This window comes from Sphingobium aquiterrae (assembly GCF_037154135.1).
Classification (GTDB): domain Bacteria; phylum Pseudomonadota; class Alphaproteobacteria; order Sphingomonadales; family Sphingomonadaceae; genus Sphingobium; species Sphingobium aquiterrae.
Window position 1 is genome coordinate 1 of the sequence record NZ_JBANFL010000016.1, and the last position, 56,592, is coordinate 56,592.

Annotated in this window: 52 protein-coding genes (1 of these 52 only partly in view); 23 read left to right on the top strand and 29 right to left on the bottom strand. The window is 66.4% G+C overall.

Features of this window, described 5'->3' with window-relative positions; all coding sequences use genetic code 11:
• Positions 1–36: 36 nt before the first annotated feature.
• The 14 genes from WFP78_RS16585 to WFP78_RS16650 all read right to left on the bottom strand — a co-directional run bounded on the left by WFP78_RS16585 (position 37) and on the right by WFP78_RS16650 (position 15,768).
• Positions 37–771: a MipA/OmpV family protein gene (locus WFP78_RS16585; protein WP_336964795.1), complete on the bottom strand. Its 735-nt coding sequence runs from the start codon at positions 769–771 to the stop codon at positions 37–39.
• Between the two features lie 189 nt (positions 772–960).
• Complete coding sequence (locus WFP78_RS16590; protein WP_336964798.1) at positions 961–1,674, bottom strand: response regulator transcription factor; 714 nt, start codon at positions 1,672–1,674, stop codon at positions 961–963.
• Complete coding sequence (locus WFP78_RS16595; RefSeq protein ID WP_336964801.1) at positions 1,671–2,822, bottom strand: sensor histidine kinase; 1,152 nt, start codon at positions 2,820–2,822, stop codon at positions 1,671–1,673. Before WFP78_RS16595 ends, WFP78_RS16590 begins: the two co-directional genes overlap by 4 nt.
• Positions 2,823–3,012: 190 nt before the next feature.
• Complete coding sequence (locus WFP78_RS16600) at positions 3,013–4,230, bottom strand: tyrosine-type recombinase/integrase (RefSeq protein ID WP_336964804.1); 1,218 nt, start codon at positions 4,228–4,230, stop codon at positions 3,013–3,015.
• Between the two features lie 128 nt (positions 4,231–4,358).
• Positions 4,359–5,066 carry a tRNA (guanine(46)-N(7))-methyltransferase TrmB gene (gene trmB, locus WFP78_RS16605; RefSeq protein ID WP_336964808.1) on the bottom strand — a complete coding sequence of 236 codons (708 nt, stop codon included), beginning with the start codon at positions 5,064–5,066 and terminating at the stop codon, positions 4,359–4,361.
• 149 nt (positions 5,067–5,215) lie between these two features.
• The gene (locus WFP78_RS16610; protein WP_336964811.1) at positions 5,216–5,404 is read right to left on the bottom strand and encodes a hypothetical protein; all 189 of its coding nucleotides are present in this window, start codon (positions 5,402–5,404) and stop codon (positions 5,216–5,218) included.
• 152 nt (positions 5,405–5,556) lie between these two features.
• A complete protein-coding gene (locus tag WFP78_RS16615) occupies positions 5,557–6,360 on the bottom strand; it encodes a DUF2182 domain-containing protein (protein ID WP_336964814.1) in 804 nt (267 codons plus the stop codon).
• On the bottom strand, positions 6,347–6,979 hold the full coding sequence (locus tag WFP78_RS16620) for a DUF1326 domain-containing protein (RefSeq protein WP_336964817.1): 633 nt from the start codon (positions 6,977–6,979) through the stop codon (positions 6,347–6,349). The genes WFP78_RS16615 and WFP78_RS16620 overlap by 14 nt, the downstream gene beginning before the upstream one ends.
• Positions 6,980–7,158: 179 nt before the next feature.
• Entirely contained in the window at positions 7,159–8,370 is a 1,212-nt protein-coding gene (gene metK, locus WFP78_RS16625) for a methionine adenosyltransferase (RefSeq protein ID WP_336964820.1), read from the bottom strand.
• Positions 8,371–8,428: 58 nt separating this feature from the next.
• Positions 8,429–9,976 carry an apolipoprotein N-acyltransferase gene (gene lnt / locus WFP78_RS16630; protein ID WP_336964823.1) on the bottom strand — a complete coding sequence of 516 codons (1,548 nt, stop codon included), beginning with the start codon at positions 9,974–9,976 and terminating at the stop codon, positions 8,429–8,431.
• 152 nt (positions 9,977–10,128) lie between these two features.
• Positions 10,129–11,007, bottom strand: coding sequence for a 16S rRNA (adenine(1518)-N(6)/adenine(1519)-N(6))-dimethyltransferase RsmA (gene rsmA, locus WFP78_RS16635; protein ID WP_336964826.1), 879 nt, complete (start codon positions 11,005–11,007; stop codon positions 10,129–10,131).
• Positions 11,008–11,014: 7 nt separating this feature from the next.
• Complete coding sequence (gene pdxA, locus WFP78_RS16640) at positions 11,015–12,040, bottom strand: 4-hydroxythreonine-4-phosphate dehydrogenase PdxA (RefSeq protein WP_336964829.1); 1,026 nt, start codon at positions 12,038–12,040, stop codon at positions 11,015–11,017.
• Positions 12,040–13,407, bottom strand: a complete 1,368-nt coding sequence (locus WFP78_RS16645) for a peptidylprolyl isomerase (RefSeq protein WP_336964832.1) — start codon at positions 13,405–13,407, stop codon at positions 12,040–12,042. Before WFP78_RS16645 ends, pdxA begins: the two co-directional genes overlap by 1 nt.
• A gap of 129 nt (positions 13,408–13,536) precedes the next feature.
• Positions 13,537–15,768, bottom strand: a complete 2,232-nt coding sequence (locus WFP78_RS16650; RefSeq protein ID WP_419722987.1) for an LPS-assembly protein LptD — start codon at positions 15,766–15,768, stop codon at positions 13,537–13,539.
• Between the two features lie 228 nt (positions 15,769–15,996).
• Here WFP78_RS16650 and WFP78_RS16655 point away from each other — a divergent pair, with 228 nt between their 5' ends.
• The 3 genes from WFP78_RS16655 (at position 15,997) to ndk (ending at position 18,573) form a co-directional block, all read left to right on the top strand.
• Positions 15,997–17,451, top strand: a complete 1,455-nt coding sequence (locus WFP78_RS16655; RefSeq protein ID WP_336964838.1) for a leucyl aminopeptidase — start codon at positions 15,997–15,999, stop codon at positions 17,449–17,451.
• Positions 17,452–17,498: 47 nt separating this feature from the next.
• Positions 17,499–17,933, top strand: a complete 435-nt coding sequence (locus WFP78_RS16660) for a DNA polymerase III subunit chi (protein WP_336964841.1) — start codon at positions 17,499–17,501, stop codon at positions 17,931–17,933.
• A gap of 217 nt (positions 17,934–18,150) precedes the next feature.
• Positions 18,151–18,573: a nucleoside-diphosphate kinase gene (gene ndk / locus WFP78_RS16665; protein WP_336964844.1), complete on the top strand. Its 423-nt coding sequence runs from the start codon at positions 18,151–18,153 to the stop codon at positions 18,571–18,573.
• A gap of 86 nt (positions 18,574–18,659) precedes the next feature.
• Here the strand turns inward: ndk and WFP78_RS16670 are convergent, their stop codons facing one another.
• From WFP78_RS16670 to purM, 3 genes are all read right to left on the bottom strand, one after another.
• A complete protein-coding gene (locus WFP78_RS16670) occupies positions 18,660–19,346 on the bottom strand; it encodes a hypothetical protein (protein ID WP_336964847.1) in 687 nt (228 codons plus the stop codon).
• Positions 19,347–19,427: 81 nt separating this feature from the next.
• Entirely contained in the window at positions 19,428–20,378 is a 951-nt protein-coding gene (gene purN / locus WFP78_RS16675) for a phosphoribosylglycinamide formyltransferase (protein ID WP_336964850.1), read from the bottom strand.
• 5 nt (positions 20,379–20,383) lie between these two features.
• Positions 20,384–21,517 carry a phosphoribosylformylglycinamidine cyclo-ligase gene (gene purM / locus WFP78_RS16680; protein ID WP_336964853.1) on the bottom strand — a complete coding sequence of 378 codons (1,134 nt, stop codon included), beginning with the start codon at positions 21,515–21,517 and terminating at the stop codon, positions 20,384–20,386.
• A 92-nt stretch (positions 21,518–21,609) separates the two neighbouring features.
• Between purM and WFP78_RS16685 the strand changes: the two genes are divergently transcribed.
• The 6 genes from WFP78_RS16685 to WFP78_RS16710 all read left to right on the top strand — a co-directional run bounded on the left by WFP78_RS16685 (position 21,610) and on the right by WFP78_RS16710 (position 28,354).
• Positions 21,610–22,854: a heavy-metal-associated domain-containing protein gene (locus WFP78_RS16685; RefSeq protein ID WP_419722988.1), complete on the top strand. Its 1,245-nt coding sequence runs from the start codon at positions 21,610–21,612 to the stop codon at positions 22,852–22,854.
• Positions 22,851–23,507 (top strand): HdaA/DnaA family protein, encoded by a 657-nt coding sequence (locus tag WFP78_RS16690; protein ID WP_336964856.1) that lies wholly within the window; start codon positions 22,851–22,853, stop codon positions 23,505–23,507. The genes WFP78_RS16685 and WFP78_RS16690 overlap by 4 nt, the downstream gene beginning before the upstream one ends.
• Positions 23,507–25,648: an RNA degradosome polyphosphate kinase gene (locus WFP78_RS16695; RefSeq protein ID WP_336964858.1), complete on the top strand. Its 2,142-nt coding sequence runs from the start codon at positions 23,507–23,509 to the stop codon at positions 25,646–25,648. Before WFP78_RS16690 ends, WFP78_RS16695 begins: the two co-directional genes overlap by 1 nt.
• 18 nt (positions 25,649–25,666) lie before the next feature.
• Positions 25,667–27,217: a Ppx/GppA family phosphatase gene (locus WFP78_RS16700; RefSeq protein ID WP_336964861.1), complete on the top strand. Its 1,551-nt coding sequence runs from the start codon at positions 25,667–25,669 to the stop codon at positions 27,215–27,217.
• 420 nt (positions 27,218–27,637) lie between these two features.
• Positions 27,638–27,850 (top strand): cold-shock protein, encoded by a 213-nt coding sequence (locus WFP78_RS16705; RefSeq protein ID WP_336964864.1) that lies wholly within the window; start codon positions 27,638–27,640, stop codon positions 27,848–27,850.
• Between the two features lie 132 nt (positions 27,851–27,982).
• Positions 27,983–28,354: a DUF6481 family protein gene (locus WFP78_RS16710; RefSeq protein WP_419722989.1), complete on the top strand. Its 372-nt coding sequence runs from the start codon at positions 27,983–27,985 to the stop codon at positions 28,352–28,354.
• 111 nt (positions 28,355–28,465) lie between these two features.
• On the opposite strand, the gene WFP78_RS16715 is transcribed toward WFP78_RS16710, so the two are convergent.
• Positions 28,466–28,798, bottom strand: a complete 333-nt coding sequence (locus WFP78_RS16715) for an I78 family peptidase inhibitor (RefSeq protein WP_419722990.1) — start codon at positions 28,796–28,798, stop codon at positions 28,466–28,468.
• The gene (rnd, locus tag WFP78_RS16720) at positions 28,795–29,970 is read right to left on the bottom strand and encodes a ribonuclease D (protein WP_336964867.1); all 1,176 of its coding nucleotides are present in this window, start codon (positions 29,968–29,970) and stop codon (positions 28,795–28,797) included. Before rnd ends, WFP78_RS16715 begins: the two co-directional genes overlap by 4 nt.
• Positions 29,971–30,095: 125 nt before the next feature.
• Here rnd and aspS point away from each other — a divergent pair, with 125 nt between their 5' ends.
• From aspS to WFP78_RS16735, 3 genes are all read left to right on the top strand, one after another.
• A complete protein-coding gene (gene aspS / locus WFP78_RS16725; protein WP_336964870.1) occupies positions 30,096–31,877 on the top strand; it encodes an aspartate--tRNA ligase in 1,782 nt (593 codons plus the stop codon).
• A gap of 74 nt (positions 31,878–31,951) precedes the next feature.
• Positions 31,952–32,740 carry a polyphosphate kinase 2 family protein gene (locus tag WFP78_RS16730; RefSeq protein WP_336964873.1) on the top strand — a complete coding sequence of 263 codons (789 nt, stop codon included), beginning with the start codon at positions 31,952–31,954 and terminating at the stop codon, positions 32,738–32,740.
• Between the two features lie 129 nt (positions 32,741–32,869).
• On the top strand, positions 32,870–34,120 hold the full coding sequence (locus WFP78_RS16735) for an MgtC/SapB family protein (RefSeq protein ID WP_336964876.1): 1,251 nt from the start codon (positions 32,870–32,872) through the stop codon (positions 34,118–34,120).
• Positions 34,121–34,207: 87 nt separating this feature from the next.
• Here the strand turns inward: WFP78_RS16735 and parE are convergent, their stop codons facing one another.
• Both parE and WFP78_RS16745 read right to left on the bottom strand, forming a co-directional pair.
• Positions 34,208–36,187: a DNA topoisomerase IV subunit B gene (gene parE, locus WFP78_RS16740; RefSeq protein WP_336964879.1), complete on the bottom strand. Its 1,980-nt coding sequence runs from the start codon at positions 36,185–36,187 to the stop codon at positions 34,208–34,210.
• Between the two features lie 212 nt (positions 36,188–36,399).
• Entirely contained in the window at positions 36,400–37,920 is a 1,521-nt protein-coding gene (locus tag WFP78_RS16745) for a M23 family metallopeptidase (protein WP_419722993.1), read from the bottom strand.
• A gap of 242 nt (positions 37,921–38,162) precedes the next feature.
• Between WFP78_RS16745 and WFP78_RS16750 the strand changes: the two genes are divergently transcribed.
• From WFP78_RS16750 to WFP78_RS16765, 4 genes are all read left to right on the top strand, one after another.
• Positions 38,163–40,820, top strand: coding sequence for a helicase-related protein (locus tag WFP78_RS16750; RefSeq protein ID WP_336964882.1), 2,658 nt, complete (start codon positions 38,163–38,165; stop codon positions 40,818–40,820).
• Positions 40,813–41,115 (top strand): RNA-binding S4 domain-containing protein, encoded by a 303-nt coding sequence (locus tag WFP78_RS16755; RefSeq protein ID WP_336964885.1) that lies wholly within the window; start codon positions 40,813–40,815, stop codon positions 41,113–41,115. The genes WFP78_RS16750 and WFP78_RS16755 overlap by 8 nt, the downstream gene beginning before the upstream one ends.
• 87 nt (positions 41,116–41,202) lie before the next feature.
• Positions 41,203–41,541: a ferredoxin FdxA gene (fdxA, locus tag WFP78_RS16760; RefSeq protein ID WP_336964888.1), complete on the top strand. Its 339-nt coding sequence runs from the start codon at positions 41,203–41,205 to the stop codon at positions 41,539–41,541.
• A gap of 275 nt (positions 41,542–41,816) precedes the next feature.
• Complete coding sequence (locus WFP78_RS16765) at positions 41,817–42,347, top strand: CarD family transcriptional regulator (RefSeq protein WP_336964891.1); 531 nt, start codon at positions 41,817–41,819, stop codon at positions 42,345–42,347.
• 167 nt (positions 42,348–42,514) lie between these two features.
• On the opposite strand, the gene WFP78_RS16770 is transcribed toward WFP78_RS16765, so the two are convergent.
• Both WFP78_RS16770 and WFP78_RS16775 read right to left on the bottom strand, forming a co-directional pair.
• Entirely contained in the window at positions 42,515–43,009 is a 495-nt protein-coding gene (locus WFP78_RS16770; RefSeq protein ID WP_336964894.1) for a vgr related protein, read from the bottom strand.
• Positions 43,010–43,039: 30 nt separating this feature from the next.
• Positions 43,040–43,555, bottom strand: coding sequence for a copper chaperone PCu(A)C (locus tag WFP78_RS16775; protein ID WP_336965147.1), 516 nt, complete (start codon positions 43,553–43,555; stop codon positions 43,040–43,042).
• Positions 43,556–43,764: 209 nt separating this feature from the next.
• On the opposite strand from WFP78_RS16775, the gene dnaK reads away from it, so the two are divergent.
• A complete protein-coding gene (gene dnaK, locus WFP78_RS16780; protein ID WP_336964896.1) occupies positions 43,765–45,666 on the top strand; it encodes a molecular chaperone DnaK in 1,902 nt (633 codons plus the stop codon).
• Positions 45,667–45,734: 68 nt separating this feature from the next.
• The gene (gene dnaJ, locus WFP78_RS16785; protein ID WP_336964898.1) at positions 45,735–46,868 is read left to right on the top strand and encodes a molecular chaperone DnaJ; all 1,134 of its coding nucleotides are present in this window, start codon (positions 45,735–45,737) and stop codon (positions 46,866–46,868) included.
• 78 nt (positions 46,869–46,946) lie between these two features.
• Here dnaJ and WFP78_RS16790 read toward each other — a convergent pair whose 3' ends face one another.
• The 5 genes from WFP78_RS16790 to WFP78_RS16810 all read right to left on the bottom strand — a co-directional run bounded on the left by WFP78_RS16790 (position 46,947) and on the right by WFP78_RS16810 (position 51,830).
• Positions 46,947–47,213 carry a GIY-YIG nuclease family protein gene (locus WFP78_RS16790; RefSeq protein WP_336965150.1) on the bottom strand — a complete coding sequence of 89 codons (267 nt, stop codon included), beginning with the start codon at positions 47,211–47,213 and terminating at the stop codon, positions 46,947–46,949.
• A gap of 93 nt (positions 47,214–47,306) precedes the next feature.
• Positions 47,307–48,125, bottom strand: coding sequence for a peptidoglycan-binding domain-containing protein (locus WFP78_RS16795; RefSeq protein ID WP_336964901.1), 819 nt, complete (start codon positions 48,123–48,125; stop codon positions 47,307–47,309).
• A gap of 25 nt (positions 48,126–48,150) precedes the next feature.
• Positions 48,151–48,711, bottom strand: a complete 561-nt coding sequence (locus WFP78_RS16800) for a hypothetical protein (RefSeq protein ID WP_336964903.1) — start codon at positions 48,709–48,711, stop codon at positions 48,151–48,153.
• Positions 48,708–51,047, bottom strand: coding sequence for a patatin-like protein (locus WFP78_RS16805; RefSeq protein WP_336964905.1), 2,340 nt, complete (start codon positions 51,045–51,047; stop codon positions 48,708–48,710). The genes WFP78_RS16800 and WFP78_RS16805 overlap by 4 nt, the downstream gene beginning before the upstream one ends.
• Positions 51,048–51,125: 78 nt before the next feature.
• Positions 51,126–51,830 carry an endonuclease/exonuclease/phosphatase family protein gene (locus WFP78_RS16810; protein ID WP_336964908.1) on the bottom strand — a complete coding sequence of 235 codons (705 nt, stop codon included), beginning with the start codon at positions 51,828–51,830 and terminating at the stop codon, positions 51,126–51,128.
• A gap of 91 nt (positions 51,831–51,921) precedes the next feature.
• Here WFP78_RS16810 and radA point away from each other — a divergent pair, with 91 nt between their 5' ends.
• From radA to WFP78_RS16835, 5 genes are read left to right on the top strand one after another with little or no spacing between them, the layout of a single operon-like run.
• Positions 51,922–53,289: a DNA repair protein RadA gene (gene radA, locus WFP78_RS16815; protein WP_336964911.1), complete on the top strand. Its 1,368-nt coding sequence runs from the start codon at positions 51,922–51,924 to the stop codon at positions 53,287–53,289.
• Between the two features lie 11 nt (positions 53,290–53,300).
• On the top strand, positions 53,301–53,843 hold the full coding sequence (locus WFP78_RS16820) for a CvpA family protein (RefSeq protein ID WP_336964914.1): 543 nt from the start codon (positions 53,301–53,303) through the stop codon (positions 53,841–53,843).
• Between the two features lie 50 nt (positions 53,844–53,893).
• Positions 53,894–54,337, top strand: a complete 444-nt coding sequence (locus WFP78_RS16825; RefSeq protein ID WP_336964917.1) for an iron-sulfur cluster assembly scaffold protein — start codon at positions 53,894–53,896, stop codon at positions 54,335–54,337.
• A complete protein-coding gene (locus WFP78_RS16830; RefSeq protein WP_336964920.1) occupies positions 54,337–56,139 on the top strand; it encodes a cation:proton antiporter domain-containing protein in 1,803 nt (600 codons plus the stop codon). Before WFP78_RS16825 ends, WFP78_RS16830 begins: the two co-directional genes overlap by 1 nt.
• On the top strand, positions 56,139–56,465 hold the full coding sequence (locus tag WFP78_RS16835) for a DUF423 domain-containing protein (RefSeq protein WP_336964923.1): 327 nt from the start codon (positions 56,139–56,141) through the stop codon (positions 56,463–56,465). Before WFP78_RS16830 ends, WFP78_RS16835 begins: the two co-directional genes overlap by 1 nt.
• A 99-nt stretch (positions 56,466–56,564) precedes the next feature.
• Here the strand turns inward: WFP78_RS16835 and aroB are convergent, their stop codons facing one another.
• Positions 56,565–56,592: the end of a 3-dehydroquinate synthase gene (gene aroB, locus WFP78_RS16840; RefSeq protein WP_336964926.1), read on the bottom strand. It continues 1,076 nt past the right edge of the window; the window shows 28 of its 1,104 coding nt (coding positions 1,077–1,104); its start codon lies off the right edge, out of view; the stop codon is at positions 56,565–56,567.

Sequence of the window (56,592 nt, forward strand, 5' to 3'; positions counted from 1 at the left end):
AAACCATCGAAATGAGGGGTCCCTTTTAGACGCCGATCACCCCGCTAACGGGGTCCTTTTTGCACGCCGATCCACAAGGTTGGCGCCAATGCCATTTTGGAAGTTGGCGAAGAAGCGGCCATATTTGATGTCGATCGCTGGCAGAGGCTGAAACCGATACTTGTCGGAGCCCATATAGGCGGGTTGATAGATGCCGCCGACACCGATCGCGAAATGGTCGCCATCGGGGCCACCCGGACCGCCCGGACCATCCTCCGGCGGCCCCTCGGCGGGCGGTGCCGCGACCGCCGGATTGACCGGCGGCTCGGTCTGTGCCTGGGCGATACCGTGCCAGAGGATAAAAGGAAGCGCCGCGGCAACCATGACTAGACGAGCGCGCATATGGGAAGAGTTTTGCATGTTTGATCCTGTGGTTATTGATCGGGGGATCGCCGGGGCTGGCGATAAAGCGAGGTGGCGCGCGAGGTCGGACGGTCGATCCCTCGGCCCGGTCTCGGCTGTCAGATCGTCGATTTCTTCGATGAGCCCTCGGGCGAACCCCGAATTGAAGAGGTTTTCGCGTTCCTGATGAGCCAGGCCACTGCCGTGCACACGGCGCAGGATCGCGTAGCGCCGGAGAGCTTCGAGCCTCTGGTTGGCGAGTGGCAGAGGCGTGAAGCCTGATCCGCGAAGCCAGCGCGCCGCGCGACCGGGCCGCTTCAAACTCGATGCTGGATCATTGCGCGCGAGCGCGATCACCGCCCGTTCGAGTTGCGTCAACGAGCCGGGCATCAGGACTTTCCCACATCAGCCCGGATACACCGGACAATCGCGATGGATGTGGCGCACGCCTTTGCTGCCTTCGAATTCATTGTCGGTCTCCAGCCGGTGAGACCGATCTCCTGAAGCCCGAATCTTCCGCCAACCTTTCAGGCGCGAAGCTTTATTTGGTAGAAATCAGGCGTTCGCGACGGTCGGCAACTAACGCGATGCCAGTGTGCCTTCCGGCGTCGCAACCGCCATGTAGCCGAGGCCTCGCAAAGTTCGGATCGAGACGCGCGCGCCTAAATCCGCCAGTTTGCTGCGCACCCGGTGCATATGAACGTGGATCGAATTTTCGGTATAATCCTGGTCCATCGAATGAAGGCTCTCGCCGAGCTGCGCCTTGGTAATGACCCGCTCCGGCGCCCGCAGGAAGCGTTCAAGGATGATGCTCTCGCCCCGCGACAGGCTGGCGCGGCCATCGCCAACCGCCAATTCCCTGGACGGAATGTCATAGACGACATCGCCATAGCGGATCACCTCCTCGGCGAGAGGAAGCGGCCGCCGTCCCAGCGCCTTCAATCGCGCGACGAGTTCTTCCATAGCGAAGGGCTTGACCAGATAATCGTCTGCACCGGCGTCGAGACCGCGCACGCGCTCGTTGACGCTTCCAAGCGCGGTGAGCAGCAGCACAGGCGTAGAAATGCCGGCGGCGCGAATACGGGCCAGAAGATCCAGCCCGCTTTGCGTTTCCAGCACGTTATGCCGCGCCAACATGATGTCGAGGATGACGACGTCATAAGGCACCATCTGCCAGGCGTGCCAACCATCCTCAGGCGTTTGGAAGAGATCGACCGAGAAGCCCGTGCGAATTAGGGACTTTCGCGTCGCCTCGCCTAGCTTTGTGTTGTCTTCGACAAAGAGCACCCTCATGCGCTTGAACTTCGCAAGTCGCTGGTCAGCGCCGTGGGGTTTGATGCGGAGCGGCGCCAGGATCGAGAGTTGCCCGCCGCATTGGCGGTCGCATCATCCCCTTCGGTAAAGTCCAACACAAAGCACGCTCCGGTTTCCGACGGACCCAGTCGCGCCGCGCCACCGTGCAGCACCATCACCCGGCTGACGATCGAGAGCCCAAGGCCGGCCCCGAACCCTTGAGCATCGGCTTTGCTGAACCGCTGAAACAGGCGATCGTGAAATCCCGGCGGAACGCCCGGCCCGTCATCACTGACGCTGAGGCGACCCGCTGGGTCGATCGAGACAACGATTTCGCTGCCGGACGGCGTATGGCGCGTGGCGTTTTCGAGCAGGTTGCGGATCGCCACTTCCACCAGGCCAGGCGCGCCTTCGCATGCCCATCGCTCACAGGCACTTTCGAAGGCAATACCGCGACCGCCTGCCACGACGGCACTCGCCATCTCACTGGTGACGGTGCGGGCCAATGCTACGAGATCAAAGGAGACTGTGAGTAAATCCTCTCCACTGTCGGTCTCGGCCAGCGCCAGTAGTTGAGCGATCAGGCGCCCAAGGCGCTCAAATTCCTCTATGGCGTCTTTCTGCTCTTCCGGCTCCAACAGGCTTTCGACCTGTGCCCGCAGGGTCGCCAGCGGGGTGCGCAACTCATGCGCGGCATTGGCGGAAAATTCGCGCTGGGCGCGCCATCCCGCCTCCAGCCGGTCGAGGGTGGCATTGAAGGCGATTACAAGGGGCACAACCTCTCGCGGTGTCGAACTCAGAGGGAGGCGCTGGCTAATCGTGGCAGGCCCAATGCCAGCGGCGCGCTCGGAAATTTGCCTCAGTGGCCGTAAGCCAATGCGCAACGCGACGAAAATGCCCGCCATCATGAACCCGACAATCAACAGGATCAGCGGCAGATTTGCGCTCGCCTCGCGGGCAAGGTTGTCAGGCTCCATCCGCTCTGCGAGCGAGTGAGAAACCGCATCAGGCAAGATCGCTAGAATTTGGACCGCCATGAAGACCATCGCCATGACCAGCACGACAGAGGGAAACAGAACCCATGTCAGAGAGAAGCCGCCTTGCTGGCCGTTCAGCTTGCGCGCCCTGCGGTTGAAAAACGAAAACATATGGGCGACGCCTCCTGACGTCGGACGCGGCTGCGGTCGCCGCGCTATTCGTAGTTGTGGTCCCTCAACCTTCCGCCAATCTTTCAATCCGAGCCGTGCGCTTTCTGATAGCACATCAACGGCCCCATTAAGCCGTGCAAAGGTAATGACGCTTCGTATGCACGGCAGAAGGCTTGGCGCTGCGGGTCAATCACGTGGCATTATTTTGCGCTGCCTCGATCGCGCTGGAGAGGTGATCATTCCACATCGCTAGCGCTTCGCGCTTTTCAGGTTTCCAGTCGTGACGTTGGTAGATGCCCGCCACTCCAGAACGCGAACCTCCGACGTGGTTGAGCACCGCTTCGGTCACCTCAAACCGAACGCCCAATCTTTGGAACCCAGTTGCCAATGTTCGCCTGAGGTCATGGAGGCGCCAAGGCAGGATGGAACTGCCGCCATCCTTTGAGATCAGCTTATCGAGCTTCGTCTTGCCCTTGTGATAAGCCGTGAACGCGGCGCCGGTCGCCGTTGGAAACACCCTCCCGCGAATTGGCCACTTTTCACTCCCCGCCATTTTGTCGAGTTCGGACACCGCGAGGTCGTTGAGCGGTATGGTGGTCGGCTCGCCGTTCTTTGTTCGATCGCCGGACAGCCGCATCTCACGTTCCCCGCGATCCAACTCATGCCAGTGAAGCCCACCAATCTCTTCGCGTCGCTGACCCGTGGCGATCAGAAGCCGAACGATGGGGCCGAAGCACCGATGGCATTCGGCCGCCTGAAGCCAGACTCTCGCCAGCTCGCTGTCGCTCAGCCAGCGCTCGCGAGGTTTAACGGCCTTCGGCGTTTCCATGCCTTCCATCGGGCTTCTGTCGATGTCGCCACGGCTCACCGCCCATCGAAATAGGCGCCTCAGCACCGCAAACACGTTGCGGCGATTGGCGGCCTGATCTGCGGGCATGCGATCGAACACGGCCACCACATCAATGCGCGTGATTGTAGGGAGCGCCTTGTCCCGCAGGACGGGCTTGACGTGTAGGTGAAGTGATCGCGTAACGAGCGTCGACCAACCTTTCCCTTTGCAGTCCGCCGCAAAGCGGTCGGCGTAGTTGGAAAAGGCAAGGTCGACGGCCTCGCGCCGTCGCTGCTTGTCCGATGCGACGGGGTCGATCCCTTGGGCGACAAGGCGGAGGAGTCTCGTCGCCTCCTCGCGAGCGGTGAAGGGCGTCCATGGCGAGCCATGACCGCCGATCGTGTAGCGACGCGTCTTCGCCTCGCGGCCACCCATCCGATACTGGACGACATAGGATGCAGAGCCGCCCGCCGTGATCTTCGCTCCGAACCCCTTCAGTTCGTCATCCCAAAGGAAGCCGGTAACAGCGCCTGCCTGGAGCGCGTCTAGGGTTCGCTTGGTGATTTTCCCGGTGGCCATGACGAACCTCATGTACCAGAAAAGTAATCACCCAGCAATCACCGAAACGGAAACCGGCGGCGGCAGGCGGCGGCGTGTTTCGGATTAAACTACTGAAATACATGAATTAGTTATGGTAAGTCATTGATCTAAATCCGCACGTATCGGAAGTACCAGACCTCATGGCCAAGGCGGCGGGCCTTGGCTTCATAGCGGGTTTCGGGCCAGCCGCCGGGGCGGGTGAGGAAATCCTGCGGGCCGGATGCCAGCCAGTCGAAGGCGGGGTGGCCGTTCATCACCATCATCGCCCAGCGCACATAGACGGGATGGTCCGTGCCGAAGCGGAATTCGCCGCCGGGCTTGAGCTTGCGGGCGATCATGGCGACGGGGCCGGGGTTCATCATCCGCCGCTTGGCATGGCGGGCCTTGGGCCAGGGATCGGGATGCAGCAGATAGACGAAACTCAGGGCGCCGTCCGGCACGCGGGCGAGCACGTCCAGCGCATTGCCCATGTGCAGGCGGACATTGCCCAAGCCACCGTCGCGGATATGGCCCAGCGCGGTGACGACGCCGTTCAGGAAGGGCTCGCAGCCGATGAAGCCATGATCGGGCAGCATGTCGGCGCGATAGGCGAGATGCTCGCCGCCACCGAAGCCGATCTCGAAATGCAGGGGGCGATCCCCATGCGCACTTGCGCCGAACAGGGCGGCGGCGGTGATCGGGCCTTCTTCCGGCACGGAAAGCGCGGGGAGCAGGCTGTCGACCAGCTCCTGCTGCCCGGCCCGCAGCTTGTGCCCGGACTGGCGGCCGTAAAGGCGGTTGAGCGTCGTGGGATCGCCGGATTTATGCGCGGTCATGGGGAGCGCGCTTAGCGGGCGCGGGCGCAGGGGGCAAGGCGGGAGATGATGGCGGGCGAGGGAGGAGCGGGCGGCGGCGCTGGGCACGCGCGGGCGGCGGCCGCTGTCCAGCCGCCGCCCGTGCCGATCCCGTGCCGATCAACAGGCCCTTATTTCGAACATTTGATGAATTTGCCCTTGGCGTCCTTGCACGGCGCCTTCTTGACCGGCGCCGCCGGCTTGGGCGGGCATTTGACGAACTTGCCCTTGGCGTCCTTGCAGGGGGCGGCATAAGCGGGGGCCGCCGCGCCGGCGACCAGCGACAGGGTGAGCAGGGCAGTCGCGATTGTCTTTTTCATGGCCGACGTCTTTTTCATGGCCGATCCTTTCCCGAGAAATATGCCGGCGCCGATGAATGCGACGGACGATGCCTTCATATTCCGGCCGATGGCCCCGGCAAAGTTACCTTTCGGTCATGTATGGGACAGGTGCATGCCATCCCCTGCGTCGTTCATGCTGCGACAAGAGCCACGCCCCAGAGCATAAGCGCCATACCGGCAATGCGTGACAGGGTTTTGCCGGCAGGCAGGAGCTTTTCGGCGGAAACCAGAGCGGTCAGCCCCGCGATCCACCAATAGTTCATGATACCGCCGGCGAACAGCACGGCCATCAACAGCCAGCAACAGCCTATGCAATATCCACCGTGCAGCAGGCCAAGCCTCAGCGCGCCGCCCAGCCCCGGACGCCAGTGGCGCGACAGGAACATGGCGGGCGAACGGCAATGGATGAGGCAGACATTCTTGATGGGCGACATCTGGTAGAGGCCGGCGGCGATCAGCGTTGCCGCCGCGAGCGGGGCGTGGGTGGCCCGCATCGACACCGCGTCCACCCACCCGATGCGCGTGGCCAGGATCTGCAGGGCGGCGGCAATCGCGGAGGCCGCCAGCCAGGCGAGCAGATAGCCCGACAGGAATATCCCGGAGGAGGCGATTGCAGAGGGGGCGATTGCGGATCGGCCGCTTCGTTCACGCCGGACGCGACCATAGAGCAGAATAGTGGGTGCGGCAGAGGGCAGCATCATCGCCGCCATCATGACCCACCACATCAACAGGGTGAGCAGAAGAGGCGGCGGGCCGGGCGGTGGCATGCCGGTCATCATGCCTTGGTCCATCGGCATCCCGGCGCCGGTCGCCGTCCAGAACCAGGCCAGGCCGGCGAGCAGGGCAATCGCGCCGACGATCACCGCGCGCTCCTGGCGCACGATCCGGTCCGTCAGCGCGACCCGGCCGGGCGGGAGGCGTTCAGGTGCGGACAACACCGTTGCTGTTGAGATGGATGTTGGCGAACTGGCCGTAGCTGTCCGAAAGTTCGAGCATCATCGGGCCGGTGGTCCTGCTCGATGCGCTGCCGATGTCCGCCACCGTATATTCAAAGCCTTCTGGCAGGACGATCTGCGCACGGGCCTGCGCGCCGGTCACTTTGTTCCGGATCGGCTCGCCGATCATCTCCACATAGCCGTCGATCACCATGCGGCCGCGCCGGGCTTCGATGTCGAGGTCCAGGTCGATGTCCGTGAACACCGGGGGATGCATGGTTTCGACAGTCGAGGCATAAACGGCGAACATGGTTGCGAACGGGTCCGTATCCTGCCCGGTCATGATCCTGAGCAGGGCGTTCCGCTGATCTTCCGTGGCGCGTTTCTCGACAAAGGCCAGCGCCTCGCCATGACCCTCGTGGATCGGCCCGGGCCATTTGAAGATCGCGGCGATCCGCAGCCCGTCAAGGCGGGTTTCGTCATGATGACCCTCGTCTATCTGGATGCCGGCCACGGCGTGGCAGTGGCCCTTGTCCGGGAGACCATTGAACTGACAGTTGCAACCATAGTCGCAAGAGCAGTTTACAAGTTCGCGGCCCTTAAATTCCCATCTTGCCATCGAAACGCCTCCTGAGCGGCCGAAGTGCGATCCTTATAGCACAGATTCAGGGGCATTCGAAGTGGCGCGGGCCGGTTCGCCTGCGCTCTTCCGCGAGCGATTTCCGGGCGCCGGAGCCGACAAACGAAAAGGGCGCCCCGACGGGACGCCCTTTTCCTGTTTTCCTGTCCGGAGACGGCTCAGGCGCCGAGCGCGGCCTTCAGCTTGTCGACCAGATCGGTCTTTTCCCAGGGGAAGAAGTCGCCTTCGGGCTTGCGGCCGAAATGGCCATAGGCGGCAGACGGCTGGTAGATCGGCTTGTTGAGGCCCAGATGCGTACGGATGCCGCGCGGGGTGAGGCTGCCCAGTTCCTTGATGCCCTTGATCGCATCCTCGATCTTGTCGTCGCCGACGGTGCCGGTGCCATGGGTGTCGACATAGAGCGACAGCGGCTCCGACACGCCGATGGCGTAGGCGAGCTGGATGGTGCAGCGCTTGGCCAAGCCGGCCGCGACGATGTTCTTCGCCAGATAGCGCGTGATATAAGCGGCCGAACGGTCGACCTTCGTCGGGTCCTTGCCGCTGAACGCGCCGCCGCCATGGGGCGAGGCGCCGCCATAGGTGTCGACGATGATCTTGCGGCCGGTCAGGCCCGCGTCGCCATCGGGCCCGCCGATCTCGAAGCTGCCGGTCGGGTTGATGTGATAGACGGTCTCGTCCGAGAGCAGGTCGGCAGGCAGGATGCCCGCGATCACGCCCTTCACATAATCCTTCAGCTCGGCTTCCTTCTCGCCCTCGTCATAGCCCTTGCCATGCTGGGTGGAGACGACGATCGCGGTGGCGGCGACCGGCTTGCCGTCGTTGAAGCGCAGCGTGACCTGGCTCTTGGCGTCGGGCTCCAGGAAAGGGGCCGCGCCGGAGTGGCGGTCGGCGGCCATCTTCGCCAGGATCTTGTGGCTGTAGTCCAGCGTCGCCGGCATCAGGTCCGGGGTTTCGTCGCAGGCGAAACCGAACATGATGCCCTGGTCGCCGGCGCCTTCATCCTTGTTGCCGCTGGCGTCGACGCCCTGTGCGATATGCGCGGACTGGCCGTGCAGGTTGTTTTCGAAACGGAAGGTCTGCCAGTGGAAGCCGTCCTGCTCGTAACCGATCTTCTTCACCGTCTCGCGGACGGTCTTTTCGATTTCCTCCTGGGCACCCGGCGCCCATGCGCCGTCCTCATAGACGCCCTTGCAGCGGATTTCGCCGGCGAGCACCACGAGCTGAGTCGTCGTCAGCGTCTCGCACGCGATGCGGGCTTCAGGGTCCTTGGACAGGAAGAGATCGACGATCGAGTCGGAAATCTGATCGGCGACCTTGTCGGGATGGCCCTCGGACACGCTTTCCGAGGTGAAGAGATAATTGCTGCGCATGGGACTCCGATTATCGGCTGCGGTGGAAAAGCGATATAAAGAATTATTTATATGCCCTTTAGCGAGCCCTTCGCCGCAAGGCAACGGCCAAGCCGAAAAGCATGATCGCAAGCAGCATCGGCGCGACATTGCCCATGCGCGAGAATGGCGTGGGGCCGGCGGGCGGGGGCAGCAGCGTGTCGATATAGCCTGCGCGTTGATGCGGCAGGCTTTTGCGCACGCGGCCCTGGGCATCGACCACGGCGGAAATGCCGGTGGGGGTGGAGCGGATGATCGGCATCGCCTCCTCGATCGCGCGGAGCCGGGCTTGGGCGAGATGCTGCGGCGGGCCCCAGCTGCCGAACCATGCGTCGTTGGAGGGGTTGAAGATGAAGGCGGGGCGATTCGCCGCGTCCACGACATGGCCGGAGAAGATGATCTCATAACAGATCTGGCCACCCATCTTCATCGCCGGGCGGCCGGGCGCGGCGGGCAGCGGCAGGCTTTGCGCGCCGGGGCCGGGCCAGAAATCGACGTCTCCGGGGACGAGGCGGGAAAGGCCCAGCGGCGCCAGCAGCGCGCGCATCGGCAGATATTCGCCATAGGGGACAAGATGCGCCTTGTCATAGCGGCCGGTCAGGCGGCCATCGGGGGTCAGCGCCCACAGGCTGTTGGCGGCGCCCGCGATGACGCGGTCGGTATAGGCGCCGCCGCCTGGCAGGGCGATCGGCTTGTCCTTGAAATAGACCTTCGATCCGCCGAGCAGCAGCAGGTCGTTGGGGCCGAGCAGGCCGGCGATGCGGAAGCGCCATTCCGGCTCCATGTCCAGATAGGCGGGCACGGCGGCTTCGGGCCAGAAGATCAGGCGCGGCGTGTCGGATGCGCGGCCGGACAGGGTGGCGAGCTTCTGGAAATTGCGTTCCTCGAACGCGTCCACATATTTGTCCTGCTGGCCGATATTGGGCTGGACCACGCGGATGCGGATGGTGCCTGCCGGTCCCGCGCCATGGGTCGCGATCTGGCCCCAGAAGATGAGCGCACATAGCGGCAAGATGATGGCCGTGGCGGCCTTCGCATGCCGGCGGATAGCAAGCAGCACGCCGCCGCCGGCCAGGATCGCCAGCCCCGAAAGTCCGTAGGTGCCGATGATCGTGGCGGCCACCGCCGCGCCGCTGGGCAGCCAGAGGGCGCCCATCGGGTTCCAGGCAAAGCCGGTGAACAGCGTGGCGCGCAGCCATTCGGCCATGATCCACGCAGCGGCGAACAGCAGGACGAAGCCGGGGAGCGGGAGGGCGAGGCGCTTGCGCCCCCACCATGCGGCAAGGGCGGCAAGCGCCGGATAGATCGCCAGATAGAGCGAGAGCAGGACGACCGCGCCATAGCCGAACCAGTGCGGCATCGCGTCCTGGAAGGTGAAGGCGTGGGCGATCCAGTTGAGGCCGACGGTGAAATGGCCGAGCCCGAACAGCCAGCCGCGCAGGAAGGCGGATCGCCTGTCCGGCGCATCGGCGATAAGCTGCGCCAGCATGGCGAGGCACGCGATGGTCAGCGGCCAGAAGTGGAGCGGCGCAAAGCCCGTGGCGGAAAGGAGCCCGGCGGCGAGCGCGGTGGTTTTGGGAGCACGCATGAACACGGCTGACGCTATCGCGCGGGTTGGTGACAGTTGCAATCGTTGAAGCGGCTGGAGGCGGGAGGGTTTGAAGGGAGCGTCATGACTCAAGCGCTACCGCCGGTAGATTTGCCATGACCGCCCATGACGGACGCCCCGCAGGCCATGCCTCACCCTGCGCTCAATATCCGCGCAAGGTCCACGAAATCGCCGACCGTCAGCGTTTCCGCCCGCCGGTCCGCGGCGATGCCCAGGGTGGCGAGCGCGTCCAGCGCGCCGGGCACGCCCTTCAGGCTCTGGCGCAGCATCTTGCGGCGCTGGCCGAAGGCGGCGGCGGTGAGCTGTTCCAGTTTCCTGAGGTCCACGCCCTCGGGTGCATCCATGGGTTCGATATGGACGACGGCGGACATCACCTTGGGCGGCGGGGTGAAGGCGCTGCGGTGGACCTTCATCGCGATCTTCGCGCGCGCGCGCCACTGGGCGAGCACGGCAAGGCGGCCATAATGGTCGCTGCCCGGCGTCGCGACGATCCGCTCGGCCACTTCCTGCTGGAACATGAGCGTGAGGGACGACCACCATGGGCGGCCGGCTTCCCCCTCCCAGGGCTGGGAGAGCCAGCCGATGAGCAGGGCGGTGCCGACATTATAGGGCAGGTTGGCGACGATATGCGCGCCTTCGCCCGCCAGCGCCCGCGCATCGAGCGCCATGGCATCGCCGGAGATGACGGTGAGCTTGCCGGGAAAGGCATCCGACAGTTCGGCAAGCGCGGGCAGGCAGCGATGGTCGCGCTCCACCGCCACCACCTGCGCCCCGGCGCGCAGCAGCGCGCGGGTGAGGCCGCCGGGGCCGGGGCCGACCTCGAACGCGGCCTTGCCGGCGAGCGGGCCGGGAATGGCGGCGATGCGGTCCAGCAGCTGTTCGTCGAACAGGAAATTCTGCCCCAGCGCCTTGCTCGCCTGCAGGCCGTGGGCGGCGATCACCTCCCGTAATGGGGGGAGCTTGGGCCGCAGTGCCGGGCGGGCAGGGGGCGGGTCTGCCGGGGCGGTCATACGGGGCTCAGCCCTCGAAGGCGAGGCGGTGGCGCGCGGCCGACGCCGCCATGCGGATCGCCGCGATGGTCGCGCCCGGATTGGCGACATTGTGCCCCGCAATGCCGAAGGCGGTGCCGTGATCGGGCGAGGTGCGGATGATCGGCAGGCCCAGGGTCATGTTGACGCCATCGTCGAAATACAGCGTCTTGATGGGGATCAGCGCCTGATCGTGATACATGCACAGCGCCGCATCGTAGGTTTCGCGGGCGCGGGGGTGGAACATGCCGTCGGCCGCCTGCGGGCCGCTGATCGACAGTCCCTCGGCGGCCAGCGCCTCGATGGCGGGGATGATGATGTCCAGCTCCTCGCGGCCCAGCGCGCCCTGCTCGCCGGCATGCGGGTTGAGGCCGGCGACGGCAAGGCGTGGGGCGGCGATGCCGAAATTGCGTTGCAGCCCCCGCGCCGTCACCAGCGCGCGGGCGCGGATGAGGTCGGTGGTGAGCGCGGTCGGCACCGCGCTCAGCGGGATATGGATGGTGATGGGGACGACGCGCAGGCCCGGCCCCGCCAGCATCATCACCGCATTTTCAGGCGCCACGCCACACCGTTCGGCGACGAATTCGGTCTGGCCGGGATGGGTGAAGCCGATGCCGTAAAGCTGCGTCTTGCCGACCGGGGCGGTGATGAGCCCCGCCGCCGATCCCGCGCGGGCAAGGCCGACGCCGACCTCCAGCGCCTGCAGGGCGGTATGCGCGCCCTCGATGGTGGGCTGGCCGGGAACGACCTCCCCCGCATCGGCGACGTTGAGGCAGGGGAGCGCACTGGCAAAGGCGGCGGACGCCTCTTCAGGGCTGGAGATTTCGGCGATGGGGCCACGCCACGCCGCGCGCAGGGACCGTGCGTCGCCGATGGCGAAGAAGCCGGGCAGGCCGCGCGCGTCGCGCATGTCCCATGCCTTGCCCACCACTTCGGGCCCGATGCCCGCCGGATCGCCAAGCGAAATGGCGAAGGGCGGGAGAGGCGGATGCGTGCCGCTCGCCACGGCCGCCATCAGTTATAGTCGATGACGGCGTCACGACGCAGGTCGCGCAGATAGATGCGCGCCCGCTTGTTCACCCGCTCATCCTCCATCTGCGCCATGATCTGCTCGAAGGACGGTGCGCCGGCCGCCTGCGGCTCGTCGCGGCCGCACATCACGAGGACGCGCACGCCATCCGTGACGGAGCCGAAGGGCGGCGTCGATTCGCCGATCTGGAGGGCGAGCAGCATGTCCTGCAGCTGCGGCGGCAGGTCGCGCACCTTCACGCCGTCATTGTCCACCACGTCGGCGCCGATGGTCTTGCCGACCTGGTCGGCCGCGCCGCATCCCTTGATCTCCTTGGCGGCGGCGGCGAAGGCGGCGGCCTTTGCATTGGCCTGCTCCTTGGTCGTGCCCGCGGGGAACTGGAGCGAAAGCTGCTTGAGGCTCATGATGCCGTCGCGCGGATCGGCGGTCAGCACCTTGCGCTTGTCCATGACGTAGATCAGGCTGAAGCCGCCGGGGACGGGAACGGGGCCGGCGATCTGGCCGACGTTCATGTCGCTGGCCGCGCGGGCCAGCTCGTCGGGCAGCTGCGCCGGGCGGACCCAGCCCAGATCGCCGCCGACCGCTGCGGTCGAGGCTTCCGAAAACTGGCGCGCATAGGCGGCGAAGGAGCCGCCCTGCTTGATCTGGTCGATGATGTTGCGGGCGTTGGCGGCAATCTGCTCGCTGTTTTCGGGCGTTGCCGACAGGTAGATTTCGCCGATGCGGAACTCGTCGCTGCCCTTGGCCGCGTTCAGGCGGTCGACGACCGAGCGCACCTCGTCCTCGCCGACATTGACGAAGGGTTGCACATTGCGGCGCAGCAGGCGGTTCCAGGCCAGCTCGCCTTCGATCTGGCGCTTGATGCTGGCCGACGAGCTGCCCTGCTCGCGCAGATATTTTTCGAAGTCGGTGGGCGACTTGCGGAAATTCGCCGCGACCCGCTCATAGCTCTGGTCGATCTCCGCCCTGTCGACCTTGATGTCGTTGGCGGCGGCTTCCTGAATCTGCAGCGTCTCGTCGATCAGGTTGCGCAGCACCTGCAGGCGCAGCCTTTCCTTCTCCTCGTCGGACACCTTGCCGCCATTGGCGGTGATGATGAGCGCCAGGCGCTGATCGATGTCCGTGCCGGTGATGATCCGGCCGTTGACGATCGCCGTCGCCTTGCGGACATTGGGATCGGTCTTGCCGAAGAAGGAAATGTCCTTGGGCAGGTTGAGGCTGGCGGAGGGCAGGTCCATCCCTTCCTCGCCGACGGTCTGGGCCGGAGCGGTTGCGGCCAGGCACAGCGAAACCGTGCCCAGGACGGGCAGCGCATAATTCGCCCAGCGGGCGGCAGACACGGAAAACTTCATCGACGAGGTTACTCTCCACATGGTCGACCGGCGGACGGCGTGCATCGTTTCATGGGCCGTTCGGCATTAACCGGCGCTGAGCAGAGCTGCCCCGCAGGCCGGTTGTCCAACGGCATCAGGTCGCTCCTCTTATATGCCAAGATTGCGAAAAGCGAGTCGCAGCAGAAAGCTGTTGCCACGCCGCGCATCGCCCACGACGCGATAGTCCCGCTTCCACGTCAGCCCCAGTTCCAGGCAGTCGTCCGCATAGGCGATGCCCAGCCGGTGGCGCACGGGCTGATAGCCGTCGGAAAGGGAGAGCGGGTCTTCCTTCGAGCTGGTCAGGTCGATCACCGTCGAGCCGAAGGCGGACCAGAACCGCGCGAACTGCACCCGGCCGCCAAGGCGCAGCTCCTCGCGGTCGCTCAGGTCCTCGAACGTCGTGTCGGCATTGCGGTTGAGCCGCAGATAGCCGACCATGGCATAGGTCTTCTTGCTGCCGATCGTGGCGTCGACCTCGTTGCGGCGGATGGCCAGATTGTCCTTGTCCAGCCGGTAGCGGTGGATGAAGCTGACCAGATTGCGATAGCGGATGGTGGTGCGGCCGACGATGTCGGACGTCTTGTCGGACAGGCCGGTGCCGTCGGGCAACAATGTGCCGCGCGAATTGAGGCGATAGCTTTGGCCCACGACCATGTCGACCGACAGGTTCGGCCGATCCAGCTGATATTCCAGGCCATAGGTGACGCGGCTCGAATCCTCGAACCGGTCATAGCCGGCGAAGCGGTTGAGCGCGAAGAGGTTGCTGTCCTCCAGATCGACGGCGCGGGCGTCTTCATTGGGCACGGACATGTTGGCGATCCGGGGCGATGCCACGATCTGCACGCGCGGGGTGATCCGCTGGGTGCCGCCGAACGCCTCGCCGATGAAGGGCCAGCGCATGTCGGCCGCCGCCGCCGCGATGCCGCGCGCGCGCCAGCCGGAATCGCCGCGGTAGATGACGGTCGAGGTCAGCTCATTCTGGTCGCTGTGATAGACGTCGCCGCGCAGATAGCCGGTCAGCGTGATTTCCTGCCCCAGGCCGGTCAGCGTGCGCAGGTTCCATTCGGCGGCGCCGAAGGCGCGCTGGGTGTCCTGCCCCGTGGTGCGGGTGATCGCAAGGCTGTTCGCCTGGATCTGCAGCCTGCCGCCCAGGATCGGGTCGGGCAGGCGCAGGCGCCAGTCGATGACCGGCAGGGCGATCGGCACATGGCCCTGGCTGTCGTTGGTGCGCAGCGTCTGCGCGGCCCAGCCGGCCAGCGAGAAATAGCTGTTCTCGCCGATTCGTTCGGCCTGGAGGGTCGAGCGCAGCCGGTCGTCGCGGCTGATGTCGTAGCGGCGCAGGAAGGTGCGGTCGGTGGTGACGCGCAGCGAACCGCTGACGCTCCATTCCGGGTCGAGCTGCAGCCGGCCGCTGGCGTCGATATAGCCGCGGAAATCCCGGGTGCTGAGCGTCACCGTGGGGTCGCTGGTCGACTGGCGGCGGCCATAGGTGGCGTAGCCCGTGACCTGATAGGCGCCCTTGTCCAGCAAGGTGCGATAGCTGCCCTGGATCATCGGCAGCACCTGCGAATAGAGATGCGGCGTGATCGTCAGGTCGCGATTGGGCGCGATCTTGAGATAATAGGGCAGGGAGATGTCCGCCCCATTGTTCCGGTCATAGCGGAAATCGGGCACCAGCAGGCCGCTGCCGCCCCCGCCGCCTACCGGATGGGAGAGGCCGGGCAGCGGAATGAGCGGCAGGCCGAACAGCTCCATGCGCGCGTCGGTATAGGTCACGCGCTGGCGGAAGGGATTGTAGACGACCTTCACCGCCTTGATCTGCCAGGTCGGTTCCTTGGGGCATCCGGCGCTCGTTTCCACTGCGCAGGCCGTGTAGACCGCGTGGTTGAGCGTGTAGATGCCGTCCTTGCGCGCGCCCTTGACGGAGGCGAGGCGGCCGCCGGTCTGCAGCACGACCAGCATGTTCTCCACCACGCCGTCCTTCAGCGTGTCGGTTACGTCGAAGCGGTCGCCATAGGCGATATTGCCTTCCGGGTCGGTGACGGAGACATTGCCGCTCGCCTCCACCTTGCCGCTGTCACGGTGCCAGACGACGGTGTCGGCGCGCAGGCGGTTGCCTTCCCGCACCAGCTGCACATTGCCGCTGGCCGTCACGACCTCCGCATTGGAATCATATTGCAGCTGGTCGGCGGCAAAGCCGATTTCCTCGTCGCTTGCCGGGACGGGCGCGTCGGCGGCGGGCGGCTGGGCCTGCGGCGCCTGAAGCTCCTGCGCGCGCGCAGGCATGCTGGCGCCGGCCATCAGCAGGATCGTGCTCCATCCTATCAGCGGTCTGGACATTCGGGTCGGGGAGCAGATCATCGGGTCGGCGCGCGGCTTCCAGGCAATATGAAACCTGCCTATTGCACCCCTTCGCCCGCGCCGCAATCGCCTTGCATCGCAAGAGCGGGCGGAAATCGGTCGAAGCGCTGGTCAGACGCGCATCGGCGCACTATCTGGCATAAACATCCCCGGCCGCAGGAACATGCGTTCCGTCCGCGCCAAGATTGTCATTCCTAAGGAGTCCACATGGAAATCGTCGTCAGTCCTTCCCGGCCCGCAGCAGCCGACACGCTGGTCTTCGCGATCGGCAAGGATGCGTTGGGCGACCTTCCCGTCGAAGCATCGCGCACGATCGTCGCCGGGGCAAAGGCGGCGCGCTTTGCCGGCGAGGCGGGCGCGACCTTCGAGAGCTTTGCCGAGGAAGCGGGCGAGACGGTACGGATCGTGCTGGTCGGCACGGGTGCCGGCACGGCGGCGGACATGGAGCGGGCCGGCGGGGCGCTGGTCGCCCGGCTCGCGACCTCCGGCGCGGTGCATGCCGCGGTCGCCTTTCCCGGCGGCGCGACCGGCGACGGCGCGGCGCGCGTCGGCCTGGGCGCGGTGTTGCGCGCCTGGCGGATCGACACCTATCGCACCCGCCAGCCCGAAAAGGCGAAGCCGACGCTGATGCAGATCACGCTGGTGACGAGCGAGGAGAGCGCCGCGACGGCATGGGCGCGGCATCGGGCGGTGGCGCAGGGCGTGGCCTTCACCCGCGAGCTGGTGTCCGAGCCGGCCAATATCCTCTATCCCGAGAGCTTCGTGGAACGCTGCCGCCCGCTGGCCGAACTGGGCATCGAGATCAGCGTGCTGGACGAGACGGAGATGGCCGCGCTCGGCATGGGCGCGCTGCTGGGTGTGGCGCAGGGTTCGGTGCGCAAGCCCCGGCTGCTCGCGATGAAATGGGACGGCACGGGCGGCGCGCAGGAAACGCCGCTGGTGCTGATCGGCAAGGGCGTGACCTTCGACACCGGCGGGATCTCCATCAAGCCGGCGGCCGGCATGGAAGACATGAAGTGGGACATGGGCGGCGCCGGCGCGGTCGCGGGCGCGATGATGGCGCTCGCCACGCGCAAGGCGAAGGCGCATGTCGTGGGCATTTGCGGCCTGGTCGAGAATATGCCGGACGGCAATGCGCAGCGCCCGGGCGATATCGTGACGTCGATGTCGGGCCAGACCATCGAAGTCATCAACACCGATGCCGAAGGCCGGCTGGTGCTGTGCGATGCCGTCACCTGGGCGCAGAAGACCTACAAGCCGCAGGTGGTGATCGACCTGGCGACGCTGACCGGCGCGATGATTATCTCGCTGGGCGACCAGCATGCCGGTGTGTTTTCGAACGATGACGGGCTGGCCGACGATCTGATCGCGGCGGGCAAGACGGCGGGCGACCCGCTGTGGCGCTTCCCGCTGTCCGACGCCTATAACAAGCTGATCGACAGCCCGATCGCCGACATGAAGAATGTCGGTCCGCGCGGGGCCGGTTCCATCACCGCCGCGCAGTTCATCAGGCGTTTCGTCGACGAGGGCGTGAAATGGGCGCATCTCGACATTGCCGGCATGGTGTGGGCGGACAAGCCCGGCGCGACATGGGACAAGGGCGCGACCGGCTTTGGCGTGCGCCTGCTCGACCAGCTGGTGGCCGACAGGTTCGAGGCATGATCCCGGCCGCGCGCCGCGCCGGTCGCTGAAAAAGGCGCGGCCCCGCGATGCGCGTCGATTTCTACCAGCTCAGCCGCCAGCCGGTGGAGCAGGTGCTGCCGGTGATCGCCGGCCGCCTGCTCGACGGCGGCGCGCGGCTGGTGGTGGTGGGGGATGACGATCGGCTGCGGCGCATTTCCCAGGCGCTGTGGACCAGTGCCCCCACCAGTTTCCTGGCCCATGCCCGAGCGGGGGAGGGGATGGACGAGGCGCAGCCGATCCTGCTGTCGTCCAGCTGCGAAGCCGCCAATGGCGCGACCAACATCGCGCTGGCCGACGGGCTGTGGCGGGACGAGGCGCTAGGCTTTGCCCGCAGCTTCTATTTCTTCGATGCCGAGACGATCGACGGCGCGCGGGCGGCATGGCGCGCGCTGGCCCGCAATGAAGAGGCGGAAACCCATTTCTGGCGGCAGGACGGCCGCAAATGGGTGGAAGGGCCGTAACGGGCACCCGGCCCTGCACGCCCGGGGCCGCCCGCCTGCCTCTCCCCGCAACGCCCCGGCCCAAAAACCGCCATTTCGGTGGGCTGTCGCGCCCATCTCCCTCCGTCATGGCGCAACCCGCTGGCGCCGCGCCGGCCAATGGCCTTGCCGTTGTCATCCGACGCGGCTAAAGGCGCCCGCAGTTTCCCTATAATTGAACGATGGAAAGTCATATCCCATGGCCGTTACCCGCACTTTTTCGATCATCAAGCCCGACGCGACCCGTCGCAACCTGACGGGCGCGGTCACCAAGATGCTTGAGGAAGCCGGCCTGCGCGTCGTCGCTTCCAGGCGCATCCAGATGACCCGCGAACAGGCCGAGGGCTTCTATGCCGTCCACAAGGAGCGCCCCTTCTTCGCCGATCTGGTCAGCTTCATGATCTCCGGCCCGGTCGTGGTGCAGGTGCTTGAGGGCGAAGACGCCGTGAAGCGCAACCGCGACATCATGGGCGCCACCAACCCCGCCAATGCCGATGCCGGCACGATCCGCAAGGAACTGGCGGAATCGATCGAGGCGAACTCGGTCCATGGTTCGGACAGCGAAGACAATGCCGCGATCGAGATCGCCTATTTCTTCAAGGCGGACGAAATCGTCGGCTGATCGAACGGCAATGCCAAGATGAAGAGGGCGCGGATCGTTTCCGCGCTCTTTTTCTTTTGGGGTGCTCGTCCGGGTGGGCCGGGCGCCTATTCGCGGAAGGGCGGCAGGCCCCGGACCCAGCGCATGTTCACCCGGGCCTGCGCCTTGTCCGGCGGCGCATGCTGGACCAGCGAAAGCCCGCTCAGCGTGACGCGATGGCCGACGAAGGTCCGCCCCTTCACCGCATAGCCGATGTCGTAGATGGCGGTGTCGCGATAGCTGTCGCCATCGACCACGAACAGCGTCTCGATCGCGACGGGCAGCCGTTCGTCGCCGCGGCTGTCGTCGGGCATGCCGGCCCGGCCGCGCGCATTCTTCAGCGCCTCCTCGAACCAGTCCGACTCGATTCGCGCTTCGCCGGCGGTGTTCACCGGCGCGAGTTTCAGGTCTTCGGGAAAGCGGATGGTCTGGCTCTGGATCGTCTGGCCCTGGGCCGCTGGGGCGATCTCCAGCCGGGTGCCGCGTGCGGCGGGCGTGGCGGTGAGGACCAGCATCGCGGCCTTGCCGGAGGTGCGCGCCTCCTGCGCGGCTTCGCGCGCGGCGGTGTCGCGGCGCTCGGACCAGCTGTTCCAGAGCGTCAGCCCGGAAATGAGGACCGCGACCACCGCCAATATCTCGCCCAGCGTGATCCAGCGACGGCGAATCGCGGCCGCTTCGGCGCGCTGCGCTGCCGCTTCGTCCCTGCCTGCCGTCCCGTTTTTCCCCGCCGGGGGCGTGGAATGATCGTCGACCATGGCGTTGCTCCCCCGTTGCGACTGGCCTGTCCCGGCTGGACGCATTGCCATGAAGATGCTGTCAGTCGGCTGAACTGTCCATCAGAACTGGTCGGCGACGTCCATCAGGCCGGTCAGCTTGCGCGGAGCGACGCTGCGCCAGCTGCGTTCCAGCCAGCCGGCGATATGGTCCCAGTCCGTATGGCGGCCAAGAATGATGCCGATCCAGCCGGCGGCGCCGAAATAGGCGGGGCGGTAATAAAGGTCGGGGTCGCCTTCGATCAGCATCGCATGTTCTTCGGGGGCGGCGGTCTTCACAATCAGCGCGACGATGCCGTCGCCATGATGATCCTGCGTGAAATAGGCGAATTTCTTGCCCTTCTCGATGCCGAAGCAGGGCATGCCATGGGACGTGACCTCATCGGTCGCGGGCAATTGCGCGACGAGCGCGCGCAGTTTTTCCAGCAACGCCTCGGGCGTGCTCTCGCGGGTGACGAAATCGGCGAGCGTGCGCGAATAGAGCTGATGCTCGGCGATGAGCGTGCGGGCGGCGAGCGCATCGGCGGTGTCGCCACGCAGGATGGCGACCTTCGTCTGCCCCAGCACCGGGCCGTCATCCAGCTCGGCGGTCACGACATGGACCGAGCAGCCCGCCCATGTGTCGCCCGCCTCGATCGCGCGCTCATGGGTGTGCAGCCCCTTATATTTGGGGAGCAGGGAAGGGTGGATGTTGAGCATCCGTCCCTCCCATCCGGCGACGAATTCCGGCGAGAGCAGGCGCATATAGCCGGCCAGCGCGACATATTCGGCGCCCGCCGCGCGCAGCTGCGCGTCGATGATCGCGTCGAACTCCGCGCGTTTCAGCCCCTTGTGGCTCTGGCCGAAGGTCGCGATGCCCTCTGCCATGGCAAAAGCGAGGCCGGGCACGTCGGGGTCGTTGGCCGCGACCAGCACGACCTCATAGGGGCAATCGGCCGCCTTGGCCGCATAGACCAGCGCCGCCATGTTCGATCCACGGCCGGAAATGAGGATGCCGACTTTGGCCTTGGTCATGGCTTTTATCCCAGATGCGTCGCCGTCCAGTCGCTGCGCGCGCTCCAGGTCTCGACCGATCCCTTGACGGTGCAGCCCTTTTCGCCCGCTTCGATGCCGCCGATCACATGCACATCCTCGCCCGCCTCGATCAGCGCCGCGCGCACAGCGTCGGCCTGCGCGGGGTCGACCGCCAGCACCATGCCGATGCCGCAGTTGAAGGTGCGGGCCATTTCCTCCGGCTCGATATGCCCCTGCGCCTGCAGGAAGGCCATCAGGCGCGGCTGGGCCCAGCTGTCGGCGTCGACGGTTGCATGGCAGCCTTCAGGCAGCACGCGGGGGATGTTTTCCAGCAGGCCGCCGCCGGTGATGTGGGCCAGCGCGTTGATGCTGCCCGCGCGCACCAGCGGCAGCAGGCTCTTCACATAGATGCGCGTCGGCGCCATCAGCGCGTCGATCAGCAGCACTTCATTGTCGAACAGGGCAGGGCGATCCAGCTTCCAGCCCTTGTCGGCGGCCAAGCGACGGACCAGCGAGAAGCCGTTGGAATGCACGCCCGAAGACGCGATGCCGAGCAGGATGTCGCCCGCCTTCACCCTCGATCCGGTGAGCGCCTGGGCACGTTCCACCGCGCCGACGCAGAAACCGGCAAGGTCATAATCGCCAGCCGCGTACATGCCCGGCATTTCGGCGGTTTCGCCACCAATCAGCGCGCAGCCGGCGATGCGGCACCCCTCGGCAATGCCCGCGATCACGCGCTCGGCGACGCCGCTCTCCAGCTTGCCGGTGGCATAATAGTCGAGGAAGAACAGCGGCTCGGCGCCCTGCACGATCAGGTCGTTGACGCACATCGCCACCAGATCGATGCCGACGCCATCGTGGCGATCATGGTCGATGGCGAGCTTCAGCTTGGTGCCGACGCCGTCATTGGCCGCGACCAGCAGCGGATCGTCATAGCCCGCCGCCTTCAGGTCGAAGAAGCCGCCAAAGCCGCCCAGCTCCGCGTCCGCGCCGGGGCGACGGGTCGCCTTGGCGAGCGGGGCGATGGCGCGCACCAGCGCGTTGCCGGCGGCGATATCCACGCCTGCCTTGGCATAGCTATAGGAGCCGCCGCTTTGGGAGCTGTCTGTGGCGGAGGGCGTTTCTGTGGGCTTGCTCATGCGCGCCGCCCTAGCCGTTTGCCGGATTTTATCAAGTCGGGCTGCGCGCAATCGCGCTTGGCTTCGCGGCATTTTGTCGTCAAAAGGGCGCCGTGACCCCGACCTTCGCTTTGCCTCGCCTGACCATCCGGCCGTTGCACATCGCCTTTCTGGCCATCGTGGCGCTGGCGGGAGCGGCGCTGATCGCCCAGATCGAGGGCGAGCGCGGCGTGCCGCCCATCGCCAGCGGCGGCGATTTCGAGGTGAGCAGCGTCAAGGTGGACATGTTCGCCCCCAATGCCGAAGCGGCGCGCATGGCCGGCTGGCGACAGGCGCAGCGGCTTGCCTGGCGGACGCTGTGGACCCGCACCAACCCCGGCACCGGCGCGCCTGTGCTCTCCGATTCGCAGCTGGAAGCGATCGTCTCGGGCATCGAGGTGCAATATGAACAGATCGGCCCCAATCGCTATATCGCGACCCTGGGCGTGCTGTTCGATCGCGCGCGCGCCGGCCAGATTCTGGGCTTCAAGGGGGCGACGATGCGCTCCCCGCCGCTGCTGGTCATCCCCGTGCTGTGGGATGGCGGCATGGCGACATCCTATGAAAGCGTGAACCGGTGGCAGGAAGCCTGGGCGCGGTTCCGCACCGGCGACAGCGCCATCGACTATGTCCGCACCAGTGGCACCAGCGCCGATCCGCTGTTGCTCAACAATGGCCAGATCGGGCGGCGCAGCCGTTTGTGGTGGCGGGTGCTGCTCGATCAATATGGCGCCGCCGATGTGGTGATCCCCATCGCGCGGCTGCATCGGCTGTGGCCGGGCGGGCCGGTGGAAGGGCATTTTGCCGCCCGCTACGGCCCCGACAACAGCCTGATCGGCACCTTTGCCCTGCGCGCCGCCAATGAGGCCGCCTTGCCGGCGATGATGGACCAGGCGGTCCAGCGGATCGACCAGCTTTATGTGCAGGCGCTGATCTCCGGCCAGTTGCGCCCCGACCCGTCGCTGGTGATCGAGGAGCCGGTGGACCCGGACCTGCTGCCGACGGACAATGCCGCCGACGCGATCGAGACGGTCGATGTGCCGGTGGCCGCCAGTATCGGCAGCTTCTCGGTCCAATATGATACGCCCAATGTCGGCTCCGTCTCCCAGGGGGAGGCAGTGCTGCGCAGCATTGCCGGCGTGCGGTCGGCATCGACCAGCAGCCTTGCGCTGGGCGGCACCTCCGTCATGCAGGTGAGCTTCGAGGGCAGTGTCGATTCGCTGCGCACGGCGCTCCAGGCGCGCGGCTATACCGTCAGCGTTGCCGGCACGACCCTGCGCATCCGCCGCGTGGCCGCAGCGCCGGCGCCCGCCCAGTGACCCAGATCGGCCTGCCCTTCGACTGGAGCGGGCAGGGGGGAGAGGGCGCCTTCCTGGTCAGCGAGGCGAATCAGATCGCGGTGCGCCATCTGGAAGGCTGGCGCGACTGGAAGGTGCGGACCAGCATCCTCTCCGGCCCGCCGCGCTCGGGCCGCAGCATCTTGGCGCGGCAATTCGCCGCCGCATCCGACGGTACGGTGATCGAGCAGGCTGAGCAGGTGGAGGACGAGCTGCTGTTCCACGCCTGGAACCGTGCGCAGCTGGAGGGGCGGCCGCTGCTGCTGGTCGCCGATCGCCCGCCGGCGGAGTGGCGCGTGACGTTGCCCGATCTCAAATCCCGCCTTGCCGCCGCCCCCCATGTGGCGATCGCCCAGCCGGACGAGGCGCTGGTGCGGGCGCTGATCGAGCGCGGGCTCGCGGCGGCGGGCACGGCCTGGGCGGCGGATGTCCCCGATTTCCTCGTGCGCCGTATCGAGCGCAGCTATGATGCGGTGGCTGCCGTGGTCGACCGGCTCAACCACGCCTCCGTGGCTGCAGGCAGGAAGATTTCTGTCGTGATGGCAAAAGAAGTCCTGCAATCGGCCGGCCTTTTGCCTATAGTCCGGGGCGACCCCGCGCCCTGCGCGTCGCGCCAGATCATCAAGGAGGCATAGTGGCCGAAGTCGACCCCGCCGCCGTTGCCCTCGCCGTGCCGGCAGACCGTTTTTTCAATCGCGAACTCTCCTGGCTGGCGTTCAACCAGCGGGTGATGGAGGAAGCGACCAATGCCGCGCATCCGCTGCTGGAGCGGCTGCGCTTCCTGTCCATCTCGGGCAATAATCTGGACGAATTCTTCTCCGTCCGGGTCGCGGGCCTCAAGGGGCAGCAGCTGCAGGACGTGGACCTGCGCTCCGCCGATGGGCTGACCCCGGCGCAGCAGCTCGCGGCGATCTCCGCGGAAGCTGACCGGCTGATGGCGCAGCAGCAGCGGGTCTGGCACGCGCTGCACCCGGAGCTGGCGGCGGCGGGCATATTGGTGATCGGTGAAAAGACCATCGACCCGGAAGCCGACGCATGGCTGGAAAATCATTTTCAGGAACAGATTTTCCCGATCCTGACGCCGCAGGCGCTGGACCCGGCGCACCCCTTTCCCTTCATCCCCAATCAGGGGCTGTCGATCGTCTTCGACCTTGTCCGCCTGTCCGACAAGCAGTCGGTGCGGGAACTGGTGATGATCCCCGGCACCCTGTCGCGATTCGTGCGCGTGCCCGGCGAACCGGCGCGCTATATCGCGCTGGAGGCGATCATCCGGCGCTTCTCCGGCAAGCTGTTCCCCGGCTATCGGGTGAAGGAAAGCGGCGTCTTCCGCATCATCCGCGACAGCGATATCGAGCTGGAGGAAGAGGCCGAAGACCTCGTCCGCTATTATCGCAGCGCCATCAAGCGCCGCCGGCGCGGCCGCGTGATCCGCCTTGAGATCGAGGAGCGGGTGCCCGAAGCGGTCGAGGAGATGCTGCAGGAAATGCTGCAGGGCCATGATGCGATCGTTGCCGAAACCAGCGGCTTCGTGGGCATGGGCGACCTGGCCACGATTGTCGACGAAGACAGGCCGGACCTGAAGTTCGAGCCCTATGCCCCGCGTTTCCCCGAAAGAATCCGCGAATATGGCGGCGACTGCTTTGCCGCGATCCGGGCCAAGGACATCATCGTCCACCACCCTTATGAGAGCTTCGACGTCGTCATCGCCTTCCTGAAGCAGGCGGCGGCCGACCCGGACGTGGTGGCGATCAAGCAGACGCTCTACCGCGCGGGCAAGCAATCCGCCGTCATCCGCGCGCTGATCGATGCGGCGGAGGCGGGCAAGTCCGTGACCGCCGTGGTCGAGCTGAAGGCCCGGTTCGACGAGGAGCAGAACCTGCTATGGGCAAGCGCGCTGGAGCGGGCGGGCGTGCAGGTCGTCTATGGCTTCATCGACTGGAAGACCCATGCGAAGGTCTCCATGGTGGTGCGGCGCGAGAGCGAGCAGTTCCGCACCTACTGCCATTTCGGCACGGGCAATTACCACCCGATCACCGCGCGCATCTATACCGACCTCAGCTTCTTCACCGCCGATCCGCGGCTGGGGCGGGATGCCGCCGCGCTGTTCAACTATATCACCGGTTATGTCGAGCCGCAGCATCTGGAAGTGCTGACCATCTCGCCCCGCAATCTGCGCGATACGCTGGGCGAACAGATCGATGCGGAGATCGACCATGTGCGTGCCGGCCGGCCCGGCAGCATCTGGGTGAAGGTGAACTCGCTGGTCGACCCGGCGATCATCGAAAAGCTCTATGCCGCCAGCAATGCCGGGGTCCAGATCGACCTGATCGTGCGCGGCATCTGCTGCCTGCGGCCGGGCGTGCCGGGCATGTCGGAGAATATCCGGGTGAAGTCCGTCGTCGGCCGCTTCCTGGAGCACAGCCGCATCGCCGCCTTCGGCAATGGCCAGTCGCTGCCCAATAACGGGGCCAAGGTGTTCATCAGCTCGGCCGACTGGATGCCGCGCAATTTCGACCGCCGGGTCGAATATCTGCTGCGGATCGAGAACCCGACCGTGCATGATCAGGTGCTCGACCAGGTGATGGTCGCCAACCTCATCGACAATGAACAGAGCTGGGTGCTGGAAAGCGACGGGCGCTATCGCAGGCTGGTGCCCAATGACCGGCCGTTCAACCTGCATCGCTATTTCATGACCAATCCATCGCTGTCCGGGCGCGGCGCGGCCATGGACACTGCCGAGGCGGTGCCCAAGCTCAGCCTGCGTCGCCGGCCGTGACCATGGTTCCGACACCCGATGCCCAACATGCTTGAACGCGCCAGCGCCGCCGCGCAGCGCCGCCTTGCCGTTGTGCCGGAGCCGTCCGCCGCGCTCGCGACCGCGCGGACCGCGATTATCGACATCGGATCGAACAGCGTCCGCCTGGTCGTGTATGACGGGCCGCGCCGGCTGCCCTTCACCCTGTTCAACGAAAAGGTGATGGCGGGGCTGGGCGCGTCGCTCAGCAGGACCGGCGCGATCGAGCCGGAGGCGATGGAGCGCGGCCTGCTGGCGCTCGCCCGTTTCCGCCATCTGGCCGCCGAGATGAAGGTGGATCATCTGCGCTGCGTGGCGACCGCCGCCGTGCGCGACGCTTCCAACGGGCATGAATTCATCGCGCGCGCCACGGCCATCGGCCTGCGGGTCGAGCTGCTCTCCGGCGCGCAGGAGGGGGCGGCATCGGGCTATGGCGTGCTCTCCGCCATTCCGGGCGCGGACGGCATTGTCGGCGATCTGGGCGGCGGCAGCCTGGAGCTGGTGCGGATCAGGGACGGCGCCGTGCATCAGGTGACGTCGCTGCCGCTGGGCGTGCTGCGCCTGCCGGAAATCCGGGCCAAGGGGCAGGGCGCGCTGGAACGCCATGTGAAGAAGCTGCTGGAGAAGGAAGGCTGGGACATTGGCGGCGGCCATGCGCAGCCCGGCCTGCCTTTCTACATGGTCGGCGGGTCATGGCGCGCGCTGGCGCGGCTGGACATGCAGTTGACGCAGTTTCCGCTGCCGGTCATCCACCATTATGAAATGGCGCCCGACCGCGCCGCCGGGCTGGTTCGCGTGATCGCCCATATGGCGCGCGATACGCTGAGGGGCGTGCCCGCGATCACCGCGTCGCGCATCCCGACCTTGCCGGGGGCCGCGGCGCTGCTTTCCGTCATGGTGCGGCAGTTGAAGAGTTCGCGGCTGATCGCTTCGGCTTATGGTCTGCGTGAGGGGCTGCTGTACGAGGCGCTGCCGCAGGACGTGCGGATGCAGGACCCGTTGCTGATCGCGGCGGAGGCGGAGGGCGAGGCGCAGGGGCGCTTTGCCGGCCATGGCGACCTGATCGAGAACTGGATCGCGCCGCTGTTCCTGGAGGATGGCGCGCGCTGGCGCCGCATCCGTCGCACCGCCTGTCTGCTGGCCGATGTGGGCTGGCGCGCGAACCCCGATTTCCGCTCCGAACGTGGCGTGGAGGTTGCGTTGCATGGCAGCTGGGTCGGCATCGATGTCGAGGGGCGGGCGATGCTGGCGCAGGCGCTGCACAGCAATTTTGGCGGCGGACCTAGCTCCCCGCCCGATGTCGCGCGGCTGGCCTCGCCCGACATGCTGCGCCGCGCGGCGCTGTGGGGCCTGGCGATCCGCCTTGGCCAGCGGCTCTCCGGCGGGGTCGAAGGCCCGCTGCGCGCGGGGCGGCTGGAAGCGGACGAGAAGGGGCTGCTGCTGGTGCTGCCCGCCCATCATGCCGACCTGTATGGCGAGGCGGTGGAGCGGCGCCTGAAGCAGCTGGCGCAGGCGATGGGGCTGAAATACCGGATGGAAGTGGAGGGCTGAGGAAGGGCCATGTGGCCTGCCCGCATGGCGGAAGGCGCGCGAGGGTGGCATGGAAATGTCCGGGCGGGCTATCGCTTGGCGCTGGCTGGAATGCGAGCGTTATTGACGGCATTCCTTCTCCCTATCGCCGAATCTTGGCCGGACATTCCGATGTCCTGCGTTGAGCCTTGCGGGAGAGGGCGGAAATCATGAGGCCGGGCTGCTGGTCGTGCCGGGCCGCACCCATGGCATCGGGCTGTCGATCGCCGGGCAGGAATATTTTGCATTTTCATATTATTTCGCCTACATGCGGGCCGCTGACGTCGCGTGCGACGGATATTGGGCAGCTTTTTGCCCCCTTTGTCCCTTTCTAGCCTTACAGAAGCCGGGATGCGCCGTTGTTGGCGTATGCCCGTCATACATGGGATAAAGGATACCCATATGACCACCATCACCGGAACCGTTAAATTCTTCAATGCCGACAAGGGCTATGGCTTTATTGCGCCTGAAAATGGCGGCGGCGATGCCTTTGTGCATATCTCTGCCGTCGAGCGCGCAGGGATGCATACGCTCGACAAGGATCAGCGCGTTTCCTACGAGCTTGAGACCGATCGTCGGGGCAAGACCTCGGCTGTGAATCTGCAGTCTGCCTGAAGACTCCATGGTGCGGGCAACCTGACGGTTGCTCGCACTGTTTCTTTTGAATATCCTGTCGCCGGGCCTTGTTGCGTGCCTTGCGGGCGCACCGGCCGATGCAGGACATGAAGACCGACAGGGCCGCCCATCATGCGATGGCGCCTGCGGCCGTTAACCGGGAATATCATATCATCCATGGCTTCCTATAAAGATCCCAGTTTTCAGGAGCGGACGGCACTTGCCAGGCAGGCGAAGCTGAAGGCCCTGACTCAATTGCAGAGCAAGCCCGTTGTGGACGAAGCGGTGATCGCTGAGCGTCGGGCTGCCGAACAGAAGCGTGAAGCGGCCGCCGAAGCGAAGCGCGCCGCCAGGCGTGCCGAAATCGCACAGGCCAAGGCGGACAAGGCCGCGGCCAGGCTGGACGCCGCCATTGTCGAGGAGGTGGCGGCCCCCCTGACCGACGCCGAGAAAAAGGCTGCGCGCGACGCGCGCTATGCCGCGCGCAAGGCCCGTAAATCCTGAGGGCAACCGCGTGCGATGGCGGTCATCGGGTCCATCGCGGCCCGGTGCCTGCCGGGGCTTCATAGATGTCTGGCCGGCAGGCCGGGGTCAACCCGTCACCCGCACCGCCCGTCACCCGCACCGTGCGGACGTGATCGCCATGTCCTTGTCATAGCTCACCGTCAGCCGGTCCGGGCGGAAGTCCATGGTCATGGCGGTGCCGGGGCCGCCCCAGCGCAGGGTTCTGGCGCCGGAGGCGGACAGCATCCGGGCGCCCAGTTCCGCCGTGGCCTTCTGGCCGATGAATTGCGCCACCGCTTCATTCTTGCAGGGGCCTTCGTCGCCCGCCGGCGCGGGGACAGGGGGCGTGCCCGCGTCGGCCTGCTGGCCCATGGGCGCGCAGGCGGTGAGCGGGGCCATGGCTGCGGTCGCGGCCAATGTGACGATTGCGGACATCCTGCTCATGCGGCGCTCTCCGTTCTGGTCATGCGCAGGCGGCCGTTGCGGACGGCGAAGGCCATGCGGCCCTCCACCAGGTCGACGGCGTCGCGCCCGAACTGTTCATAGCGCCATCCTTCGAGGATCGACAGCCCGTCGCGCACGCCGGCGGCAAGCGCATCCAGATCGTCCGAGCGGGCGAGCAGGCGCGAGGCCACGTTGATCTCGCGCGAGCGGATCTTGAGCAGCAGCTTCAGCAGGTCCGCCACCAGCGCGCCGTCCTTGCCCAGGCCCGGCTTCTTCGCGTCCTTCTCCGGCATCTCATCGCGACCGAGCGGCGCGAAATGTTCGAGTTCGGCCATCATCCGCGCGCCGATGTCATTGGCCTTCCAGGCGGTGGACAGCCCGCGCACCTTGGCAAGGTCTTCCTGCTTGCGCGGCGGGTGGCTGGCGATGTCGGCCAGCGTCTCGTCCTTGACGATGCGGCCGCGCGGCAGGTTCTTGTCCTGCGCCTCGCGCTCGCGCCAGGCGGCCAGTGCCTTGAGGCGCCCCAGCACGTCGGGCTTGCGGCTGGCGATGCGCACCCGCTTCCATGCGTCTTCGGGCAGGGTCATGTAATTGCCGGGATCGGTGATCCGCTCCATCTCCTGGTCGAGCCAGCCGCCACGGCCGGTCTTCTTCAGCTCCGCCAGCATCATCGGGAAAATCTGGATGAGATAGGTGACGTCGCCGATGGCATAGTCGATCTGGCGCTTGTCCAGCGGGCGGCGGCCCCAGTCGGTGAAGCGGGCGCCCTTGTCCAGATTGACGCCCAGCCACGCGTCGACCAGATTGCCATAGCCGATCTGCTCGCCAAGGCCGAGCGCCATCGCCGCGATCTGCGTGTCGAACATGGGAAAGGGCGTCTTGCCCGTCATGTTGAAGATGATTTCCAGATCCTGCCCGCCGGCATGGAAGACCTTGAGCACATCGTCATTGGCGACGAACAGGTCCAGCATCGGCGTCATGTCCAGGCCGGGCGCCTTGGGGTCGATGGCCGCGGCTTCATTGGCGTCGGCGATCTGGACCAGGCACAGGTCGGGCCAGTAGCTGTTCTCGCGCATGAACTCCGTATCGACGGCGATATAGGGCGATTGGGCGATGCGGGCGCAGAATTGGGCAAGGGTCTTGCTGTCGGTAATCAGCGGATGGATTTGCATATGGTCTTCGATCTTATTATGGGCTGGCCCGCTCCGTGGCGGGCAGGTCTTTATTCGACAATGAAGGCCATAGACCGCCAAACTGCATTTGTCATTTCCGCAAACGCTCTGGAAGAACGAAAACCATGCACGCCTATCGTACCCATGTCTGCGCCGAACTGCGCACCGCCCATGTCGGCGAAACCGTCCGTGTCTCGGGCTGGGTGCATCGCAAGCGCGATCATGGCGACCTGGTCTTCATCGACCTGCGCGACCATTATGGCATGATCCAGATCGTGACCGAGGTGGACGGCCCCGTCTTCCAGGTGATCGAATCCCTGCGCGCCGAAAGCGTCGTCACCATCACCGGCCGGGTGGTGGCCCGCGCGAACGAAGCGATCAACCCCAACCTGCCCACGGGTGAGGTCGAAATCCGCGCCGACGACGCGGTGGTCCTCTCCGCCGCGCAGGAGCTGCCGATGCCGGTGGCGGGCGACCAGGAATATCCCGAGGATATCCGCCTGCGTTACCGCTTCCTCGACCTGCGGCGGGAAAAGCTGCACGCCAATATCGTGAAGCGCACGAAGATCATCGCCGACATGCGCCGCCGCATGGAAGGGGAAGGCTTCACCGAATATTCGACACCGATCCTGACGGCGTCTTCGCCTGAGGGCGCGCGCGACTTCCTGGTGCCCAGCCGCATCCATGCCGGCAAGTTTTACGCCCTGCCGCAGGCACCGCAGCAGTATAAGCAGCTGCTGATGGTCGCCGGCTTCGACCGCTATTTCCAGATCGCGCCCTGCTTCCGCGACGAAGACCCGCGCGCCGACCGCCTGCCGGGCGAATTCTACCAGCTCGACCTGGAGATGAGCTTCGTCACGCAGGAAGATGTGTGGAACACGATGGAGCCGGTGATCGCCGGCGTGTTCGAGGCGTTCGCCGATGGCCGCCATGTGACGCCCGCGGGCAGCTTCCCGCGCATTCCCCATGCCGAGGCGATGCTGAAATACGGGTCGGACAAGCCGGACCTGCGCAACCCCGTCGTCATCACCGACGTGACCGCGCATTTCGTCGGATCGGGCTTCGGCATCTTCGCGAGCCTTGTGGACAGCGGCAGCGTGATCCGCGCGATCCCGGCGCCGGGCGCCGGCGCGGGCAGCCGCAAATTCTTCGACGAGATGAACAACTGGGCGCGTAGCGAGGGCTATTCGGGCCTTGGCTATATCAACATCAAGGATGGCGTGCCCGGTGGCCCGATCGCCAAGAACCATGGCGAGGACGCGACCGCGAAGCTGATCGCGGCGCTTGGCCTTGGCCCCAATGACGGCGTGTTCTTCGCCGCCGGCAAGGAAAGCCAGGCGGCCAGGCTCGCCGGGCTTGCGCGCAACCGCGTGGGCGAGCAGCTGGACCTGATCGACAAGAGCCGGTTCGAACTGTGCTGGATCGTAGACTTCCCCTTCTACGAATATGACGAGGACGAGAAGAAGATCGATTTCGCGCACAATCCTTTCTCCATGCCGCAGGGCGGGCTGGATGCGCTGAACGGGCAGGACCCGCTGACCATCAATGCCTATCAATATGACATGGTCTGCAACGGCTATGAGATCGCGTCGGGCTCCATTCGCAACCAGTCGCCCGAACTGATGGTCAAGGCGTTCGAACTGGTCGGCCTCAGCAAGGCGGATGTGGAGGAGCGCTTCGGCGGCCTCTATCGCGCGTTCCAATATGGCGCGCCGCCGCATGGCGGCATGGCCGCCGGCGTCGACCGCATCGTCATGCTGCTGTGCGACGCGCAGAACCTGCGCGAGATCACGCTGTTCCCGATGAACCAGCGCGCCGAAGACCTGCTGATGAGCGCGCCCAGCCCGGCGGCCTTGAAGCAACTGCGCGAGCTGCACATCCGCGTGGTGGAGCCGAGCAAGGGCTGACCTGTCGATCGGCACTGGCTATATCCTTCCTGTCATGCTGAACTTGATCCGGCATGACAGGAAAGGGCGCGCGCATGACGATCAGGCTTGAGGATTACGAAAAGGGCCACAAGCTGGACGGCGACTATGACGAGGCGCTGTCGGACCTGCAGGAGCGGCTGGCCAAGGTGCAGGTCGCCCATATCGTCCACCAGCGCCGATCGGTCATCATGTTCGAGGGCTGGGATGCGGCCGGCAAGGGCGGCATCATCAAGCGGATGACGGCAGAATGGGACCCCCGCTATTTCCAGGTCTGGCCGATCAGCGCCCCGACCGAGGAAGAAAAGGACCGCCATTTCCTCTGGCGCTTCTGGGCACGCCTGCCCGCCAGTCGCAACATCTCCGTGTTCGACCGCAGCTGGTATGGCCGGGTGCTGGTGGAGCGGGTGGAGGGCTATTGCGCCGAGCGCGAATGGAAGCGCGGCTATGACGAGATCAACGAATTCGAGGCGCAGCAGGTCGACCACGGCACGAATTTCGTCAAGCTGTTCATCCATGTGACCCAGAAGGAGCAGGACGAGCAGCTCGCCCAGCGGCTCGACACGCCCTGGAAGCGGTGGAAGACCGGCATGGAGGATTACCGCAACCGCGCCCGGCGCGAGGATTATCTCGACGCCATCCACGACATGTTCAAGCATACCGACAGCCGCTGGGCGCCGTGGAAGGTGATCGACGGCAACAACCGCAAGGCGGCGCGGATCGCGGCGCTCACCCATATCGCCGACACGCTGGAAAAGCTGGTGCCCATGCACATGCCGGATGCCGACCCGGAGGTGGTGAAGCTGGCGAAGAAGGCATTCGGCTACGAACCGCGCGAGGACTGATCCGCGTTGCGCCCCTGAAGGCCGGCGACGCGCGGGCGAATATCCCTTCCGGCCGGAACAAGGCGATGGCGCCGGCGCCCGGAAAGCCGCATATCGGTTCCGGCGGCGTAGCGAGAGGATAGACAGGACGTGCCCCAGATTTCCCATGCGCTTGTCGGCCTGTTGGGGGCGATGGCCGCCGGGCTGCTGGTGGGCATGGAACGGGGCTGGACGCAGCGGGCGCTGGGCGCGGGGCGGCGGGTCGCGGGCTTTCGCACCTTTGCCCTGATCGGCCTGTGCGGCGGCATTGCGGGGCTGCTGTCCGATCCTCTGGCGGTGCTGATGGGGTTCGTGGTGACGGTGCCGCTGGCGATCGGATATTGGCGGGCCGCGCGCGAGGATGCGCAGTCGGCCACGACGACGATCGCCGGCATGCTGACCTTCGGCATCGGGGTCGTCGCCGTCCGCGTGACGCCCGGCATCGCGCTGGCCGCCGCCGCCGCGACCTTCGCGATCCTGAACGCGCGGCAGTCCATGCACGCGCTGCTGAAGGGCATGAGCGAGGAGGAGATCGAGGGGGTTGCCCGTTTCCTGATCGTGGCGCTGGTCGTGCTGCCGCTGCTGCCCGATGCCGATTACGGGCCCTATGGCGCCTGGAACCCGCGCGGCATCTGGATGGTCGTGGTGCTGGTGGCCGGCCTTTCTTTCGCGGGCTATGTCGCGGCGCGACGCTTTGGCAGCGAACGTAGCATCCTGATCATCGCGGTGACGGGCGCGCTGGTATCCTCGACGGCGGTCACGGCCGATTTCGCCCGGCGGTTGAAGGGCGAGCCGGAGTCGCGGGGGGCGTTGACGGCGGGCATCGCGCTGGCCTCCATCGTCATGTTCGTGCGGGTGCAGGTGCTGGCCTTCATGCTGGTGCCGCGTGCCGTGCCCACATTGGCGCTCGTCATGGCGCCGGCGACCGTCACGGCATCCCTGCTCGCATTTCTGGCGTGGCGCCGGCAGGCGTCGGATGGCGGCGGGCCGGTGCGGCTGGGCAATCCCTTTGCGTTCGGGCCGGCGTTGCTGCTGGCGGGGCTGGTCGCCCTGCTCTCCCTCGTCGCGCGCTGGGCGCTCGCGCATTTTGGCGACCGGGGCATCGCCGTCGTGCTGGGGCTGACCGGCATGATGGATGTGGATGCCGCCGTGCTGACGCTGGCGGGGCTGCCCGACATGCTGATGGACGGCGCGACGAGCGGGCTGGTGCTGGCGACGCCGGTGCTGGTCAACACCGCCGCGAAGGCGGGGATGGCGATCGTCATCGCCGGCTGGCGCGAGGGGTTCCGCGCGGTCCTGCCGCTGCTGCTATCGCTTGCCGCCTCGCTGGCGGGCCTTGTCCTCTATGCCATGAGCCGCTGATCCGGCGGATCGCCCGCGCAACCAGATAGGCCCGCGCCGTAGGATATGCCCGCGCCGTCAGGCGATGCCGGCTAACGGGACGATGCGCTATGCGTCGATGGCTTCCTCGTCCACGGCGGCGGCATTTTCCTGGATGAAGGCGAAGCGGTGGGCGGGGTTGGTGCCCATCAGCCGGTCGACCAGATCGCGCACCTGCTGCCGGTCCTCGATATCGGGGGGCAGGGTGACGCGGATGAGGCCGCGCGTCCTGGGGTCCATGGTGGTTTCGCGCAGCTGCATCGGGTTCATCTCGCCAAGGCCCTTGAACCGGCTGACCTCCACCTTCTTGCCCTTGAACTCCTTGGCCATGATTTCGGCGCGGTGGGCGTCGTCGCGGGCGTAGAGGCTCTTGCCGCCGGCCACGATGCGGTAGAGCGGCGGCTGGGCGAGGTAGAGATGGCCGCGCCGCACCAGCTCGGGCATTTCCTGGAAGAAGAAGGTCATCAGCAGCGTCGCGATATGCGCGCCGTCCACATCCGCGTCGGTCATGATGACGATGCGTTCGTAGCGCAGATTGTCCGGGTTGCAATCCTTGCGGGTGCCGCAGCCCAGCGCCTGGATCATGTCCGCGATTTCCTGGTTCGCCAGGATCTTGGCATTGTTGGCCGAAGCGACGTTCAATATCTTGCCGCGCAGGGGCAGGATCGCCTGGGTCTTGCGGTCGCGCGCCTGCTTGGCGCTGCCGCCGGCGCTGTCGCCCTCCACAAGGAAGATCTCGGTGCCTTCCGGGTCGTCGCCCGAACAGTCGGTCAGCTTGCCGGGCAGGCGCAGCTTGCGCGCGCTGGTCGCCGTCTTGCGCTTGATTTCCTTTTCCTGCTTGCGCTTCAGGCGCTCGTCCATGCGGTCCAGCACATAGGCGAGCAGCGCCTTGCCGCGATCCATATTGTCCGACAGGAAATGGTCGAAATGGTCGCGCACGGCATTTTCCACGAGGCGCGCGGCCTCGGGGCTGGTCAGCCGATCCTTGGTCTGGCTCTGGAACTGGGGATCGCGGATGAAGACGGACAGCATGATCTCGCTGGAGGTCATCACATCTTCGGCGGTGATGTCCTTCGCCTTCTTCTGCCCCACAAGGTCGGCAAAGGCGCGGATGCCCTTGACCAGCGCCGCGCGCAGGCCCGCTTCATGGGTGCCGCCGTCGGGGGTGGGGATGGTGTTGCAATACCAGCTGTAGCTGCCGTCCGACCACAGTGGCCAGGCGACCGCCCATTCCACGCGCCCCGCCCCGCCGGGGAAATCCTGCGCGCCGGAAAAGAATTGCGTGGTCGCGCATTCGCGCTCCCCCACCTGTTCCCGCAGATGGTCGGCCAGGCCGCCGGGGAACTGGAACACGGCTTCGGTCGGGGTCTCGTCGGCGATCAGCTCGGCCGCGCATTTCCAGCGGATCTCGACGCCCGCGAACAGATAGGCCTTCGATCGCGCCAGCTTGTGCAGCCGGGCGGGCTTGAACTTCATCTCGCCGAAGATTTCGGTGTCGGGGATGAAGGCGACGGAGGTGCCGCGTCGGTTGGGGGCCGCGCCGACCTTTTCCAGCGGGCCGAGCGACAGGCCACGGCTGAAGCTCTGGCGGAACAGCTCCTTGTTGCGGGCGACTTCGACCGTCGTGTCGAGCGACAGCGCGTTGACCACGCTGATGCCGACGCCGTGCAGGCCACCGGAGGTCGCATAGGCCTTGTCGCTGAACTTGCCGCCCGAATGCAGCGTCGTCATGATGACTTCCAGCGCCGACTTGCCGGGGAATTTGGGGTGCGGATCGACCGGGATGCCACGGCCATTGTCGATGATGGTCAGGCGGTTGCCCGGTTCCAGCGTGATCTCGATGCGGGTCGCGTGGCCGGCGACGGCCTCGTCCATCGCATTGTCCAGCACTTCGGAGGCGAGGTGATGGAAGGCGCGCTCGTCCGTGCCGCCGATATACATGCCGGGCCGCCGGCGCACCGGCTCCAGCCCCTCCAGCACCTCGATGGCGGAGGCATCATAGTCTGTGGCGGTCTGCGGGGTTTTTGCGAAAAGATCTTCGTCGGACATGGTCCCCGGTATAAGCGCGCTCGCCCGGCTGGCAAGCGGGGAGAGGGGGCGGGCTGTCCTGACAGGCGGGAGAATAGGATGGAAGGTCTGGCGTGATTACCGCTTGGGTCGTCATGCTGAACGCGTTTCAGCATCCATTTGTCCCCACGAGCCAAGGTTGAGGAGGCGGGATGGATGCTGAAACGCGTTCAGCATGACGGTGGAGGGGAAACCTAAAGCGTCTTCTGCTCCGTCCGCTTCGGCGCTTCGCGTGGCCCTGCCTGCAGGCTCTTGAGTTGCCCTAGGCGCGCGCGGAAGGCGGAGAGTTCGCGCCCGGCCAGTTGCGCGGCGGTGGTGAAGGTGATCGACAGCGGGTTCACGTTCACGCCGTTGCGATACAGCTCATAATGCAGATGCGGGCCGGTCGACAGGCCGGTGGAGCCGACATAGCCGATCACCTGCCCGCGCCGCACGCGCTGGCCGGGGACCGACGCGATGCGGCTCATATGCGCATAGCCGGTGGCGATGCCGCCGCCATGCTGGATCTTCACATAATTGCCATGGCCGCCATGCCGCCCGGCATAGACGACGATGCCGTCCGTCACCGCATAGATCGGCGAACCATAGGCTGCGGCGAAGTCGATCCCCGCGTGCATGCGGGTATAGCCCAGGATCGGGTGACGGCGCATGCCGTAACTGGACGATGTGCGCCCCGCCACCGGCTGGGCCAGCACGCCGCGACGTTCGCCCACGCCCGACGCCTCGAACCATTCGGTGCGGCCGCCGGTCGTCCATTTGAGCATGTCGATGTCGCGGCCGCGTGCGCGGGAGAGGCCGGCATAGAGCAGGTCGCCGACCTCCTCGTCGCCGGTTTCGGCACGGCGGTGGGCGACGATGATGTCGTAACGGTCGCCCGCATTGATATTCTCGATCTCCAGCTGCTGCGCGATCACGCGCAGGAAGGACTGGATCGCCTTGGGTGGCGCGCCGGCGGCACGGGCCGAACGATACAGGCTCTCGCCCACGACGCCGCGAATGCGCAGCGGGGTGTCGTCGACGCGAATGGGGATGCGGGTGATCCGCAACTGGCCGTTTTCGCGCGAGACCTGGACGCCAAGGTCCAGCCGGGCGCGGAAGGCAAGGGTTTCCAGCGGGCGCGGGGCGGAACGGCTGGCGCGGCGGCCCAGCACGATGTCGAGCCGCGTGCCGGGCTTGAGCGCGCCGGGCGCGACATCGCCGCCCACCAGACTGGTGATGGCGCCGATGTCGTTGCTGGAAACGCCGGCGCGGGAGAGGGCGCGGGCGAAGCTGTCGCCGATGCCCACCGCCGCCGTCAGGTCGATGCGCGGGCGCTCGGGCGTTTCGCCCAGCGGTGAGACCGCGTCCGTCGGCCCCATATGCCGGCCGCTGTCGGCGCCGAGCGCCAGCGGCGTGATCATCTGGCTGCGGATTTCATCGAAGGCGCGCTGGTCCATCTGCGCTTCGGGGGCGGCGGGCAGCGGGTGGAAACCGGGGGAAAGGGCGATGGCGCCGGCGCACAGCCCGACGCAGGTGAAAAGGCCCCGGAACCATTGCCGGCTGCCGATATGCTGGCCAAGATCGGGCACCAGGTCGACGTCGTCGGCCCAGTCCTTCAGGCGCATGCGCCAGTCGCGCCGCTCGGTCGCCGGGGTGGGGGTAGCGTCGGCCCCCGCCAGCCACAACGAGGCTACGCCTCCGCCCTGGCCAGGCTGGTGATCCCTGTGATGAAACAAAACCGGCAACCCCCCGGGTCTATTTTTTGCTGCCACGACCCCCGCGCCGCGCCATTGCGGCCATTCTTGTGAACCAGCAGCCTTAAAGTCAAATTAACAAATGAGTTAACCATATTTGCATGCGGTGAATTGTGCCGGCCGAAGGGTGACAGGAACAGGGGGCGCCGACCGGCATCTTCGTCGCGCCCGCGACAATCATTCCCCTTGCGCCGCGCTTTGCCTTTGCCGACATAGAGGTTGTCATGGCCAATTTCGCGCGATCTGCAGTTACGGCCGTGCTTGGCCCCACCAATACCGGCAAGACCCATCTGGCGGTCGAGCGGATGTGCGGCCATTCCAGCGGCCTCATGGGCTTTCCGCTGCGCCTGCTGGCGCGCGAGATCTATGACCGGGTGGTCGCGCAGAAGGGCGCGGGCCAGGTCGCGCTGCTGACCGGCGAGGAGAAGATCGCGCCGCCCGGCGCCCGCTATGTGCTCTGCACGGCAGAGGCGATGCCGGCGAACAGCGACCATGCCTTTGTCGCGCTGGACGAGGCGCAGCTGGGCGCGGACCCCGAGCGCGGGCATGTGTTCACCGACCGCCTGCTGCATGCGCGCGGGCGCGAGGAGACGATGATCCTGGGCTCCGCGACCATCGCGCCGCTGATACGCAAGCTGGTGCCGGACGCGGAGATCGTCGCCCGCCCGCGCTTTTCGACGCTCAGCTATGCCGGCGCGAAGAAACTCTCCCGCCTGCCGCGCCGCTCCGCCATCGTCGCCTTCTCCGCGGCGGAGGTCTATGCCGTGGCCGAAATGCTGCGGCGGATGCGCGGCGGCGCGGCGGTGGTGATGGGCGCGCTGTCGCCCGCCACGCGCAATGCGCAGGTGGCGATGTTCATGAATGGCGACGTCGATTATCTGGTCGCCACCGACGCGATCGGCATGGGCCTCAACCTGGACGTGCATCATGTCGCCTTTGCCAGCCTCACCAAGTTCGACGGGCAGCGCACGCGCCGGCTGACGGTGAGCGAGATGGCGCAGATCGCCGGGCGCGCCGGGCGGCATCATCGCGACGGCACCTTCGGCTCGCTGGGCGGGGAGGGGAGCGAAGCCGCCTTCACGCCCGAGGAGATCATGGCGATCGAGGAGCATCGCTTCCCCCGGCTCGATTTCCTCTACTGGCGCGATGGCGATCCGCGGTGCGACAGCCTGGACCTGTTGATCGAGGATCTGGAGACGCGGCCCGAGCGCCCCGAATTGCGGGCCGCGCCGCAGGCCATCGACCTCACCGTGCTCAAGCATCTGGCCGACGATCCGCTGGTGCGCGAGCGGGTGCGGGGCCGCGCGCAGGTGGGGCGGCTGTGGGACGCATGCGGCCTGCCCGATTTCCAGAAGCTGGGCACGGACCATCATGTCCGCATGGTGCAGCGGTTGTGGCGGTTCCTGTCCGAGGGCAACGGCCATATCCCGACGGACTGGTTTGCCCAGCATGTCGCGCGGCTGGACAGCGTGCAGGGCGATATCGACACGCTGTCGGGCCGAATCGCGGCGGCGCGGACATGGTCCTATGTCGCCAACCGGCCCGACTGGCTGGCGCAGCCGGACGAGATGATCGAGCGCACCCGCGCATTGGAAACGCGCCTGTCCGATGCTCTGCACGCCGCGCTGACACAGCGGTTCGTAGACCGGCGAACGGCGGTATTGCTGCGCGATATGGGGCTGGATGCCTCGCAATTGCCGATGGAAATCGATGCCGACGGCAGCGTCAGTATCGACGGCGAGACGATCGGGCGTCTTGACGGATTTCGATTCTCGGTCGATCCCGATGCGCGCGGTGGAGACCGCAAGATGCTGCTGGCGGCAGCGGAACGACGATTGGGGAAGATTTTGACCGGTAAGGCGGAAGAATTGCTGGCGGCGGCCGATACGGCATTTGCGCTGGGTGCGGAGGCGGGCGAGGTGCCTGCGCTGTTGTGGGATGGCGCGAAGGTCGCGACGCTGGTGGCCGGCCCCGCGCTGTTGTCGCCGGAAATCCGGCTGGACAAGGCGATGATGACGCTCGCGCAGGATGTGCAGAAGCGCATTGTCGAGCGGCTGGGCGCGTGGATGGAGGCGCAGAAGGAGCGCCACCTGCTGCCGCTCACGAAGATGGTGGCGAGCGCGAGCGATCCGGAGGTGCCGCCGGTGGTGCGCGCCGTCTTTGCCCAGTTGGCGGACGCCGGGGGCATCATCGCGCGCGTCGATATCGACGATTCGCTGGGGCATCTGGACAAGGACCAGCGGCACCTGCTGCGGCGCGCGGGCATCGTGATCGGCGTGCTCGACCTGTTCCACCAGGGGCTGCTGAAGCCGGGCGCGGCGCGCTGGCGGCTGGCGCTGATGGCGGCGCGGCGTGGCCTGGCCATGCTGCCGGTGCCGCCCGCCGGGCTGACGCTGCTGACGCTGGAGGACAGGCAGGCGCAGACTGGCGCGCGGCTGGCAGGGTTCCGCTCCTTTGGCGACAGGCAGCTGCGCATCGACATGGCCGAGCGCATGGCGCGGGCCGCGCATGAGGCGATCGCGAAGGGGGAGGCGTTCACCGCGCTCAGCCCGCAGATCGTGTCGCTGGGGCTGGATGAGCCCGCTTTCCTGCAACTGATGCGTGCGGCCGGTTTCCGCCCGGTCGAGGCCCCGCCGGAAGGGGGCGCCAACTGGGCATTCCGTGGCCGGCAGAAGGCGCGCAAGCCCGAAGCGCATGGGGGCAGGCAAGAGGGCAAGGGGCAAGAGGGCAAGGGCGGGCGCCCGTCCGGCCCGCGCGCGCGGCAACAGCCCCCCGGCGGCGCCTCTGCTGGCCATGGATCGGCCAGTGCAGGCGCGAAGGCCGGCCCGGCGACGGGCAATGCCTTTGCCGGGCTTGCCGCGCTGCTGGGTGGCAATGGCTGAACCGCGCCGCGCAACATCCGCTGCCGGCGGCCCGGCGCTGCGCATCGACAAATATCTCTGGTTCGTGCGGCTTGCCGGCAGCCGGACGCTGGCGCAGAAAATGGCCGAGGAGGGGCATATCCGCGTCAACGGCCGCCGCATCGAGCGCGCCCATGCGCCGGTGCGGCCGGGCGACCTCATCACCTTTCCCGAGGGCGGGCATGTGCGCGTGGTGCGGGTGAGCGCGCTTCCCGCCCGCCGCGGCCCCGTGCCGGAGGCGCGGGCCTGCTATGAGGAAATCATGGTGGGGGGCTGAAGAAATGCTTGGCTCGCGGATATTGACCTGCGGGCGACGCCGGAATAGCAGGGCGGCCAATTCCCGTCGAAACTTGAGTGCTGCACAATGACCTATGTCGTGACCGACGCCTGCATCCGCTGCAAATATATGGATTGCGTCGAGGTGTGCCCTGTGGATTGCTTCTACGAGGGTGAGAACATGCTGGTCATCAACCCCAGCGAGTGCATCGACTGCGGCGTGTGCGAACCGGAATGCCCGGCCGAAGCGATTCTGCCCGATACCGAGAACGGCCTGGAAAAATGGCTGGAACTCAACACGAAATATTCGGCGGAATGGCCCAACATCACGGTAAAGGGGGAAGCGCCCGCCGACGCCGATGACTATAAGGACCAGGAAGGCAAGTTCGAGAAGTTCTTCTCGGCCGAGCCGGGCTCTGGCGACTGACATCTGCCTCCGGTCCGTTCGCGCTTGTGCTGCGGGCGCTGGATGACAGGATGCCGGATGTCGGGATGATTATGGGTTTTCTGCGTGGCGAAGCTGCGCGGGGTGGTAATTTTATTACGAATCTGCTACATGGACGTTAGCAGGCGGCCCATCCCCCGTGGCCGCGTGGAGAAGAAACGTCCCATGACTTGACGATGGCGTCGCGGATTCAAAGGCATGATGCCCCGCACATGCTCCGTCGCGCCACGCTGTTTCCCAGATTAGAAAGGTTCGCAATGGCTGCCAAGGCCCTGTCCTTTGACGTCGGTGACTATGTTGTATACCCCAAGCACGGCGTCGGCCGCGTAATCGAGCTGCAGAAAGAGCAGATCGCCGGCATGGAGCTGGAACTTTATGTGCTGCGTTTCGAAAAGGAGCGCATGACGCTCCGCGTGCCCACCAACAAGGCCGAAGGCGTCGGCATGCGCAAGCTGTCGTCCAACAAGACGCTGGAAGAGGCCATGGAAACGCTGAAGGGCAAGCCCAAGGTCAAGCGCACCATGTGGTCGCGCCGCGCGCAGGAATATGAAGCGAAGATCAATTCGGGCGACCTGGTGTCGATCGCCGAAGTGACGCGCGACCTGTTCCGCGCCGACGACCAGCCCGAGCAGAGCTATTCCGAGCGCCAGATCTTCGAGGCCGCCTCCAGCCGCCTCGCCCGCGAGCTGGCCGCGATGGAAGAGACCGACGAGCCTGGCGCGCTGAAGAAGATCCTCGCGATCCTCAACGAGGCCGCGCCGAAATATAACAAGGAAAAGGTGGACTGAGCCGACCGCGGTAAGTCTATCCGACGGAAGAGGGCGCCTGCGGGCGCCCTTTTTTGTGCGCGCCTTTTGCGGGCGTTGTGCGCGGTGCTGCCGGGCGGGGCCAGCATTGCGGGGGCGTGCGGGTCAAGGCCCCGCGCTTGCCCCGGGAAGGGAAGCGCCGCAATCGCTCAGGTCGAAAACCGGCTTTCGCGCTTTTCCGCATCCGGTCCGAACGGCAACAGCGCGTCATAAAAGGCGCGGTCGGGCTTGTCCTCGACCGCAACGCCGCTGCGCAGCAGGAAGGCGTGGCGCACGATCTCCGCCTGCTGTTCGATCCCATAGCGCGCGAAGGGCTTGCCGGGCTCGACCTCATAGCCATAGCGGCAGAAGGGGTGGCGCATCAGCGGCAGCCACCATCTGCCGCGCGTCTGCGCCTGCCACACATGGGTCATCTCATGGATGAACAGCCCCTGCAGGTGCAGTGGCGAGGCGCAGAAATCGTCGCAGAACAGGCCGCCTTGCGGGTGGAACCACAGATGCCCGTCCGGCGCCATGGCGACGCCGCGGGGCTGCAGCGGCCACCATTTCCGGTTGTGGACGCGCACGGCATCATAGGCGATCGCGCGTCCGAAGACGGAGGCGGCCAGCGTCCGTTCCGCCGCCGTCAGGGGGCGTCCGCTCATCGGGTCATCGGGCCGTGTGCGCCGCCCCGGTCATTCCTTCGCGCCGCTCGCATTGGCGGCGGGCGCGGGCGCGCCGTCGCTGGGCTTGCGGATCACCGCGTCCACGATGATGCGGTCGCCATTGGAAAAGAGGAAGGTCAGCGGCATCGTGCCCTGCTGCACCGCGGTCGGGTTCACGCCCCACAGCATGATATGCTTGCCGCCCGGCGCGAAGGTGACTTCGGCTTTCGCGGCAATGTCGACGCTTTCGATCGGCTGCATCACCATCATGCCGTCATGCTTCATGCTCTCGTGCATCTCGATCCGCTGCGCGCGGTCGGTGATGACGCCGCGCAGCTGCACGGCCTGCGGCCCGCCATGCACGGTGAAATAGCCGGCCGAGGGATTGCCGGGGTTGGGCGAGAGCCGGACCCATGCCTGGTCGACATAAAGCGGCTGCGGATCGCCGCAGGCCGAAAGCGCCAGTGGCAGCGCCAATATGGCGACGGCGCAAAGGCCCGCTTTTCCCCCCGCTTTTCGCTTTGATGAAGCGAGGCTATGCTTCATTGCGGTGGCCAGTCGGCGCAGGGGGGCGGGCATTGTGATATCTCCTGGGGATTGTCTCGTTTCCGGTCGGTTCCCACCGTAATCATCGTACCTCCTTGTGCCAAGGAAAAGCGCGCCTATATCGCTCATGCAATCCGGCCTTGCCTTGGCGCATTCGTGAGGTATTGGGCCGTCAACCGCTGAACATCTTGGGGTTTGAAGAGGAAGAAATGGCAAAAGTAATCGGTATCGATCTGGGTACGACCAACAGCTGCATCGCTGTCATGGACGGCGGCAAGCCCAAGGTGATCGAAAATGCGGAAGGCGCGCGTACCACGCCCTCCATCGTCGCCTTCACCAAGGATGGCGAGCGCCTGATCGGCCAGCCCGCCAAGCGGCAGGCCGTCACCAATGGCGACAACACGATCTTCGCGGTGAAGCGCCTGATCGGCCGCCGCTTCGACGATCCGATGACCAAGAAGGACATGGAGCTGGTGCCCTACAGCATCGCCAAGGGCTCCAATGGCGACGCATGGGTGAAGGCCGGTGGCGAAGATTATTCGCCCAGCCAGATTTCCGCCTTCATCCTGCAGAAAATGAAGGAAACCGCCGAGAGCTATCTGGGCGAGACCGTGACGCAGGCCGTGATCACCGTGCCGGCCTACTTCAACGACGCCCAGCGCCAGGCGACCAAGGACGCCGGCAAGATCGCGGGCCTTGAAGTGCTGCGCATCATCAACGAGCCGACCGCGGCCGCGCTCGCCTATGGCCTCGACAAGCAGGACGGCAAGACCATCGCCGTCTATGACCTTGGCGGCGGCACCTTCGACATCTCGATCCTCGAGATCGGCGACGGCGTGTTCGAAGTGAAGTCGACCAATGGCGACACCTTCCTGGGCGGCGAGGATTTCGACGCCAAGCTGGTGCAGTATCTGGCCGACGCGTTCCAGAAGGATGAGGGCATCGACCTCACCAAGGACAAGCTGGCGCTGCAGCGTCTGAAGGAAGCGGCCGAAAAGGCGAAGATCGAGCTGTCGTCCGCGCAGTCGACCGAAGTCAACCTGCCCTTCATCACCGCCGACCAGAATGGCCCCAAGCATCTGGTGAAGACGATCACCCGCGCCGATCTGGAGCGTCTGGTTGCCGACCTCATCAAGCGCACGATGGAACCCTGCAAGAAGGCGATGGCCGACGCGGGCATCACCGCCAGCGAGATCAGCGAAGTCGTTCTGGTGGGCGGCATGACCCGCATGCCCAAGGTGCGCGACGCCGTGAAGGAATTCTTCGGCAAGGAACCGCACACCGGCGTCAACCCGGACGAAGTCGTCGCCATGGGCGCGGCGATCCAGGCCGGCGTGCTGCAGGGCGACGTCAAGGACGTGCTGCTGCTCGACGTGACCCCGCTGTCGCTGGGCATCGAGACGCTGGGCGGCGTGTTCACCCGCATGATCGACCGCAACACCACCATCCCCGCCAAGAAGTCGCAGGTCTATTCGACCGCCGACGACAACCAGCAGGCGGTGACGATCCGCGTGTTCCAGGGCGAGCGTGAAATGGCGGCGGACAACAAGATTCTCGGCCAGTTCGATCTGGTCGGCATCCCGCCGGCGCCGCGTGGCGTGCCGCAGATCGAGGTGACGTTCGACATCGACGCCAACGGCCTCGTGAACGTGTCCGCCAAGGACAAGGGCACCGGCAAGGAGCAGCAGATCAAGATCCAGGCGTCGGGCGGCCTCAATGATGCCGACATCGACCAGATGGTGAAGGATGCCGAGCGCTTCGCCGAGGAAGACAAGAAGCGCCGTGAGGCAGCCGAGGCGAAGAACAACGCCGAGAGCCTGATCCACACCACCGAGCGCCAGATCGAAGAGCATGGCGACAAGGTCGACGCTGCCCTCAAGTCCGAGATCGAGACCGCGATTGCCGCGACCAAATCTGCCGTGGAAAGCGGCGATGCGGAAGCCATGCAGTCCAAGGCGCAGGAGCTTGCCCAGGTGGCGATGAAGCTGGGCCAGGCGATCTACGAGAAGGAACAGGCCGCTGGTGCCTCTCCGACGGCCGATGGCGCTGCCAAGGCCGATGACGATGTGGTCGACGCCGAATTCTCGGAAGTGGACGACAACAAGGCATAACGGATGCGCTCTCGCCGTCATCTCCACGGACGCGGGGATGACGGCGAAGAGATGCCGTCGGGGGCAAGATGAGCACCGAAATCGATTTTTACGAGCTGCTCGAAATCGAGCGCACCGCTGATGCTACGACAATCAAGAGCGCTTATCGCAAGCTCGCGATGAAATATCACCCCGACAAGACCGGGGGCTGCTCCGATGGCGAGGCAAAGTTCAAGGCGGTCTCGGAGGCCTATGAATGCCTGAAGGACCCGCAGAAGCGGGCGGCCTATGACCGTTTCGGCCATGCGGCGTTCAAAAATGGCGGCGCGGGCGGCGGCCATGGCGGCTTTGGCGGCGGCGCGGGCGGCTTTTCCGACATCGGCGATATTTTCGAGACGATCTTCGGCGGCGGTGGCGGCTTTGGCGGCGGCGGGCGTCAGCAGAACCGGCGCGGCGCCGACCTGCGCTACGATCTGGAAATCTCGCTCGAAGAAGCCTTTCACGGCAAGTCGACCGAGATCGAGGTCGAGATTTCCGCCTCCTGCGAGACCTGCGACGGATCGGGCGCGACGCCGGGCACCGGGGTCAAGGGCTGCACCACCTGCAACGGCCATGGCCAGGTGCGGGCGCAGCAGGGCTTTTTTGTGGTCGAGCGGACCTGCCCGTCCTGCCATGGCGCCGGCAAGGTGATCGAAAGCCCCTGTCGCTCCTGCCGGGGCGAAGGGCGCGTGGACAAGCAGCAGACGCTGTCGGTCGACATTCCCGCCGGCGTGGACGAAGGCACGCGCATCCGCCTTTCCGGCAAGGGCGAGGCCGGCGCGCGCGGCGCGCCTGCGGGCGATCTTTACATCTTCCTGCATGTGAAGCGCCACGCGATCTTCGAGCGGGAAGGCACGACGCTCTTTTGCCGGGTGCCGGTGAGCTTCACCACCGCCTCGCTGGGCGGCACCATCGAGGTGCCGGGCCTCGACAAGGAGGTCCACGAAATCCGCATTCCCGCCGGCATCCAGTCCGGCAAGCAACTGCGCCAGCGCGGCGCGGGCATGCCCGTGCTCAACAGCCGCGGCATGGGCGACATGGTGGTGCAGATCGACGTCGAAACCCCCACCCGCCTGACCGCGAAGCAGCGCGAATTGCTGGAAGCCTTCCGCGAGACGGAAACGGGCGAGGAATGCCCGGCGTCGTCGGGCTTCTTCACCAAGCTCAAGGATATGTGGGGGTAGGGGGCGTGGGCGCATGTTGCGCCCTTCCTTCCCCCGTGATTTCCCTCGTCACCCCAGCGAAAGCTGGGGTCTCAGGCCTCATACGATAACATCGAACAAGTCATCCCAATCGGGATTGGCTTGTTCGATCAGTTCGATCTTCCACGCGCGCCGCCATGCCTTCATCGCCTTCTCTCGGGCAATGGCGTCCATGATCGTCGGGTGGTGTTCGGCCAGGACCAGCCGCTTGATGCCGTAGCGACGGCAGAAGGCTGAACCCGGGCCCTGCCTGTGCTGGAAAATGCGCGCGGGCAGATCGGCTGTCACGCCGATATACAAGACGCCGTGCGGCTCGTTCGTCATGATGTAGGTCCAGCCGCCGGTCGTTGCGAGAGGTTAGTCGTCTAGGCAGGAGATGCCAGCTTTCGCTGGCATGATGTTTATTTTCCTGCGTTTTCTTCAATGCCCGTCGCTGGACCAGTGCGGCGGGTCGGATGGCAGTTTCACCACGCCATGGCTTCGGCCGACCTTGTGCAGCGCCCCGTTGCTGCCGTCGCGTGGGGCGCCGATCCGTTGCAGCGTGCCGGCGCCGTCGCGCACCGCCAGCGTGCCTGTCCAGCCGATCGTCATGTCGATCGCCTTGCCCTCGATATGGCGGGAGTTGAGCGCGGGGAGATAGGCGATGCCGAACAGGTCGGCCATCTGCTGCGCGGCCTTCCGGGAGGCGGCGAGGGTGCCGTGGTCCCAGAGGATGTCGCAATCGGCATAGGGCGGCACGGCGCCGGGTGCTTCCTGCCCCTTGGCGATGCGATAGCAATGGTGCATCAGCCAGGCGCGGGTGGGGTTGCGGCGCGTGGCGCCGATCCGCACGCTGGCCCCGGCATCGCGCAGGGCGGTGACGAAGGCGTGGGCCTTGCCGCGAAAGGGATCGGCCAGGGCGTTGATGTCCGCGCTGTTGGCATAGCGTGCCTGATTGGCGTGCCACCATGCCGCGCCGCTCAGCCGTGCCGGGTCCATGGCCTGCGGATCGGCTTCGGCCAGCAGCCTTGTCCAGCTCCTGCCGCCGGGGTCGATGCGGCCATCGGGGCGGATCATGCCGATGATGCGGAACTGGAAGGCGCCGATCGCCGCGACGGTGCGCGCGCCGCACTGGCCGTCCGCCACCAGCGGCGGCAGGCCGAGCAGGGCCGTCAATATGTTCAGCAGGCGCTGGACCAGCGCCACGTCGGCGGGCGCATTGGCGCCGCCCTTTCCCACAGATGATATGATCGCGGCCACGCGCGCCTCCCCGGAAGACAGGATGTCAATTGTCCGGGTCGGCCTCGATCCTGTCTTCATAGCCTGCGAGCGCCGCCACCACATCCTGGTTCTTGGCATAGCGCTGGCGCAGATCTGCCAGTTTCGCGTCGGTCCCGGTACACAGGTCGCGGATGCTCTTTTCCAGATAGGCCCGCCGTTCGGCGTCATAGGGCTCTTCCCCCCGGAAATGATCGCACCCGTCACGATCGACCATGAACGTCGTGACCTCTGTAGGAAAGGGTGTTGGATCGCCCGCGACGTTCGATTCGGGCAGGTCGGGCAGGGGGGCTTCTTCGGGGGCCGGGGGCTGTCGGCCGGGCGATGGCGTGTCGCCGTGGCGCGGCGGCGGCGTTTCGGCGGCGGCATTGGCATCGGCCACCTCGGTCAGCATGGTATCGCCTTGCACAGGCGTGGCATTGGTCGCGGGGGTGGCGGAAGCGCCGGTTTCGCCACGGCTGTCCCGCGTCGCCGTGCCCGCTCCGGAGGAGCATGCGGTGGTGGCGCAAAGCAGCGTCAGCGCCAGCAGCTTCGCGATCCCTGCCCCCGTCGCGCCATATCCTGTCACCCCACATCCTTCCTCAGGCTCGCGATCAGTTCCGCGACGAGCGGCAGGCGCTCCGCCTCCTCGTCCAGGATCGCACGGAACGCGCGCGCCCTATATCGCGCCGCAGCGCCTTCGGGAAGCTGGACTCCGGCAGGCAGGGCGGAAATCACGATGTCGATCAGCCGCTCGGCCCCGTGCAGCCGCCCCCACAGATAGTCATGCTCGCGATAGGCGCGGCTGAAGAAGGCGCCGAAGCTGTTGAATTCAAGGCCCCGCAGCACGACGTCCTGCCCGTCCGGGTGCAGCGCGGAGCAGTCATCGGGCGAAATCCGGTCGACCTTCACCGGGTCATATTCGTCCAGCCCTTCGCCCTGCAGCAGCGGCAGGGTGGCGATGTCGTAAAAGGGGAAGCCCAGATAGGCGAGCAGGATCTGCCGCCGCTCGTCACGCGGCAGCGCCCAGAGTGCTTCGGAGAGCATCGCCTCGGCCGTGGTGTCGCGGCTCTTGAGGTCGCGTGCCGCCTCCAGCGCGGCCATGGCGCGCGCCGGGTCGCTGGCGGTGAGCTTTGCCGCGGCGATGACGTCGTCGTCATAATAATCGGCCGCCTCGCATTCGAGATACAGCGCCAGGCCGCCATAGACGGCGTCGCGGATGGCGGTGAGCGCTTCGGGCGCGGCATGGCCGCTCACCTCCAGCGTTTCGGCAAGGCGGCGGGCCAGGAAACGCAGGCGGCGGACGCGGAAGCCCAGGTCATGCTGGCGAAAAAACTGTATCGTCTGTTCGGTCGCTTCGTTGCGGCGATGCTCGCGGATCTGGTCGATCTCTTCCGCGCGGACCTGCTGCCAGAGCGCCTGGCGCCAGTTTTCGCGCGCCATCGCGCTGCCGTCGCCGCCGATGCGGAAGAGGATGTCGGCCATTTCCTCGACGATGCTGGACAGTTTCAGATGGGCATAGGCGGGATAGGCAAAGCCCGCCGCCGCGGCCGCGCGGCGCTGTGCCTTCGCCCGCCAGTTGGCCAGGCGGGCAAGGGTGGGCCGGTCTAGGAACAGCGTGCCGCCAAAGGCCGCCTCGACATCCTCCTCTATGCCCTCGCGCATCGCCTCCATGATGTGCTGCATGCGGCGGATGCTGCGGGAGCGCTGTTCGATCACGTCCAGATTTTCCCGGATCGGCTGTTCGCGCGGGATGTCGCTGAGCGCGCCGAAGATGGTGCGGAAGAAACCGGGCAGCGGCGGGGCCTCCCCCTCCGTCGGCGGCTGTTCCTCGCCGCCATGGGTCAGGCGGATGCTGCGATGGCTGGGCTTGGGATCGATGAAGACGAAGCGGCGGTCCACCTCGCGCCGGGCGGGGCGATTGCGCAGCGCGCGGATCGCCTGGGCAAAGGGCGCGTTGGCGAGCACCGATCCGTCGATCAGCACGGCGTCCTCGGCCTTGCCCAAGGCCGCATGGCGGGGCAGCACGCGGGCCAGGAAGGGGTCGCGCCCCGGCCATGGCTGTTTGCGGCCCGCCAGCACCCTGTCCAGCTCGCGCACGGTGAAGGGGGGGAAGGCGCCGGGAAAGCTGGCCGTGGCGCGGGCGGCAAAGGCCAGTTCCGCCGGATCGGCGAAGTGCCGGCAACCGATGCCGCGCGCGCGAAAGCCGATGGACAGGCGATGCTCGGTCTCCGTCACCTGCGGCGGGCTGTGGAGCGACAGACGCTCGGAATAGCCATCGAAATCCGTCACCGTCACGAACAGGTCGAGCGGATGGCCGCGCGGCACCAGCGTCGGGCCGGCCGGCGCCTTCGCCATCGCGTCCAGCGCGTCCAGCAGCATCGTGCAGAAGCCTTCGCCGCCAAAGGGCGGTTCGAACCAGCGCGAGCGGATGAAATTGCTGAGTTTGTGCCGCACTTCCTCGCGCGTTTCCGGCGCGACCGTCTGTTCGATCGTGTCGCCGGGATGCCGCGCCGCCATCCAGACCAGCGGCGTCGCCCAGAATTTGGTGACGCGCGCGGCGGGCCGGGCATCCGGGTCCAGCAGCCGGTCGACATCGGCATAATCGAGCCACAGCGCCGTCAGCGCGTCCAGCGATTGCCCGGTCTCGATGGCCTGCGCCAGGAAGATCGCGTTGATGCCGCCCGCGCTTGCGCCCGACAGGATGTCCACAAAGACCCGCAGCCGCAGCCCGGTGACATGCTCCACCTCGCGCAGCATGTCGCGATAGACGGTCGCGATAGGGTCGCCGGGTTCGGTCCCGTCGTGAAAGGCGCGGCTTGCACGGCTGAGATGCCATATCTCCTTGGTGATGCCGTGCATGTAGACGGCAAGGCTGATGCCGCCATAGCAGACCAGCGCCAGTCTTAGCTCCTTCTCCCTCATAGGCTGGAAATCGCAGATGCGGGGAGCCAAGTCGAGCAAAACACGCTGGCCTTCGCGTCGGCCTTCATGCTGGCCGCGTCAGGCCAGCTGCAGTTCCGCCCAGATCGGCAGATGATCGGACGCCCGGCGGGAGGCCGCGCTTTCATGCACGCCGCAGTTGACCAGGGTCAGCGCGTCGTTGAACATGATCCGGTCCAGCCGCGCCACCGGCCGCCGTGCGTGGAAGCTGCGGCCGCAGGGCGCGAAGCGGTAATGCCGGGCGAAATCGGCGAGGCAACCGCGCTCGGCGCTCCATTCGTTGAGGTCGCCCATCAGCACCGTGGGCATCGGCGCGGCGCTGTGGGCGGCATGGATGACTGCCGCCGCCTGCCGCCGCCGCCAGAGGCCCGAGAGGTCGAGATGCATGCCGAACAGCCGCAGCGCAATGCCCTTCGCCTCCACCTCCGCCGTCACCGCGCCGCGCGGTTCCAGGCAGGGGAGGTGGACGATGTCATGCGCGGCCACGGATGCGTCCTTGCGTATCAGCAGGGCATTGCCGTGCCAGCCCATGCTGTCGGCATGGACGTTGATCGGCACCGAGCGATAGGGGCTGTGGCTTTCCAGCAGAAGCGGCGGAATGGCGGCGATGCGGGTGCCGAATCGGCGGTCAGCCTCTTGCAGGGCGATGACGTCGGCATCCAGTTCCGCCAGCACGTCGAGCACGCGCTCCGGATTGCGCCGGCGGTCGGTGCCGATCGCCTTGCGGATGTTGTAGCTGGCGACACGCAGGGTAGGGCGGCTCATGAAAACGCCATGCATCAGACGCCGCGCAGTTTCCAGCCCGGTGATCTACGAAGGGGCTGGCGTTCTGTATATGTTCTGATATGGAACGGGCATGGCAAAGGCGAAGCGCAAATATGTCTGTCAGGCCTGCGGGTCGGTCTCCCACCGCTGGCAGGGGCAGTGCGACGATTGCAATGAATGGAACACGCTGGTGGAGGAAGCCGGCGAAACGGTGTTCACGGCGCGCCATCATCTGCAATCGGGCGGGCGGATGGTGATGCTGTCCAGCCTGGACAGCGACATCAGGCTACCCGATCGCGCCAGCACCGGCATTGCCGAGTTCGACCGCGCGCTGGGTGGCGGGCTGGTCGCCGGTTCGGCGACGCTGATCGGCGGCGATCCGGGTATCGGCAAGTCGACCCTGTTGCTGCAGGCGGCGGCGGGCATGGCGTTGCGCGGGCTCGACATCGCTTATGTGAGCGGCGAGGAGGCGGCCGATCAGGTGCGCCTGCGCGCCCGGCGGCTTGGCCTGGGGCAGGCGCCGGTGCGGCTCGCCAGCGCGACCTCCGTGCGGGATATCCTGACGACATTGGGCGAGGGCGCGCCGCCGGCGATGCTGGTGATCGATTCGATCCAGACGATGCACAGCGACCTGATCGAGGGCGCGCCGGGCACCGTCAGCCAGGTGCGGGCCTGTGCGCAGGAACTGATCCGCTTCGCCAAGGAACGGGGCACGGCGGTGATCCTGGTGGGGCATGTGACCAAGGATGGCAGCATCGCCGGCCCGCGCGTGCTGGAGCATATGGTCGATACCGTGCTCGCCTTCGAAGGCGAGCGCAGCCACCAATATCGCATCCTGCGCGCGATCAAGAACCGCTTTGGCGGCACGGACGAGATCGGCGTCTTCTCGATGATCGAGGAAGGGCTGGCGGAGGTCGCCAATCCTTCCGCCCTGTTCCTGACGCAGCGGGACGAGGGCGTGACCGGCGCCACCGTCTTCCCCGCGCTGGAAGGGACGCGGCCGGTGCTGGTGGAGATCCAGGCGCTGACCGTGCGGCTGGCGAGCGGGGCGACGCCCCGGCGCGCGGTGGTGGGCTGGGACAGCGGGCGTCTCGCGATGATCCTGGCCGTGCTGGAGGCGCGCTGCGGGCTGAGCTTCTCGACCTGCGAAGTCTATCTGAACATCGCGGGCGGATACCGCATTTCCGATCCGGCCGCCGACATGGCCGTGGCGGGCGCGCTCATCTCGGCACTTTCGGAGCGGCCGGTGCCGGGCAATGCGGTGCTCTTTGGCGAGGTCGCTTTGTCGGGCGAAATCCGCCCGGTCGCGCATGCGCCGCTGCGGCTGCGCGAATCGGCCAAGCTGGGGTTCGAGCGCGCGATGGTGCCCGCAGCCGTGGCGGACGGCGCGAAGGGCATCACCGTCAGCGGCTATCGCACGCTTGCGCAATTTGTTGACCATATGCTGGGGCGCGGCTAGCGCAGCGCATCATGACCGCGCTCGATATCTCCGTCCTCCTGCTCATCGGCGGTGGCGCCATTCTGGGCCTCATGCGCGGTTTCGTGCTGGAAACGCTGTCGCTGATCGCCTGGGTGATCGCCATCTTCGCCGTCCGGCTGTTCCACGCCCTGGTGACGGACCTGCTTTCGCCCTTCATCGGCACCAGCGGCGGGGCGGCGGTGCTGGCCTTCGCGCTGATCTTCGGCCTCACCTTCACGGCGGGCAAGTTCCTGGCCCGCGCGCTGGGCGCCCGCACACGCACCTCCATATTGGGGCCGGTGGACCGGGTGCTGGGCGCGGGCTTTGGCGCGGTGAAGGGGCTGATCGGCGCGACGTTGCTCTTCCTTGCCTTCAGCCTCGTCTACGACACCATCTATGGCGCCAGCGCCGACCGGCCGGAATGGCTGAGTGCATCGCGCAGCTACCCGCTGCTGGGGGCCAGCGGCCGGGCGATCAGCAGCTTCGTGGACGAACGCCGCTTTGGCGACGGTGCGGCGGCCGGCAACGGCACGCAAGCTGCTGATCCGGACTGAATTTCGCCTCGGCGCTTCTCTCCGGCGCCGCGACGGCCTACATGGGGGGCATGACGGCCGCCCTCTACAATCATGACATCCTGCGCCTTGCTGCGGGCATCCCCCATCATCAGCGGCTTGAGGCGCCACAGGCCACAGCGGAGCGCCGCTCGCCCACCTGCGGCAGCCGCGTGACGGTGGACGTGCGGATGGATGGGGAAGGGCGGCTGGCCGATCTGGGGCTGGAAGTGCGAGCCTGCGCGCTGGGGCAGGCGTCCGCCTCGCTCATGGCCACCCATGCCATCGGCCGCAGCGCGCTGGAGCTTGCGCGCGCGCGCGATGCCCTGGCCGATTATCTGGCCGGCACGGCGGACGATCTCGATTTCTGGCCCGGCCTGGCGGTGATCGCACCGGCGCGGGCCTATCCCGCGCGCCATGCCTCCATCCGCCTTGCCTTCGAAGCGGTCGCGCAGGCGGCGAGCGAGGCGCTGGACGTGCAGGAGGCGGCCCGCTGATGCCGGCGCAGGGGGCCAGCGCCACCGATATCCTGCTGTCCGAAGGCGTCATCCTGCTGGGCGCGGCGGTGCTGTTCGTCATGCTGTTCCGCCGGTTCGGGCTGGGCGCGGTGCTGGGCTATCTGGTCGCGGGCGCGCTGGTCGGGCCGCAGGGGCTTGGCCTTGTCGGCGGAGCGGAATCGAAGCTGGCGATCGCCGAAATCGGCATCGTGCTGCTGCTGTTCCTCGTCGGGCTGGAGCTGCATCCCGCGCGGCTGTGGCGGTTGCGCCACGATATTTTCGGCCTTGGTTTGTTGCAGGTGGTGCTGTGCGGTGTTGCGCTGAGCGGCATCATCTTCCTGTTCACCGGTTTCAGCTGGGGCGCGGCGATCGCGCTCGGCCTGCCGCTCGGCCTGTCCTCCACCGCGCAGGTGCTGCCGGGCCTCAAGAGCAGCGGCCGCATCAACTCGCCCTTCGGCGAAAAGGCGTTTTCGATCCTGCTGCTCCAGGATCTGTCCATCGTCCCGCTCATCACCATCATCGCCGCATTGTCCCGCAATCCGGCGGATGCCGCCGGGCCGCCGGGCTGGCTGATGGGCGCCTATACCGTGGGCGCGATCGGGGGGCTGGTGCTTGCCGGGCGTTTCATCCTGCGGCCCATGCTGCGACTTGTCGGGCGGCTGGGCGACCGGGAGCTGTTTGTCGTCGTCGGCCTGTTCACCGTGCTCGCCGCCGCGGCGCTGATGCACAGCCTGCACCTGTCGACCGCGCTGGGCGCGTTCGTGGCGGGCGTGATGCTCGCCGATTCGCCCTATCGGCACGAGATCGAATCGGATGTGGAGCCGTTCCGCTCCATCCTGCTCGGGCTGTTCTTCCTGGCCGTGGGCATGGTGCTCGATCTGCACGCGGTGTTGGCTAATCCGCTGTTCGTCATCAGCGTTGCCGTCACGCTGGTCGCCACCAAGGCGCTGATCATCGCCGCTATCGCCCGGCTGTTCGGCATGGAGGGCAAGCCGGCCATCGCGCTTGGCCTGCTGCTCAGCCAGGGCGGCGAATTCGGCTTCGTGCTGTTCGCGCAGGCGCAATCGGCACTGCTGATCGCGCCGCAGGCCGCCAGCCTGTTCAGCGCGATCGTCACGCTGTCCATGGCGACCACGCCTTTCCTGATGCTGTTTGCCCGCCGCCTGGAATTCGCCAAGCCGAAGTCGACCGAGGGGCTGCCCGATCCGGAAGCCGCGCCGCGCGGCAATGCGCTGATCATCGGCTATGGCCGCTTCGGGCAGACGGTGGCGCAGATGCTGATGGGCCATGGTTTCGGCGTGACCCTGATCGACAAGAAGCCGGCGCAGATCGAGCTGAGCAGCCGGTTCGACCTGAAGGTCTATTATGGCGACGGCACGCGGATCGACCTGCTGCGCCGCGCGGGCGCGGAGGAGGCGAAGCTGATCGCCTTTTGCATCGACGATCCGTCGCTGGATGAAAAAGTGCTGGAGCCGATCATGGAGATGTTCCCGCAGGCGGCGATCCTGGTGCGCGCCTATGACCGGCGGCAATTGCTGCAGCTGCAGGATCTCGACATTGGCGGGGTTGTGCGGGAGGTGTTCGAATCGGCCGTCCGCATGGGGGTCCAGGCCATGGCACTGCTGAACGTGCCGCAATGGGAGATCGTAGAGGTGGAACGGCAATATCGCGAAAATGATGCGCAGCGGCTTGCCGCGCAGACCGAGCAGGGCACGTTGCTGGCCGCGAAGGACCTGATGTACCGCCCCGGCCGGGCGATGACCTTGCTGGAGCCGGATGACATCGCGGGGGAGCGCGCCTGATGATCGCCATATTCGCCGCCTTGTCCGCCGCGCTTGCCGTGGCTGCCGGCGCCTTTGGCGCGCATGGTGCATCCACCCCGCAGGCGGCCGAATGGCTGAAGACGGGCGGCATGTATCAGCTGGTGCATGCGGTCGCGGCGCTGGTGCTGATGGGCACGGCGCGCGGTGCCGCGGCGATGTTGCTGGCGGGCGGCGCGATCTTTGCGCTCACCCTCTATGCGATGGCGCTGGGCGCGCCGCGCTGGCTGGGTGCGGTGACGCCGATCGGCGGCACGCTGTTGATCGCGGGCTGGCTCTGGGCCGCGTGGGTGTATTTCCGGGGTTAGACCATGATCCGATCAGATTGAATCGGACCATGCTCTATTTATCTTTTGTTTTCCGCATTTTCCGAGTCGTCAGATGATCCCATCTGACTAGAAAATGCTCTAGGACTGCTCTTCGTCAAGGAAGGCG

What these genes read in the sequence shown, in the direction of transcription:
- WFP78_RS16585 (WP_336964795.1), bottom strand. Translation starts at nt 771, where the DNA reads ATGCCCGGCTCGTTGACGCAACTCGAACGGGCGGTGATCGCGCTCGCG.
- WFP78_RS16590 (WP_336964798.1), bottom strand. Translation starts at nt 1,674, where the DNA reads ATGAGGGTGCTCTTTGTCGAAGACAACACAAAGCTAGGCGAGGCGACG.
- WFP78_RS16595 (WP_336964801.1), bottom strand. Translation starts at nt 2,822, where the DNA reads ATGTTTTCGTTTTTCAACCGCAGGGCGCGCAAGCTGAACGGCCAGCAA.
- WFP78_RS16600 (WP_336964804.1), bottom strand. Translation starts at nt 4,230, where the DNA reads ATGGCCACCGGGAAAATCACCAAGCGAACCCTAGACGCGCTCCAGGCA.
- trmB (WP_336964808.1), bottom strand. Translation starts at nt 5,066, where the DNA reads ATGACCGCGCATAAATCCGGCGATCCCACGACGCTCAACCGCCTTTAC.
- WFP78_RS16610 (WP_336964811.1), bottom strand. Translation starts at nt 5,404, where the DNA reads ATGAAAAAGACAATCGCGACTGCCCTGCTCACCCTGTCGCTGGTCGCC.
- WFP78_RS16620 (WP_336964817.1), bottom strand. Translation starts at nt 6,979, where the DNA reads ATGGCAAGATGGGAATTTAAGGGCCGCGAACTTGTAAACTGCTCTTGC.
- metK (WP_336964820.1), bottom strand. Translation starts at nt 8,370, where the DNA reads ATGCGCAGCAATTATCTCTTCACCTCGGAAAGCGTGTCCGAGGGCCAT.
- lnt (WP_336964823.1), bottom strand. Translation starts at nt 9,976, where the DNA reads ATGCGTGCTCCCAAAACCACCGCGCTCGCCGCCGGGCTCCTTTCCGCC.
- rsmA (WP_336964826.1), bottom strand. Translation starts at nt 11,007, where the DNA reads ATGACCGCCCCGGCAGACCCGCCCCCTGCCCGCCCGGCACTGCGGCCC.
- pdxA (WP_336964829.1), bottom strand. Translation starts at nt 12,040, where the DNA reads ATGGCGGCCGTGGCGAGCGGCACGCATCCGCCTCTCCCGCCCTTCGCC.
- WFP78_RS16645 (WP_336964832.1), bottom strand. Translation starts at nt 13,407, where the DNA reads ATGAAGTTTTCCGTGTCTGCCGCCCGCTGGGCGAATTATGCGCTGCCC.
- WFP78_RS16650 (WP_419722987.1), bottom strand. Translation starts at nt 15,768, where the DNA reads ATGTCCAGACCGCTGATAGGATGGAGCACGATCCTGCTGATGGCCGGC.
- WFP78_RS16655 (WP_336964838.1), top strand. Translation starts at nt 15,997, where the DNA reads ATGGAAATCGTCGTCAGTCCTTCCCGGCCCGCAGCAGCCGACACGCTG.
- WFP78_RS16660 (WP_336964841.1), top strand. Translation starts at nt 17,499, where the DNA reads ATGCGCGTCGATTTCTACCAGCTCAGCCGCCAGCCGGTGGAGCAGGTG.
- ndk (WP_336964844.1), top strand. Translation starts at nt 18,151, where the DNA reads ATGGCCGTTACCCGCACTTTTTCGATCATCAAGCCCGACGCGACCCGT.
- WFP78_RS16670 (WP_336964847.1), bottom strand. Translation starts at nt 19,346, where the DNA reads ATGGTCGACGATCATTCCACGCCCCCGGCGGGGAAAAACGGGACGGCA.
- purN (WP_336964850.1), bottom strand. Translation starts at nt 20,378, where the DNA reads ATGACCAAGGCCAAAGTCGGCATCCTCATTTCCGGCCGTGGATCGAAC.
- purM (WP_336964853.1), bottom strand. Translation starts at nt 21,517, where the DNA reads ATGAGCAAGCCCACAGAAACGCCCTCCGCCACAGACAGCTCCCAAAGC.
- WFP78_RS16700 (WP_336964861.1), top strand. Translation starts at nt 25,667, where the DNA reads ATGCCCAACATGCTTGAACGCGCCAGCGCCGCCGCGCAGCGCCGCCTT.
- WFP78_RS16705 (WP_336964864.1), top strand. Translation starts at nt 27,638, where the DNA reads ATGACCACCATCACCGGAACCGTTAAATTCTTCAATGCCGACAAGGGC.
- WFP78_RS16710 (WP_419722989.1), top strand. Translation starts at nt 27,983, where the DNA reads ATGCGATGGCGCCTGCGGCCGTTAACCGGGAATATCATATCATCCATG.
- WFP78_RS16715 (WP_419722990.1), bottom strand. Translation starts at nt 28,798, where the DNA reads ATGAGCAGGATGTCCGCAATCGTCACATTGGCCGCGACCGCAGCCATG.
- rnd (WP_336964867.1), bottom strand. Translation starts at nt 29,970, where the DNA reads ATGCAAATCCATCCGCTGATTACCGACAGCAAGACCCTTGCCCAATTC.
- aspS (WP_336964870.1), top strand. Translation starts at nt 30,096, where the DNA reads ATGCACGCCTATCGTACCCATGTCTGCGCCGAACTGCGCACCGCCCAT.
- WFP78_RS16730 (WP_336964873.1), top strand. Translation starts at nt 31,952, where the DNA reads ATGACGATCAGGCTTGAGGATTACGAAAAGGGCCACAAGCTGGACGGC.
- parE (WP_336964879.1), bottom strand. Translation starts at nt 36,187, where the DNA reads ATGTCCGACGAAGATCTTTTCGCAAAAACCCCGCAGACCGCCACAGAC.
- WFP78_RS16750 (WP_336964882.1), top strand. Translation starts at nt 38,163, where the DNA reads ATGGCCAATTTCGCGCGATCTGCAGTTACGGCCGTGCTTGGCCCCACC.
- WFP78_RS16755 (WP_336964885.1), top strand. Translation starts at nt 40,813, where the DNA reads ATGGCTGAACCGCGCCGCGCAACATCCGCTGCCGGCGGCCCGGCGCTG.
- fdxA (WP_336964888.1), top strand. Translation starts at nt 41,203, where the DNA reads ATGACCTATGTCGTGACCGACGCCTGCATCCGCTGCAAATATATGGAT.
- WFP78_RS16765 (WP_336964891.1), top strand. Translation starts at nt 41,817, where the DNA reads ATGGCTGCCAAGGCCCTGTCCTTTGACGTCGGTGACTATGTTGTATAC.
- WFP78_RS16770 (WP_336964894.1), bottom strand. Translation starts at nt 43,009, where the DNA reads ATGAGCGGACGCCCCCTGACGGCGGCGGAACGGACGCTGGCCGCCTCC.
- WFP78_RS16775 (WP_336965147.1), bottom strand. Translation starts at nt 43,555, where the DNA reads ATGAAGCATAGCCTCGCTTCATCAAAGCGAAAAGCGGGGGGAAAAGCG.
- dnaK (WP_336964896.1), top strand. Translation starts at nt 43,765, where the DNA reads ATGGCAAAAGTAATCGGTATCGATCTGGGTACGACCAACAGCTGCATC.
- dnaJ (WP_336964898.1), top strand. Translation starts at nt 45,735, where the DNA reads ATGAGCACCGAAATCGATTTTTACGAGCTGCTCGAAATCGAGCGCACC.
- WFP78_RS16805 (WP_336964905.1), bottom strand. Translation starts at nt 51,047, where the DNA reads ATGAGGGAGAAGGAGCTAAGACTGGCGCTGGTCTGCTATGGCGGCATC.
- WFP78_RS16810 (WP_336964908.1), bottom strand. Translation starts at nt 51,830, where the DNA reads ATGAGCCGCCCTACCCTGCGTGTCGCCAGCTACAACATCCGCAAGGCG.
- radA (WP_336964911.1), top strand. Translation starts at nt 51,922, where the DNA reads ATGGCAAAGGCGAAGCGCAAATATGTCTGTCAGGCCTGCGGGTCGGTC.
- WFP78_RS16820 (WP_336964914.1), top strand. Translation starts at nt 53,301, where the DNA reads ATGACCGCGCTCGATATCTCCGTCCTCCTGCTCATCGGCGGTGGCGCC.
- WFP78_RS16825 (WP_336964917.1), top strand. Translation starts at nt 53,894, where the DNA reads ATGACGGCCGCCCTCTACAATCATGACATCCTGCGCCTTGCTGCGGGC.
- WFP78_RS16830 (WP_336964920.1), top strand. Translation starts at nt 54,337, where the DNA reads ATGCCGGCGCAGGGGGCCAGCGCCACCGATATCCTGCTGTCCGAAGGC.
- WFP78_RS16835 (WP_336964923.1), top strand. Translation starts at nt 56,139, where the DNA reads ATGATCGCCATATTCGCCGCCTTGTCCGCCGCGCTTGCCGTGGCTGCC.